This is a genomic window from Candidatus Vallotiella sp. (ex Adelges kitamiensis) (genome assembly GCF_020342435.1).
In the GTDB taxonomy this organism is placed as follows: Bacteria; Pseudomonadota; Gammaproteobacteria; order Burkholderiales; family Burkholderiaceae; genus Mycetohabitans.
Genome location: NZ_CP080505.1, coordinates 1 through 57,671 on the forward strand (window position 1 = coordinate 1; position 57,671 = coordinate 57,671).

Consider the following 57,671-nt stretch of genomic DNA (forward strand, 5'->3'; position numbering starts at 1 on the left):
GAAAAATATTAATTTTTTGTACAAAGGTGAGGTTTTTCGGGATGCTAAAACCAGGAAAAATATTAATTTTTTGTACAAAGGTGAGGTTTTTCGGGATGCTAAAACCAGGAAAAATATTAATTTTTTGTACAAAGGTGAGGTTTTTCGGGGCTTATAACTTGTACTTGTAAAAGTATATATTTTCTTACGAAACAAGCTGATATCTTATATCATATAAAATTATGGCAGTCATATAGATGCTATTGGCTTGTAGCACTCTACCTTAGATGGTAATGAAGGTTTATGGGGCTTTCTTCTTAATAAGAGGATGCTATCCTAGTCAGCCCTTATTCTCTTAAGGAGAATATTAGGCAATAGTGAGATTTTTCGGGAAGTCTGCACATGAGAAATTTTTTAGTTTTATTTAAATAAAAACCTTTTTAGAACAAGATAGACACTCATATTTTTATATGAGGCCTGGTTTGCTTGATAGTTAAAAGTGAGTTTTTTCGGGATAAAAATTGAGACAATATAAATATTTGTAGTATATTACAAATATAGGTGAGTTTCTAAATATAGACAGTTCTCACTATTGAGTGTATTATTCAATAAATTACTGTCTAGATTTGATGTATGGCAACTCGTGTTGCAAAGAAGAAAACTGATGTTGTTAGCCAAAGCTCCGCAGAGTTGCGCAAGGCCGTTGAAGCCATCGCAATTCAGCCGAAGAGCGGTAAGATTACTTTGCTGACTCGCAAGCTGTTTAATGTTTTATTGGCTGTTGCACAGCAAGCAGATGAGTCGGGTGATACCTATCGAGCGCTGCTTTCAGACATTGTTAAAAATTCTGCATTTGATTCTAATGATACAGCTCTAGTAAAAGAGCATTTGCGTCGGATGGTGTCAGTGCAGGTTGAATGGAGCACTGGAACTTCGAGCCAAAAACCAGGACGTAAGTGGGGTATTTCAACGTTAATTGCAGACGCTGAAATTCTTGAGGATACAACTACTCGCCGCGTATGGGTCGAGTTCTCATTTGCCCCCAAGATTAAGAAAAAGCTTCTTGATCCTGTCCAGTATGCCCGCCTAAGCTTACAGTTTCAAAGCCAATTACGCAGCAGTGCTGGGTTAGCACTTTATGAGATTTGTGTACGCTATTTAACTAATCCTAGCCATCTTACAATGCGTGAACCTTGGGAGTGGTGGCGTCCTATTTTATCTGGAACACCTGACTTAGAGGGTAGCAATGATGCTAAACATGAATATAAGTATTTTAAGCGAGATTATCTTCGTCCTGCTATTGCAGAGGTAAATGCCGTAACCAATATTAATATTGAATTAATGGAGCATCGTGAAGGGCGGCGTATATCAGAAATTCAGTTCCGAGTTGTAGAGCGCAAGAAACCAATAACAGCGATTGATAAACATCAAAATATGTTCGATAGCACATTGATTGATCGCATGCTCAGACTGGGTATTCCATTAAAAGACGCACAGACAATGTATAACAATAATGAAGAAAATCACATTCGTGCGGCTCTTCAAATGACAGAACAGCGCATTTGTAGTACAACGCTGCCTGTAGTACGTAGTGCTGCAGCACTATTCAAGGATGCTTTAAAAAAGGGCTACGCGCCTCTAATTAAGGAAGTTCAAACGCTTCCATATATCAAAAAAAGGGATACTTTAGAAAAAGATCCAAAGATTCGGCTCTTAGCAGAATATGCCGCGTATCGTCGAAAACAGGCACGTAAGCTTTACGATAAGCAAGATATCCAAGATCAAAAGCTTACTTGTGAATTATTTGAGGATGAAGCCTTGGCGAGTTTAGGCACTCATCTTCGGGATGAATGGCGGAAGCGGGGTATTGTATCAAAGATTGCTGAGACGGCTTTTCTTGATTGGCTTGTGCTAAAAACATGGGGAAAGCCAACTGATGGTGATTTACTGGCATTTACATTAAATCATGCGCGCGTTGCTGAATAAACGAATATGCAGTACTACATATAATATTTTTAGCGTTACATATCAGGTATATCACTGTCTGGACTGTTGGTATTTGAATTTTTAAAAAGTTCTTCGATTGTTGATAATAATTCGTCGCGCTTTTTCGAAGTTAGTCCTTGTAACTTTAATTCTAGTCTGTCATCTCCATATAACTTTAAATCGCCTAAAATAACTCCTTTCATTTTAATCTCTAATCGCTGCTTATAGCGCTGCCGCCGCTTTACCGGTGGCGCATTATTAGATAATGCCCTATCTTTAACAATATCAGCGACTTGTCGTGTGCTTAGATCGTTAATAATAATTCTGTTAATTAATCTAAGTGCGGCATCTGTGCCTTTTGCTGAAGTATATCGAGCAATTTGGTATGCCATATTCGACCCAAATCGATCAGGTCTAACTAGCATTTCCTGCATAATAGTTTCTGGGAGTTTTGCAATACTTAATGCGACGGCAACTGTTGACTCGTCGATTCCTAGAATTTCGGCAAGTTCACGTTGACTTTTAAAAAATTGTTTGTCAAGAAAACGTTGCCATATAATGGCATTATCAAAGACTGTTTGCGAGTCTCTTTGGACGTTTAAATCATAACCAAATTTATAGCTTTCAATACCAATTGGTAAATCTATAACGATTGCCTTCACATTTTCCTTGTTAGATTCTCTAAGTGCCCGAATCCGCCGACCTCCGTCACTTAAAAAGAATGTACCAGGGTTTTTATAATCAGGAATAACATGAATAGGCTGTTGTTGACCTTGCTTAGAAAGGTTTATAGCAAGGCTCTGAATAGACGACTTTAGGTAGAAATAACGCGGATTAAAAGAGCTTAGTTTAATCGCTTTTAATGGCAACAGAATAATCTGTTCTGCCGTATATTTAGCTTCAGTACACCATGCGGAGTAGGCCGGAGATTCACTGGAATATGGGACGGTAATTATAGATTTATTATTGTTATTATTTATATTAATTTCTTTAGATATATCGGGGCTATTTTTCTGCTGAATCCACACATCGATTATATTAAGACGTTCTAGTGCTGTTTGTTTTTCGCTAGTTGTTGTATCAGGCCGCGCTTGGAAACCTGGGGCTAGTTGAGAGGATTTCATATAGCTTTTTTATGTGAAAAATTATTTCAAGAGTGCCGAGATTTCATTTGTACAGGCTCGGATTTCGGCACTTGCTAGCTTACTACTGCGGTCTGTCATTTGTAGAACAGTTTGTCCTAGTGCCATCGCTTGTTTGTAGCACTCTCGAGTAGGGATCTGAGTTTTTAGAAGTGGAAAGCCCAGTTCTTTGAGTGAGCGCTTCAATTCACGTGTGAGCATCCGTTTCTCTTCAGTCTTATTTAAAAGAAAAACACCCTTCAAAGCCTTATTCATTATCTGAGCTTGCTGAATAAGCTTTATTAAGCCGATACTCGACCAATAATCAGCTGGAGATGATGATATTGGTACAACGGTAACATTAGCTGCTAGCAGTACAATGCCAGAGATCTTTTCTGTAATTGATGGTGGGCAATCTACAATAATGAGATCATAATCACTGATAAATTTTTTTATTTCCCTATGAATTTCTCCTCCTGTCTCCGATAAGTTGACAATTTGAAATGGCATCCGCCCCTTTGTAGAGGCAGTACTAGACCAGTGAACTAGCGTAGTTTGTTTGTCTGCATCGACAACTAAAACTTTTCTTCCCATTTCATGGAAGGCTGCACCAAGATGCATGGTGATGGTACTTTTACCAACCCCCCCTTTTTGCTGAGTCACTGCAATTATTTTAGCCATCACCCTACCTTAAGTCTACTAGTACTTTATAAAAAGTGTAACTAAATTTAGTTTATAAAACTATTTTTTGTTGGTATCACTAACAAAGACTTTATGCGCATAAAATAAAAAAGGGGGGTAAACGGAAAATTACCCCCCTCCTTTTTTAAAGGAGGGGGGTAATTTACTTATATTCTGTAGTTTAGTATATTGCTTTTTTTATAAAACACTTTACTTATTTTAATAAATATACTTTATATTCTATTTTTAGAATTTTTAATTCACCTAGGTGAATTTATTAGCATATAAATTCTTTGCCTAAAAGGATAATTCTTAATTTAAGATACTTAATAGTATAATTTTTTTATTAAAGTATTTTTTATAGAAATTATTTAACTTAAATATAATTATTTATATTTTTTACGTTAAAAAACTTTTTTATTGTAAGCATATTAAAGCTTCTTGTCAATATAAATATAAGGCTCTATTTAAGAGTTTACATAGAAAAACTACATTTAGATAAATATAAAAATATTATAAGAATTTAAAAATATAAAATAGACAAAAATTATAATTCTATATTTGCTTGGATGAGCGAATTATACATTGTTACTATGTGATAAGGTGTTGTCGACGGCATATTGATACGCACTATAGCACCATCTTGTGCCAGAGACTCTACCCAGCCATAGTCCCTTAAAAAACGTTTTTTAAAACGACTAAGCTGGGTTTTAAGAGATATTTTTTGACTAAACGTATCGTTAGTGAGATGCAATGTTTGCGGTATAGTGAGGGCACGACACAATTCTGTTTGTGCCCATAATCGCTCATTTGAATCAGTTATATGACCGTCTTCGTTTAGGGCAGCACACACGCCTCCAGTCCGAGGAGAAACGCCATGACGGAGCGAAAATATATAGGCTGAATTAAGACACTTAGACAGGTCGTTACATTTAAAAATATCTAGCTCACCGGACGCGATATAAAACCATTCGAACTGATGTCCAGGTTCGATACGCAAGGGACCGCAGCCGATAGGCAGTTCCGCAATGCAGCCGGTCGGGCGATGTATAAATTTCATAATTATTTGTTCTGCGATAGACTGTAGCGCATCGGAAAACCAAGAATTATGCTGTATATCGTAGGCAGATAAATAAGCTTCAGATAGGTGCATAATTGGGTTTTGTCGCGGGCCGATAACAACTGTTTTAAAGTCTGTAGATAGCACTGTGTTATAGAGACCAGTATGCGTTTTGAATCGCGTCTCAATTACATAAAGCGTTTCTTCAAGTAGATCTAGTGCATCTTGAGTGCCTCGACGCTGGAAATATTCAGCACAACCAAACACAACGAACGCATGTGTATACAAATCTTTTTTTGTTTCTTGTGGCACGCCCTGTGAATCGATGCTATAATTCCATCCCCCATGTTTTATATCTAAGAACCAGGTGCGGAGTGATTCAAATAATCGGTCTGCATGATCATACCAGCCAGCTACGCTAAATACGTAGAGTTGACGTACACATGCCATAGCTCGATATCGCGTGGTTGGTAAGGCGGCCTGTCCAGGCGCTGGTATTATATCATATGGCAAGCTTAATATTTCATTGAACCCCCGGGTAGACCATAACGGCAAAATAACGCCAGTAATGTGCTGGCGTAACTCATTTATAAGCTTAGAAGTATATTTTGATTGATACATATAATAAGCCTTTTCCGCGTAAGGCTCAGATGCAATTATACGAAGCTAGCGCGAGTTACTCAAATAATAACCACAGTTATTTAACAATTTCAGCACTACTGTGCGAAACGTTAGTATAGATATACTAGTTGGTATATTAGTAGGAGCATTATCTCTATGTTCTAGATTAGCACTAAAGATAAGTACCTGGATATACTTGAGAGTTGCGGAGATTAACCGACGTTACTGTGCCAGTATTATTAATAGTATGTATGCCTTGCATACATCAGAGCCTAAGCCACTCTATTTATTACTATAATATATATAAAATTATGCTCTTGATTAAGCTATATCGGTTGTTAGTTAAAGTTGAGGGCTGATACTAGTATTAGCTTATTACAAATGCGGTTATCGCTTTATACATGCTTAGATATTTTTAATACAATCTTTGTTTCGGAGAAGCTTTATTTATTCTAGTGCGCTATAGTGTTTTTTCGTCACTAAAAATTTACTAAAAGTAGACTCGTCGCTTAATCATTTTTTTGTAAAACGGTAGTATCTATGCGGGTTTGATATTAATTTTAGATTATGTCATGTGTAGACTCGTTTAAAGAAAAACTTTATCTACTTCCCCCCTTTTTATTTATTAATGAATAGGTTAGATAGTATTACCTATTAAAAATTAGGTAGTTACTAACTTGAGCTTAGTCTGTGGATGCTGACTTTAAATAGTTTTTATCGCACACTCTGAGCATAACCCTTTTAGTTCAAGTTTACCACGAATAAGTATAAAACCAGTCGATTCAATTTTGTCCATCAGCGCGTGATGAATACCCCGCGCATCGATTTCTGAGACTACGCCACAGAATTGACAGACAATTAGAATGCCTTGTTGGCAGTGTGTTAAATTATGGCATACTGCAAATGCGTTAATCGACTCGATTCGGTGTACTAATCTAACAGACCTCAAAAAATCAAGTGCGCGATATACGGTCGGTGGCGCGGAGCCCGCATGAATTTTACGCATTTCATCAAGTAGCGTATATGCTTTAGTTGCGCGCCCAGATTGCAGTAGCAACGATAAGACTTTCTGGCGCAATGGCGTCAAAAGTTCACCGCGTTCCTGACAGTATACGCTCGCGAGCCGAACCGCCTGCGTAACATTATTCATGATGAACAGACTGAGCTGCGAGAGTAGAAAAACTTCGAAATTTAGTGTTAAGCATGTTAATTATTTACATAGACGAGTGAAATCACGTGTTCACTTCTACATTAGCAATACAGCAGCAGTAAATTGACCAACATGTTTATGTGTTAAAAATGCTACTCTCGTACTGAGAGTGCTAGATTTTTGTGCTTAAATTAGTAATAGCCAATTACAGGAGGACGAGTATAACTCAATACTACGGTATGTAAGCTATGACATATCTGAGATATTAGCAACTTAGCGCAGTATTATACGTATTAATTTGATGTCAGTAAGTATGTATTTCATGTCGATGAAAGCTGAAACTGACAGGTAAGTGATATCTGAATATAGCTAATATGCGTTAACAACAATCGCTAGCATATTAGCTAGCGCAAACAACTATAAATCAAAACAGACTTATTCCACTGAAAACTAACTAAGTCGCACTTCTACAACTTTAATTGCAATTTTTGCCTCTGGGGTACCGATATTATAATTCATTATTAGAGAGGGGGGGTGTGCTTAAATAGAGAACTAATTTAGTGCTATTTAGATTAATAATCTAACCATTTTGTAAAATATTTTTAGTACTAAGAAGGCAAATAATTATTTAACACCCACATACTCTAGTATTCTGATAGAATAATGCAGATATTATATTCTAGCGATGTTTAAATGTATTGGTATTATTACTTAGATGCTGTTTAGGTTCTAGCTAATAGCTTCTGCGCTGAAGAATATTCGGTGGATATTTTTTTATAAAATACTAAAAGTACAGTCTGTAGATTTTACATCAATCTATACGTTCATTTTTTATGCATTAGCAGCTATCATATTATATATAATATCTTATTATTAATAATTTAAAATATAAGTGAAGCTAAAAAATAATAGCGATCATTTTAGTCTAAAAGACAAAAGTTAGTTATTTATCAATAAATGACTACATACTGTCTTTCTCGTTAAAGTGGTACTCTGATATCAGAAGTTGGAGTATTAGCAGATAGAAATAATCAGCATTATAGAAGTACTGTGATATATTGTCCCCATCGGTATTGTAATTTTTTTTAAAAAAGTATAGATAATATGCCTTTGTCATATTAGTTACGATTAAATCGTCAACTTTTCTTAATTACTAAGCCAAGCAATAAGACAACCTTATAGTTGTTACATGATACTGTTTTTAGTAAGTATGGGCTCTAAAATAAACGTGTTTTTACCTAGTTTAATATTTAAATATCCTTCTATTTATAGTGAAGAATGATTCTTTTTCTAGAAAAATATTCTAGGTAAAGTTAGCAAGAAAAAGATTAGAATTAATTAGTTTTTCTATTGGGGATAGCATTTAAGAAAAGTTTAAATGTAATAAAGCGGATATCGGAATTATATAAAGATATGTCTTTACGAGATATGGAAAGCACTTTCTTCTTCTTAAAGAAGATACTGACCCTATATTTTTAATTTTTTTAAAAAAATTAAGTATTCTAGCTTAGAAAATATTATATCCTAGTTTTTATTAAAATTTTACGTTTTTAGTAAAAAAATTATCTTATCAATTTTTTGTAAATTTAATCTACGAGCGTTGTTTTCAGGTACAGCAATTATGCTATTTAGATACCATATAAAACTTGCGCAGCTGTGGGGATACCTTCGCCCTGGAAATTGGGTTTAACATATCTACAGAAACTTACCGAGGGTATGGTATGCTATTTAGCACAGAATAATTTTAAATTTTTATAAAAAATTTAAATTAATACGTTTTAATAAGACGTATTTCTGTCTTCCTCAAAATTTAGGGGCTGCGTCTTATATAGCATTAGCTAATGACTAAAAAACGCTTTAGATTCTGAATAATAGAATCGCTGTGCGAAAATCGCATCTTAAAAAGAAAATAATTATCTGCTTTATAGATATCCTATTTCTCTTATTATAAGTACCTATCTTGAAGATACCAGGTAGAGACTAATAAATTATTTAGTGCGATGAAATACAGCACTACTAATTTTTGGCAGAACGTTAATTGACTGACAAGTAGAATTACAGCTATACACAGCGAATACTATAATATTAGGTTTCTTTAAACGAAGGACTATTTAAATAGAGATGAAATTGATATTTCATGAAGCATCTTGATCTTAGGGATTTATGCTGTTGATGGTTTTACCTAACTTGATTGATGCTACTAATTCAGCTATTGTAATGCTTTCGCACTTATTTCCGCTCGTGATTACGAAAAGTGAATCTTCTTCCTATATTAATATAGGAGTTATCTAACTAAGGTTAACTATACGTAAGACTGTTTTGAAGATAATCCAAAAAAGATCAGTTCGTTTATAATGCTTGCCTATATTCGAACAAGTTTACCCAAATAGTCGTAAGTGCATCGACTAGCTAATTCCACGGTGGAGCAACATATATTCAAATATATAATGCCGCTAAATATTAAGAAAATAATTTTAACCAAGAACAACAAGGCAACTTATGGGGAGTATCTAGCCGTTTTGGGTGTATGGGATTAGGTGGTATGATTTGCTTAGGACTATTTATAGAAACTAATTTCCCAGCAGATTGAGCCCGTTACATTTAAGTTACGCTAAGGCATTTGTGCCGCATTATATATCGAAAAATGATAACATTGATGCCGCTAATTTAGCAGTCTAAAATAACTTTACCATATTGCACTCTTTGTCGTAAGCTCTAGGGTAATTTTAACTGAAGAAGGAAAAGCGTGATGTCTCTTATCAATACTCAGGTTAAACCATTTAAAGCAACCGCATACCACAATAGTACTTTCGTGACAATCACAGAAGAGAACTTAAAAAGAAAATGGTCAGTCATCGTATTTTATCCGGCTGACTTTACATTTGTGTGCCCAACCGAGCTAGGTGATTTAGCAGACTACTATCCTGAATTTCAAAAGCTCGGTACGGAGATCTATGGCGTGTCGACAGACACTCATTTTGCACATAAAGCTTGGTCTGATATATCAGAAACAATCGCTAAAATTAAATATCCGTTGGTAGGTGATCCAACAGCTATCCTGGCTCGAAATTTCGAAGTTCTAATCGAGGAAGAGGGTCTTGCTCAGCGCGGTACATTCGTGATAGACCCAGAAGGCAAAATTAAGATATACGAAATTTATGACAATAGTATTGGCCGTGATGCAAAAGAGTTACTACGCAAGATACAGGCTACTCAGTACGTTGAATCGCATCCTGGAGAAGTGTGCCCAGCCAGGTGGATCCCAGGTGATAAAACCCTAAAACCGTCGTTGAACCTAATCGGTAAGATCTAATATACCGCTTTCATAAAGCTTTAATTTTTTATTCCGTTTATTAAAATTCTTAAGAGAGGCTCGATTCTATCTTAAGACTTCATTAAAAATACATAAACTAAGTTACTTAATCAAAATCAATGCGATTAAAGATAAAAGAATCAATCATGTAAATTACGCAGGCTATCGAAACCTGGATAGATTATCTCGTGACTCATTTAGTCGAATAGTTACATAAACACGTACCACCTCATTTGTTGAGACAGCATGGAATGCCGCCTATATTTTTTGCGGCATTCCTCTAATTTTTCGGCATTCCTCTAATTTAGAAAATTACTCCTCTTATTAAGTCTTAATCAGCTCACACTTACTTTGTTAAGTAAAAATCTTATTTTATAAGCAGGCCCGAGACCTGTATAATAACGTCATGCTTTAAGATCTATACTTTATATTTTTAGTTAGAAAACTTTTATTGTTAAGATGCCTTAAAATAGCTAAGTTTTTATAAAAAATTAGTAAATTTTTTCATAAATTTTATTTAAATAATTAAAGTAAAAATAAAAAGTATTTAAATTTTCTAATTTAGAATAATAAATAAATATATTACTTTAAATTTTTTACTAAAAATTAGTCCTAATTTAGTTTTTTTAAAAAACTTTAATTGTATAGATAAATTTAATTAAATTTATTATCTTCTTCTATAAGAACGTTTAAGCGCGCCGCGTGTGTTTTTGCGTTATTTTAACTAAAAATATATTAATATAAATATTATTTTAAATAAGGAGATATTATTATAAATTTCTGTATTTTAATATAAAATTAAAATACACAATTCACGACATAAGTATGCGTATATGTCAACCGTTATAAACGGAAAAATAAACGTTTTAGATTACCTAAGTGCTTTTGGTACTACGAATCAGATTATCGATATATGTTAAAATATATCCGTGTGTTTAGGTAAAGCATTATTGTTTGTATAGCGATAGTAACTCGTCTAAAATTAGATAATCCTATTGTAGCGCTTTCTTGGGGGGGCAAGATCAAGATCTTTGAAACCCTATTTTTACATAGTGTAAATTTATGAGTAAAGTATATTCTAATAATAATAGCTATGTTTTATTTTAAATATTTTTGATACTTAGATTCGAGGTAAAAAATAATTAAAATTTATACGTTTTTTACTATAAACGTAAAATAAATAAATTTATATTTTTTAGATGAAATTAATTCATTTAATTAAAAAATAGGGGGGGCTATCAGTAGCGCCATAATAATCTCAATATAAAAATTGAGAAAGATAGTTCTCACCTAATAAAAATTATGTTATTTAAGATTTAATTTAAACTCGATCTAGTGTATAACTACCTATATAAGGTACCAGAAAAAGACTATTTGAGATAAGGGCGCTCACTAAAATAAAGGAATACAGCGTATAATATACAATGTTAATTATTTTACTAAATAACGATGCTAGACATTACTTGTTATAAAAGCGATCTAGAATTTCTTTTTTATAAAACTTTTATACTATTTTAGTGATTATTAGTTTAATGAGAAGGGTCATAAGACATACTACTTTCTCTTTAGATTATACCTTTTCACAGAAGCATATAAGCTAACCCTTAATGATTCTAATGGCGACGCTAGTCTCTATATAAATAGATTGATATAACTAAAGATAAAACCACAGCATATCTTTTAACGTATAAAATTCAACGTGAGGGCTGAGATGTGCTATATTAACAACAACTTATTTGCAAAAATTTTACGGGGCGAGCTAACGTGCGTTAAAGTTGCAGAGACAGAAAATGTACTAGCTTTTATGGACCTAATGCCAGAAGCCGATGGCCATGTTTTGATAGTGCCGAAAGAAGCTGTATCAGAGATCTTTGACCTCTCAGATGCAGCAGGCGCTGCGTGCTTTTGGATGATTCGACGGGTTGCTACAGCCATGCGAGCTGCATTAAAACCAGAGGGTATGATGGTAGTTCAATTTAATGGGACTGTAGCTGGTCAGACTGTACCACATGTACATTTTCATGTAATTCCACGACGCGTTGGCGAAAAGCTTAAGTCGCATACGCGCGAGATTGCCGAGCTGAAAAAGCTCGAGGTGATTGCAGAATTAATTCGTGCACAGCTTAAGCTAAGCGGTTAATCTATAGGAGGTGTTTGAGGTTTTAGATGTACTTGCGTTTAACATAATACACGCGGCTTTCGTTAAAGCTAGATACATACAGTTTTCATTATAACCTTACACTTATAGTGTAAGATAACCATCAGATTAGAATATACACTGCTGCGCCTAGCGCAGTTGGAAAGCCTTATTTGTCTTGTTTTTGTATATATCTAGCTAGAGATACAAGCTTTTTTGAGATATTTCGAGATACATTCCGGATATGTACAATTTTATTTTGGTAAAATTTTTGCTAGAGTCGATATTTAAGCCGTAAGATACAATAAATATATTCAATAATAGCGTATCATAAGCATAAAGAATAAGATAAATCTTTGAGTCATCGCTTAATAAGCCACTAGGGTAAAATTAACACTTATTTGAATGGAGACATCCCCGGTCGTTGTATATTTTTATTGTCTCGCAGTAGTACAACACCGGGTATCTTGTGCTGACTCATAACAGCGCGACTAATTTATTTAGATTGTGTGATATCAACATTTATAACTGCTTGTCACTGATTAGTTCATTGCGAAATTCACGGAAATTGTATTATGCTCGGCACGGTCAAGTCTTTCGTAGCTATAAACTACGTTTCTAATTGTCTAGCTGTCTGACCTGTATTTCTCGAAGAGCGTGAAATAGTGATGCAAACCTCTCTATACTTGTACAGCAAGCTAGAGAAAGTATATCCCACAGCTACGCGACATAATAACCTTACTCTATGGACGAACAGAAGAGACAGAAAATTATTACATATATTCACAATCAGATGGCGGAATATGGTATTTCTATTGAGCGGCTTGCTGAGGCACTTGCTGAAAAAGAAAAGAATATAAAGCCTATCTTGTTTCGTGATGCATATGGAAACGTATGGGATGGCGAAGGAGAAATGCCTAATTGGCTCAGGCGAGCAGTATATGCAGGACAGTCAGTGGAGCACTTTAGGGTGAGGGTAAAAAAATGATCCACACGCCACCTCGTGTTACGTCAATGCCGCGCGCTCAGCTTATACAGCTGGCTGACTATTCAAGCATTGCTTTCGCACAGGTGGGTAGTGGAGAGCCAATAGTACTAGTTCATGGCGCATTGTGCGACTACCGGTACTGGGAGCCGCAGTTTATACCGCTTGCATCAAAAAATTGCGTGTTATCTCTTAGCCTCAGCCATTACTTTCCAACTCGTGATTTGAATCATTCTTTTACATTTAACTGGAATACACATGTACAGCAGATCGTTCAGTTTATAGATATAGTCGCTCGTGAGCCAGTGCATATAGTAGCGCATTCCCGCGGTGCTTATCTTGCATTCCATCTTGCTCACCGTTTCCCAGGGCGGTTGCGTAGTATGACACTAATAGATCCGATCGGTTTTACTAAAAACGGCGAGATATTAGATTGCTATGCATCATTGTGTCAGATGAATACGCTACATACCCGCGCCGCGGGGCTAATTAATAAAGGCGAAGTAGATGCGGGCTTAGCATTATTTGTTGACTCAGTTAGCTGTCAAGGAACATGGGCACAAAGCCCAGATAAGTTCAAGACAATAGTGCGAGATAATGCGCATACACTATGGCTGCAAATTATAGATCAGATTCCAGATTTTTCTGCGCATGAAGCTAGCGAAATTACACTACCGATCATGTTAGTTGTCGGAGAAAAAAGCCCTTCTATTTTTCATCAGAATATCGAATGCTTGCGCAAGCATGTTAAAGGTGCTAGCCAAATAACAATGGCCGGAGTTTCACATGGAATGAACTTAGCAGACCCACACACATTCAATCGATTAGTGCTTAACTTTATCCGCGAAAATAGCCAAACGTAGTACTACTCAAGAATTCATAGTTAATATACTTAAGAATACTAAGTGTCGGCAAATTAAACATAAAAAAGATTTAGGTTCAGTTTAATGGGACAAATAAATAAAACCACATGTAGTTCTAATAAATATGAAAACTGCATATACGCTTTTAAAAAGTTTATTTATTCCTATAATATAGGTCACGAGAAAAACTTTTTGTATAAAAAGTGTATTAAAATATAAGTAAAGAGTTCTAAAATTTAGAGAAGATCAACTTAATATTAGAAATTAGTATATTGTTACAACATCAAATTTTACTACTAAAAGTAATGCCTTCAGGTGTAAAGAATTTTTTATAAAAAGTTACTAAAATATAGTAAAACGTAAATGCATCTAAAATTAGTTTTTAACTCTTCTTAAAAAGAGGTTCGATAAATATTTTATTCTAAATATTTACATTTTTAGTTTTATTCATTTTTAATGATACTTTAAATATAAAAAATTTTAAATAGCTCTATAAGCTCTTTAAATAAAAAATATATTTACCCCAATAAGAAGTGCATTAAATTTAATTAAACTAAAAATTAGTACGTCACGATCTTTTTTATAAAAAAATATACTATTATAGTAATAAGTCCTTTACAGGATTCTTGGCTAAAATTATTTATTATATTGGCCTATAAAAAATATAGGTTTTAAAAACAGATTATATACACACGTATATATAGTACATTATAATAAATTTAAATGAGAATTTAATTATCATCTTAAAAAGATGTCGACATCTAGAGAATATGTTCTAATTAAAATTAGAATTCATCTACATTATAGAATGATATTCTCTTCAAAAGAAAAATACTTTATTTACTATATCGAAAAAATATTATATAAATATAACGATGTTTATCTAAAAATAATAAAAACATAGAGGTTAGTAGTAAATACTAAATAAAACTAATTACAAATCTGATAAAATACAGATAAAAAGGCGTTGTTTTTCAACTAAACATTAGTTTTATACAAACGGATTAGAAATGTTCCGGTACTCTTTCAGGATATAGGACTATATCGTATGCTAGGTTATCCTCTACATAGATTGACATGCAGTTAGTACATGAACGTCTTCATATAGTCTTTTGAGACTATTAAGCCTTTGATGTGCTAACAATTATAGGGTAGAAATAATGTTTGAGGTAGTATACCAAAACTATTTATATAATTTAGTCGAATATTTATCTAGTTTATTAGGGCTTAATTTAGACCCAGAAGGGCTAAAGTATCGATACTTTTAAGTTAAAAAATACTGGACGTCCAGGGAAAGCGTGATTATTATCTCGCTCTTGACGGGGCTTAATAAAGTGCGCTCCAGAAATAGAATTATGTGATTCACTGATTGATCAGTTATTTGCTTAAAATACGCAGTTGGATAGAGCATGTATTCTGCTAGTAAATTACTCGCTAGCTTAGCATATATATAAATCACATCACTAACTATCAGTGCAAAGCGCGCGGTGCACAAGATGGCTTTGAGCTATCTGCATGTGCTGCTAGCGCATTTGCATGCCCGACTTCAAGTAAATTAGGGGTTGTCTTAATTAAAAAATGTTTGAGTCTATGCCGTATGATTTACCGTATTAGTTTTGCTCCGCCTGCTGCGAAAATAGTAGTACTTATTTATATTTATCGTCGCTCAAGCACTACGCGAGCAATGCTTTTGGTGGCGCGCAAGTAATCCATATAGACTTGATGCCTAAATTCGTTACCTGGATAAAACTCTCGCGATAGCATCGGCAACAATGCTGATATTCTGTTCGTTTAAACCCGCAACACACATCCGTCCAGAGCGGACTAAATATACGCCATGCTCAGTGCGCAAGCGGTCTACCTGTGCAGTGTTCAGACCAGTATAGGTAAACATGCCTCGTTGTTGAATATAGTGAGATACTATTTCATCCGAAATACGACCCTGTAATTGTTTGTACATTGCATGACGCATCGCAGAGATGCGTCTACACATCGATGCGAGCTCCGTTTGCCATAACGTACGCAGGACGGGCGTACGGAGCACTGTATGGACTACTTTGGCACCATAGGTAGGCGGATTGCTATAGTTAGATCGTACAGTTCCGCTCAGCTGTCCGAGTACACGCATTGCCTCCTCATCGGATTGGCATACGACACTTAAGCCACCGCAGCGCTCACCATATAGCGCAAAGTTCTTCGAAAATGAGTTTGCGACTAGACATGATATGCCGCGCGCAGCTAGCTCTCGTACTGCGAATGCATCATCATCTAGATCTGTTCCGAAACCCTGATATGCCATATCTACAAACGGTAACAACTCTTTCTTCTCGATTAGTGAAATAACCTCGCGCCATTGATTGCGGTCTAGATCTACCCCTGTAGGGTTATGACAGCATGCATGCAGCAGAACAATGTGACGATTTGGAATCGCGTGTAACGCATCTAGCATTGCGGCAAAACGTAATCCACCAGTAGCGATATCGTAATATGGATAGGTATTTACTATGAAACCAGCTCGTTCGAATACCACGCGGTGATTTTCCCAACTTGGATCGCTGATCCACACCTGTGCGTTGGGTAAAGTGCGTCGTAGAAAATCTGCGCCGACTTTCAACGCACCTGAGCCACCTAGCGTTTGCAACGTCGCAATACGCTGCCTAGTACGCACGCTACATGCATTACCAAACACTAGTTGATGTACTGCATCTCGATAATCGGGTAACCCCGCCATTGGCAGGTAAGGTCGAGGTCTAATTTCTCTGGCCAGCGCATGTTCTGCGTCGTGTACGGCAGCCATCACTGGCAGTTTTCCGTCAGCATTAAAATAGATACCAATGCTTAGATTTACTTTATTAGCTCGGGGGTCAACTTGAAAATCCTCATTAAGCGACAAGATTGGATCACCTGGAAATGCTTTGACGTGCTCAAACATAAAGTATCCTAAAAAAGTAAGGCGTTATCGCTTGAAAGCTATGCCGTGATCGATAAAAAGTCACTAAACCGGCTAAAGCGATAGCTTACCGCGAAGAGAGCTAATCTGAGAGGAATCTAGATAGATTGATGAGCGTAGCAGTGTTTATTAGCATATAAGAATCAAGATCATCGTGATAAAAGTAAGATATAGGTTTATGAAAGGATGGCTTCTATTAGCAAAAGGGTTTATCTACAAGTCTTATATTTATTTTAAGAAACGCGAGTGTAGAATGCCAATCATAGCTTAGTTAATTAGAAATACTTCTACTATTAGGTAGCACTATTAGAAGATAGTGCTAGTGTGTATAGAATGCGACTATTTTCGTAAACCTATTGTTATAAACTGACAGCAGGTAGGTTAATATCGCGGGTGTTCGATACGGCAGATAGCATGTGGCTATTTATTACATAGATGTTTATACAAATAAGCTCTAGTTTCTAGTGAAATTTTTTTCACAGATAAAACAAAAGCGGAAGGCATTGCGATCCGACATGAAAATTGTGATCCAGAGGGATTTTCCTAGTAGCCAGAAGAAGACTACTATCAGATCTAAGCCCCCTATAGGCGCAATTCTAACTACATCTTATTTTCTATCAGGAACGTGCTTACTATAAATAACATCGCTAGGCTGTGGATTCTCTTCTAGAAGAGTACTATGCTATTAAATATAGGCTATATTTTTGCTAAATAACAGCAGATTCGTGACGATTATTCGATTCACCAACGATAAGGCTACTTTTATATCAAGGATAAATTCTGTCTCATCATGTAACAGTATGCCGCCAAGACTAATTATAGTAATTAGCAGCTGATATTCTAGTTCCCAGCCCCTTGGGAAAGCCGTTTTATCTTAGTCTATAAATTCTAACTTCCGACAACTTAGCTTTTCCTAAAAGAAATACATAAAAAATAACTCAAACAGACAAAAAGACACTGTAGTATTTATAGTGCTTGTCGGTGATAATAATTACATAAGCGATAGACTAGCCTATCGGCTCTTATACTTAGTAATAAAAAGTAATATAGCAAGCTAATATATAGCTTCAGAAAGTACAATTCTTTCATAATAAGAAACGTTGACATAATACCTAAAAACAATGTTAATTGTATGTCTAGTACGATTAGGCAGGATACTCATTTTTTAATTTATTATTAAATATGCTATCTTCATAGACTACACACCGCTATGTATTATTCTGTGAATATAGGAGAAATATGATACCGCTTCAATAGAAGGTATCGACTGATTTTTAATCGCAGGCTATTTTTATAAAGTGCAATGGGGAATAGTATTTTTTAGTTCTCTAGTGTAAGAAAGCTAATTATTCTAGAAAGTTTCATATTTTCAGAGAAGAAGGGAATAATAGTGCAGATACTTAAGCTCGATCGTGCAGATCGTTGATTATTAAGTGTACTACAAGAACAGGCGCATACTTCAAACTTTGAATTAGCTAAGGCGATCAGTTTATCCCCCGCACAGACGCCACGTTGTCATCGACGTTCAGAAAAATAGGCGTGATCAAGCAATACGAAACTCGGCTGGATGCGACGCAACTTGGAATTGTCGTCATCGCGTTTATTCATGTGACAATGGAGCGCGAGCATATGCATAATATCGGCAGGGTTTCGTCAACTAGTTGCCCGACGCTCTGATGCAGGAATGTTTTTCGGTAACAGGGGATATCGACTATGTGTTGAAGGTCGTATCGCGAGATTTACAAGCGTTATCTAATATTCTACAGATTCTAGGTGTAAGCAAAGTGCACTCAAATATATTCTTAGACGATATTAAGTGTGCAAGCACGTTACCACTAGAGTTATAAGCGTAGCACGGCATAATAGCCGTGCTACGCTTATAACTTACATTACTTAGAAAATAGCAGGTGAAATTTAATATCCAGTTAAGTATAAATAACATTCAAGTCAAAGATCAAGCTTGAATATTATTCAAGCTATAGATTTATAAAATAAATATTACCATGCTATCGCACAAGCTTTTAATATTAGCTCCTAAGTTCATAAAATTATGTATATAACACTATCTATTTGATTATTTCTTAGATTGTCATTCATTCCTAATAAAAAATAATTATATAGATTAGTATCTAAGAAAATAGTGAAGTGCACTAAATAAACTACCCTGTCTATATTAATGTCTAGTATAATTTTATACTTTACTATCTTAATCTATTAAGATAGTAGTCAAGTTAATTAAGAGACTAAATATTATTCAGACTACCTTGTCTTTAAGAAAAGAAAAAATAGAGTTTAAATTTCAATAAACATTGAACATTTATTTGTTCAAATAAACCTTCCTTAGTAAATAAATGTGCTATAATAAGTACACAAAAATCTGTGTTGCATAGCTAAATATTTTAGCTTTACATAAGCGGTAAATTTATGATCTTTTCAACAAAAAATTTCTTTATTTACCATTTATATGGTAAAGTGGACGTCCCTATCCCCGGGGTGATGAAATTGGCAAACATAGCGGACTTAAAAATTTGAGTGCACAGCTGGAAACAACTGATGTAGAACCCTTCAAATCCGGCGAACCCCCTGGCATATAAGCCGAGGCAACACCGAGCTAAAATTCAAGCTTGCCAAACTTGATAAAAAGTGTAGAGACTAGACGGAGGGTACCTAATGTACGGTGCTATAAGCAACGCAAGTTGCACACCGCGCGACGGTGAAGGCATAGTCCAGCGCACAAACGCTTGCTCTTGCAGAGTTAGTGGCGCCGAAAGGCGTAGTGTGAAGAAAATCCGCCGCTTCACGGCTTACCGGTTCGAGCCCGGTCCCCGGGACCATTTTTTACTCTAAAATTTTAGTAATTCAAAAATTAAACATTTTATTATTATATATCTAAAAATAGTACTGCAAAGATAGTAAGACTACCGTCTTAAATATCGAAAAGTAGTATGACCAACTCGGCATTATCGTTTATAAAAATTAACTTTTTATAAAATCATTTTTTGCTTGTTAGCACATACCCCCCGACATTTTCGAAAACGAAACTGAAATGGAATGTATCTATTCTGGGTCAAAATCGACTACGAGCAGTGCCCAACAAGTTGTAGTTGCGAAATAGGATTTAAGCATAGCGGTACATCGTTAAACTTCTAATTAGTCATGAGAATAGTAATTATCTTGGTGCTGAGATAGTTACTGTCTAGCGCGAACTGGAAAGTGATATATCTTACGTAACTTCATATATGTGTTGCACCGTTAGATGGCGTATTACGTAAAAGAGGCTCGGGTAGTTTTAGTCATAGTTTTTATGGAATTGCCACTGCAATACCGCATATTTCTGATATGCAGTGCATAGATCTATTTTATAAGTAGTTTAAGAGCTATATTTTTTCTTTAATTCTAACTAAAATCAGGCTATGACCCATAGAATGTATAAGATTTTCTTAAAAAATATTTGATCATACTCTTACTTTTTTATGCTTGTAATTCTTGTAATCTATTTAGATCCTCTTACAATAAAAAATATTGAACACCAAATTAAATAAGTTATTTCTAGTAATCTAGAGAAAATTGCCTATTTTCAACCCGGAGATAATTTATTAGCCAGCCTTAATAAGAATGATCGCTTTTTTAAGGAAAATAAGATTGTATAAATGAAGATTATCTAAATACCTATCTGAAAAACAGATATCTATCCTTAGATAACTAATAATTAATCATAATGTAAGCTAGAATACTAAATAAGCTTTATAATTTGCATGTATAATTAAAAATTATGCTTACTACTGAGAAGTAGACAAGCAACTATGTCGTCTTAGTTGTTGCCAACAATAACTCTTACATAATAAAAGATGCTAGCTCGTCTATTGGTTTTCGTTCGGACTTAAGTTAATTTTTCGGCGGATGTTATTGTTATAGCAAAAGCTCTAGCGTCGCTACGCATATTGATGGTTTTAGAATAAGTAGCTTTATACATCTAAATAACTTATTCGATATCGACCAGAAATGTATATTTTGATTTATCATAGTAGGATGTTTTTCTAAAATTATTAATTTTATGTAAGCATTCGAGCCGTTGCTTGCTTTAACTGATGTTACGCGTAGGCGTACGGCATTTTTTATTGCACTGAAAGGAATAATTTGACCACTGTTATCCCGAAGCCTAACGAGCCCGTCGAAGTTGCATTGCGGCGTTTCCGGCGTTCTATTGAAAGCACCGGCTTAATTAAGGAATTACGTGCTCGAACAGCATATGAAAAACCTACTGCCGAGCGTAAGAGGAAAAAAGCGGCAGCCGTAGCAAGGTTACGCAAACAGATTCGGCGCTCTTTGCCCCCTCGTAAGTTTTACTAATCAAAATGCGCATAGTAAATAAGCATATCTAGTGGCAATAATGATATAAAGAATTTATTTCTTCTAAAAAAAGAATGTCTCGATAGTAAGTAAAGCTATCCTAGATATACGCGCTTCTGTATTAGTAATTATGCACTTGTTATATCATTATCAGTAAACCATCATAGAGAGAGCATATATGGGATAATAATTACAATACTAGTATTTACTTATATAAACGATTATGCTAATAAATACTAAAAGTGTATATTACACTAGTTATATAGCTCAAAAAATTTATGAGTGCAGCCAGATTATAGGGTAATCACTATATAAAAACTAGCGTTACGGCGCGCTCGCGCGCCGATTTCTACTAGCTATAATAAGCAAGTGCAGAAATTACGTTTTCTGTAAAATAGAAATAACCTTAAATTAAAAATTTATATAATAAATATACAATAGTGTTGTATAAATAACTAATCTATAGCGTCATAATAATATATATTAAATTCTATATATTTAATATGTATTAAGCTCCAGACTTTATATTGCATCACAATTTAGAATTTTAAATAATTTATAAACGCTAAGTTATTTAAATATGTGCTGTAAGCATAGCATCTTAATTTAGATACTAAGATCTAAAATGCGATAATTTACATTATGTAAACTCAAATATTTATTAATTTTGTATTATAAGCAAGCAACTTAATCTATTTTTTAGAAACAAAACCCCCCAATTTCCGAATTAGAGTTTATTTATTCTTGGTCGCATTATGCGGATTGTTCTATTTTTGGGGAGGGCAGTATTCTCTGTCTATATTTTAACACTAGTTTAGTAAGGTATTAAGTAACTGATAAGTATATCTCTCGCTCCGGAAATGGTTGTAAAATTATAAGTATTCAACTATGTTTTGGGCGCAGTGTGTTTATTATACACTCATAAGTAAATTTACTATAAATATAGTAACCCCAATACCGACATAAACGTGTAACTAAAAATTCTTTCTACTATTAGTATCCTATAAAATATAGGGACACCAATATAGTTTTAGTATCTAAATATACTATATTTATGAATACTTTCGTAGTATAAAGTGTTTTTAAAAACGTGGTATAAAAATTCACTTAAAAGGTTTTTAACTTCCTTAAAAAAGGAGTAAAAACTTAAGTTAATTAAATTTGAATTTAACTACAAAATAAAACAGTATAATATATGTTGTACAGGTATAACAATAAATATAACTAATATAGTTTTAAAAAATTGTCCCAAATTAATATCTAGTCCTTATAAGAGTATAAAAGACATATAAATCTACCATATTTCGGACGTTGGTTGCCAAACTCGCCCGAACCAGTGTATCTTCATCTTCTACTGTTGGGCAGAAATAAAGTTTACTCACCATCTATAAATATTCTTAACTTAAACTAAGTGATGCTAGCTTAAAAAGGCCCCGTGGGCGATGGACGATAGTTAAGAATTCAACTTCTACCCCCCCCGTTTCCTCGATCTTCCATTTTGTCTTGACCTTGCTCATAGGAGATATTCTGTGGTTACTAACTTCAAGTTTTTATCTGAGTCCGCACGTGTGGACGATGCCGCAGTTACACCGCTCCCTAATTCCCGTAAGATCTATATAACGGGATCCCGGCCTGACTTACGAGTCCCTATGCGTGAAATTAGTCAATCTGATACACCAGCTGTCTTTGGTGGTGAAAAAAACCCGCCGTTTATAGTCTATGATACTTCTGGACCTTATACTGATCCTGAAGCTAAGATTGATATCCGTTCTGGCTTGCCGGCAATACGTGAGATGTGGATTAGGGAGCGAAATGATACAGAAAAACTAAATAGGGAAACCTCAAGCCAGTACCGCAAGAACTGTTCGGCCGACCAAGAGACTATACGCTTTCCGAGCTTGCATGCCCCAAGACGGGCTAAAGCTAAGACTAATGTAACTCAGATGCATTATGCGCGCTGTGGCATTATCACTCCAGAAATGGAGTTTGTTTCGATCCGCGAGAACCAGCGCCGACATGAATATCTAGAGAGATTGCGCGCAAACGGATCACAAGGCTCCAAGTTGGCCGATCTAATGGGACGGCAGCACTGTGGTAAAGCGTTTGGTATGACAGTGTCTAATATCGATCAGGTTTGTGGAATTACCCCAGAATTTGTACGTCAAGAAGTCGCAAGTGGTCGTGCGATTATTCCAGCTAATGTTAATCACCCAGAATCTGAGCCGATGATCATCGGCCGAAACTTTTTAGTGAAGATTAATGCTAATATTGGTAACTCAGCCGTCACGTCATCTATAGGAGAGGAAGTTGATAAGATGATATGGGCGATCCGCTGGGGCGGGGACACCGTTATGGACTTATCTACCGGTAAAAACATTCATGAAACGCGCGAGTGGATTATCCGTAATAGTACAGTACCCATCGGTACTGTACCGATCTACCAAGCGTTAGAAAAAGTTCGCGGTAAGGCTGAAGATCTAACCTGGGAAATTTTTAGAGATACGCTGATTGAACAGGCAGAACAGGGTGTAGACTACTTTACGATACATGCTGGTGTGCTGCTGCGCTATGTACCGATGACTGCCCATCGGATGACAGGAATCGTTTCTCGCGGGGGTTCGATCATGGCTAAGTGGTGTCTTTCTCATCACCGTGAAAGCTTTTTGTACGAACATTTTGAAGACATCTGCGAGATTATGAAGTCATATGATGTAAGCTTCTCACTAGGTGATGGATTACGGCCAGGCTCAATCTACGATGCAAACGATGAAGCTCAGCTTTCTGAGCTTAAGACGTTAGGTGAGCTAACACGGATTGCCTGGAAGCACGATGTACAAACAATGATCGAAGGTCCTGGGCATGTACCAATGCAGTTGATTAAGGAAAATATAGACTTACAGATGGAATGGTGCAACGAAGCACCATTCTATACGCTCGGACCGTTAACAACTGATATTGCACCAGGCTACGACCATATTACCTCGGGTATTGGGGCAGCGATGATTGGCTGGTTTGGAACAGCAATGCTATGTTATGTGACGCCAAAAGAACACTTAGGACTACCGAATAAAAATGATGTTAAGGAGGGTATTATCACTTATAAGTTAGCTGCGCATGCTGCCGATCTTGCGAAGGGACATCCCGGCGCGCAATTGCGCGACAATGCATTATCGAGAGCTCGCTTTGAGTTCCGCTGGAAGGATCAGTTTAACCTCGGGCTCGACCCAGAAAAAGCACAAAGATTTCATGACGAAACGCTACCTAAGGATTCCGCTAAAGTTGCGCACTTTTGCTCAATGTGTGGTCCACACTTCTGTTCAATGAAAATTACGCAAGATGTGAGAGATTTTGCAGAGAATCAGGGTATTGATGAAATGGAAGCATTGCGCAAGGGCATGGAAGTTAAATCAATTGAATTTAAGAACTCGGGTTCTGAGATTTACCATAAACAGTAGTCTACTATAGATGGTCTTGAAACACTTTGTTTGTATAATTACTCGTATCAAATCAGAAATTAAGACAATGAAAGAACTAAATTTCAAATTTAGTTAGGCTTGTTTTTCCGTCGGCTTTCTCAGAAGCAAGTTCACAAAGTGGCGAATAAACTATATTACCCTATAGCATAATACTAACCTGTATAAGCAACACCTTCGGGTACGATAGGATACTATTAGTACTAAGCTCAACAAGTAGATTGATAAATCTATCTTTAACCTAAGAAGCAGCAGGATAACCTGATGGCAGAGCTTATTGCAGAAGCTCTGCCATCATTATATTAGATCGCTCTAGTTACTAATATAAGCTTAATTACCCTATAAAGCGATATACACCTGTTATCGCACCGCTATTTCCCCTACATACTATAGTATGTAATTCAGATAACATGACTTACTCCACGCACATCTTTTCTGTTGAGCTAATCTAGATCAGCGCGCATTGCGATAAAATCATAATTTTTAGGCTAGTATTAAAGTGCCATTTCTTACTGTTTTTATTTTTTGATTAATTTCTTTTTAAGCTTCTTATAAAATGTGCTTATTACAAAGCACAGTTTTGTTAATGTTTTTCTGGTAATCTACTAATACAATTAACTCAATAGGCTTATTACCTTATTGCAGCTACGTACCGTAAACGCGCTGATAGTCCGGTATCGCGATGTGTCGGTGTGTTAATCGCCTGCTCTATAACAGGGCGCGTGCCGATAATTGTAATTTGAGCTCTCGCGCGTGTTACGGCCGTATAAATTAATTCACGCGACACAGTTTGACTAAATGTAGGTGGCAGCACTAGCGCAGCCCGCTCAAATTCTGAGCCTTGTGATTTATGGACTGTGAGAGCAAATGCCGTATCATACGACGACAGCATTCCGGGAGATATACTCCGATGCCTTCCATCGCCCCGCTCAAAAACCACTTGAAGTGTGCCGTTCGAAGATGGAAGAGCAACACCGATATCTCCATTAAACAAACCAAGTGCATAGTTATTGCGCGTAACAATAATCGGCCGGCCTGTAAACCATCTAGTAACCGATGAAATAGGCAAGCGGGCAAGACGAAGTAGTTGCATAGTAATCCAGTCGTTTAAGGCATTAACACCATACGGGCCTGCCCGTACTGCGCATAGCACACGAAATGTGTTGAGTGCATCAAATAGTTCCCCAGCCTCTGGCTCTCGCTTCTGCAATATCCCCGCTAACAAATCGATATAGCGCGAGAAACGCTGCATAATATATTCGCGCGCTGTGCAGCTAAGTATCGGCCCCCTATCTTCGATGAAATATATATCTGAGCGGGCATCTTCCGTATTAAGTATATCGAGTGCATCTTTAGATAAACCCTCTCGGATTGCGCTAGATAGCCGTCCAATAGGAGAGTTAATATTGAACCGATAATTAGTTTGTAACCAGACAACGCAATTAGAGAGCGCCGGCGATTGTTTGTAGACCTTTGATCTTGCTGTACCATTTTGCACTAGCTTACGGGCGCCTACCCCATCCGATAAATTGTTATCACTAAATACATCTCTCTCTTTAGAAGGTATAGTTTTTGAGATGGGGGGATTTAATAGGTCAGATGGTAGATTCCATTTTTTTTGTCTATCAACAGACGCACGCAGACTACGGCGAACATATTCTGAGAACGTGTTTCTCAATGTGTCAGCAGTGCAGCCAACCATCTGTGCAATACGCTTAGAGCGTTCCCCCATATAACATGGATAAGCATTTAGTTCAGCGAATACTGCTCCTGCATCGACCGCAGCTAATTGGTCTTTGTCACCCAATAAGATTAAACGAGCACCTGGCGCAACAGCATCCACTAACCGACTCGACAGCGCTATGTCAATCATTGATGCCTCGTCGATAACGATTACATCGTACGGCAAAGGGTTACGATGATGGTAACGGAAACTTCTATCTGGTGCGCTTCCAAGCAACCGATGCAGCGTATAAGATTCAATCGGTAACCGAGCCGCGATATTTTTATCTAATCGCTCTTTATGAGCTGCTAATGCCTTTAGCATATGCTGCGCTGCTTTTCCAGTAGGTGCTGCCAACGCGATACGCAAACTCGGCCGATCATAGAGTAAACACGCTAGTATGCCAAGAATTGTAGTTGTTTTGCCTGTGCCCGGCCCTCCATTAATGATTGTTAGCCGCCCAGAGCACGCGATAGCAGCCGCAACGCGCTGCCAGTCGAGATTACTATCACTTGTTTCTCCGAAATAACGAGATAGTATATTGCGCCATCGCTGAGAGTCGTTAGAAGACGTAGTATAAAATACTGATCGTGCACGTGTACTTAGTGCATTAGCGAGTCCACGCTCGAATTCGTAGTAACGCCCGAAATATAGTCGATTATCGCTATCAATAACTAGTGGTAAACAGGGTGACGGGTCATTATCATTAATGCATATAGCAACCCCGCTTTCGATCAATGACGTACGGATTGTTTCGAGCGGTTGCCCAAATTTCTGTGCCAGCGCTATCAATTCTATACAGACATGCCCGTTCATAAGCGCTTGGCTAAGCATCGAGGCAGCAGCCTCGGCAGTACACGCATCGCCGTAAGTTGCTCCAACGCTCTTGGCAAGAGCAGCGGTTCGTTGAGAAAATACCCGAGATAGTCTGCTGTCAGATATCACTGACATTTCTAGAAAGCCGTATATGGTTGAGCTAACCTAAAATTAAACATCGCCATTTTTTTCTGAAAAAAATGTATTAAATGCCTTGACAGTAGCAAGAGTCGGTCTAAATCGGACGATTCCGGTGTCAGGCCAATCCGGGCGAACGCCTCTTAGGAAGAGATACAAATTTCCGCCGAAATGGGTTTCGTAGTGGTAATCCGTCACTCGTACCTGTAAATATCGGTGCAGCGCAATCGTATAAATTAATGCTTGTAGTCGATATGCATGCGTATCCATAAAGGATGATAGTACATGCGTACGATAGGCATTCGGCGAGTTACCAATATAATTTGATTTCCAATCAATAATCCAGAACCGGCTGCGGAATTCAACCACAGAATCAATGAATCCCTTCAGGTAGCCGCGCAATATACCATAGTTAAGGGTCACTCCGGCGATGCCATGCTCTTCGAGCATTATTGAAAACTGGTGCATATCAAGCTCTGTAACTGGGAAAACGAATTCAAGTTCAGTTAAACGACGTGACGGATCTAGCATGCCGAGCATGAAGTCTGTTTCGAGCTGAGTATGTGTAACATTCCACAATAGGCGCTTCATCATGGCGGTAAGCTGAAACCTACTTAAAGTAGGTGAATTTACTGGATACTCGATAAGTGCGCGCATAATAGCAGTTGGCCAGTCTGAAGGATCGTGCAGATTGGCAAGCTCCATTAGTCGATGGAGACAATTTCCAGCAGCAGGCCCTCGGGGGAAATATAGAATGTCGTCGGTACATAGCCTAGTTATGTCACTACCTGGCATCGTAATTAACTCTGATATAATTTCTGGCTCATCAACCTGGGCAATACTATCATCATGATTGGCCCCCACGTGTAACATATCGTCAATATCGGGTAATAATCTCTGTCGTGTCATGGCGAGTGAGCTGAAACTTGCAATCCGCCAAGTTTCAAGGAGACGACGCGCTAGAAGGCGTGTATGCACTACTACTTTCGGTATATTCATTAGAGGCAACAGCCGATCGCGACGGATTACGGTTGGTAGAGGCAGAAGAACGATTCCAGCAGATTTATCGCTCGATAATGCTTGCCAACACTCCGCTAATACGGCAGCCTCAAGCGGCTTATCTAGCCATGCATTGAAATTCATTGATCCACCAGCAACGAGCCAGTTCAGAATACTCTGGCGTGACTCTTTTGTTGTTCTATGAACACCGCTCGTATAAATTCCTGCAACAAGATAGCACCGATACACTGCACGCGTAATCGCGACGTAGATTAGCCTCACACGCTCCGCAGCTTGTTCACAAGCTATACTTCGATTGATTTTCTGCGTTTCTTTAGCGTCGCAACCAAAGTGCAAGGTAGAAAATCCATTATCACAATGGTACTCATGTGCTGTCGATGATACCCTATACGGAGGTTTTATATGCAATATACCATCATTAAGAAATGGGCAAAATACCACGGGATACTCAAGCCCTTTAGACTTATGAATCGTGACAATCTGGACGAGATCTCGATCTGTTTCGAGACGTAATTGTGTATTCGAACTTATACTCGGATCCGCGCGTTGGGCGCTTAGCCAGCACAAGGTTGGAACGATACCAGGATGTTCGCTATCGCGTGACTGAATCAGTTCGGCTAAATGATTCATATCAGTTATCCTGCGTTCACTATCGCCTACTTTTGCTAAGCGTATTGTGATGTGTAATTCGCGCAGCATAATACGCCACATCGGTGCAAAGCCGTGCTCCCGCCAAAACCGATGATATCTGGAAAACCGCTCTACCCATGCTGCTAAGTCTATATCCGAGTGTGTAGAATTGTGTTGCTCGGCTTCTGTCATAGCTGATTCAGCTTGCTTCATATCCCATAATGTTGTGGCCTTCAAGCCAATCCAGTCTGTGGCCAAAGCTGCCCGTAGGCGTTGCAAGTCATATGGTGTATTAATCGCTAAAAAAATACGTTCGAAGTTTTCAGCGTCGATTGACTGAAACACTGAGACTTGGGTAAGTTCCACACTACCTATGCTAAATTCACGAAATACCCGTTTTATTAAAATACCCTGCCGATGAGTCTGCACGAGTACGGCGATATCTGAGGGAGCCAGAGACTTGGTTCCTATTACTGTATTTCCAAGTTGCGCATCGCGTATTAGACGCGTAATCTCTTCTGCACACGCTTCAGCGGCCACATATTGAGCGTCACGCTTATTAAGCAGCGGATAATCTGGTAGCCACCATACTCTTAGAGCCGCTCTACTACTATTACTTGTGCAAAGCGGATCATAACGATCCCAAAATTTTGGATGCCGCGTGTTCCCGGAACGCACAGGATAGTAATTGAGTTCATTGAGCACAAAAGCGCGCGAGTTATAACTAAACAAACGATTGCATGCAGCAATTATCATCGCATCAGATCGTTGATTAATAGCTAATGTGTAGCGAGCATTAGTATGAATACGGGCATTTAGGTACGTATACAAGTCGGCGCCTCTAAAACTATAGATCGCCTGCTTAGGATCACCAACGAGAAATAGTGGACCTTTCGGGACAAAAATCTTTTTAAAGATTTCAAATTGCAGTGGATCTGTGTCCTGGAATTCATCGATTAATGCTGCGGGATAGTGCTCACGCAAAACGTCAACTAGCCACTTATGTGCATGAATCGAATAATATAGATTAGATAGTAAATCATCAAACGACATAGCTCGCATCGCACGCTTTCGCTTAGCGATAGTCGATGGACCAACAAGCAACCACTCCCGAACGAGGGAAAACCAAAGACTCAGATGCGCTGCATGCTCTGCATAGAGCGCAGAAACTAACGCGTTCGCACAGTCTGAGAACTCGTGCACAGGTGGTTTACATTTAACCTTAGTAGCAGCGATCAGTGAAAACGAAGTCAATTTTAGAGCGTCTTTTGGAATAGGCGCATAGCGATCTCCGCATCCAAAAAATTGCTCCCATGCGGCTAATGCGGTTTGTATCTGAGCTGGTTTATGTGTGCGCTGGTTTAGTTGATCTGAAGAATCAATGAAGTGCTGTGCGATTTGATCTCGCTTTGCGCGCCATAGATTATCGGCATACTCAAAATGATCAATCGTCATATCAACTATTTCATCATACACCGGGTCAGTCCATACGAGTTTAGCCAGTGGCTTTTTCAGGCGTTGCACGAGCAGTGCCTGTAAAACTTCAGGCCCAACGTTATGAGAAATAAGCCAGCGTGCAAAACCTGTTGAGGATGCCGCTGCCGTTTCGACATGCTCACGCCAAAACTGCACAGCGATATCAAATTTTAGTGCAGTATCGTCAACTTCGATATCAAGTGTGTACGGCATCGCAGCTGCAAATGGAAGTTCTTGCAGCGCACGTTGGCAGAATGAATGAATTGTATAGATCGCAGCCTGATCGAAGCTATTCAGCGCACGCCGGATTTGTTTTAGTGCATATTGTGTAGCTACTTCCGATGTTTTAGAATCGACGATACGTTGGATAAGCTCAATTGAAAATGGATCACCTATCTTGAGCGATTTTTCAAGCTGTATTAAGCGTGATCTGATTCTCTCGTGCAGCTCCGCAGTAGCCGATTTCGTAAAAGTTACAACCAAGATCTGATCCGTTTTCAAGTTTTTTTCGAGTAACAGACGAATATAAAGTGCACAGATATTCCAGGTTTTCCCGGTACCAGCAGAGGCCTCGATCTGAGTCACCCCATCGAGTGCACAGGTAAAAACGTCAAGTTCAGGCGCATTGAAAGTCATGAGGTTTCTTCTGTGGGCTGCAGGTGTGCAAGCAGTGGTTCAAATACCGTTTTAGAAATAGCGATCGAAGTATCATCTAGTAACATCGATGTGCCACGAAAGGCGAGCTGAATTGCCGGATCAGTATGCTCGCCGCCTGTACGGTCATTTGACCACGCGTTATAGCCAGCCGATGCGCCTTTCGATACGAATAACCACCCACTTTTTGGAAAAAAACGCAATGGTACACGTAACCCAGCTCGATATAGAGCACATAACTCACCCAAATATATGTGAGGATTTTGGGGCGTTGTAAACATGAAATGTGTATCGCAGCCGATCCATAGTGTTTGGCGAGATGCTTTTGGACTTTCAGCACACCAGAATAGATGACGTAGCCATGTATCAAGGTAATCACGGCCCGTTGGCCTAGCATAACGATAGAGAACTAATTTATTACGTGTTGCACCATCTAGCGTGCCAGTCAATATTGAGGGCAACAATACTGTTCTACTCCATGCTGGCATTCGATCTAGCAACTCTGATACAGATCTGAGCTCCTTAGGCCAGTTCGGGGCAACGCGGATTGAGAATTCAACAGATTTAAGACCAGCTCCAGAACACTCTCGGATTTTATCGGCTAGCTTGCTTAATGCTATGACCTCACGCTCTTTTATCACGCGCCCGACTGCACCTCTAGGTAATCCTGGAATTGTGCTCGCGATCTCATATGCTTGCTCAAGGTATGCTGATGATTCGATTAGCAATGGTAAAATTCGTTTAGCAAGCGCATCGCGTGCCACATAGCTAAACGCATACGGCTCGGTATCGAGCAGTTTCGTCTCTGCGCGATGGAGAACGATTCCTAGTCGTTCACGCAACAATGAACTGTGCGGGTGGCGCCAAAATCTCGTTAATTCTTCTAAATTTATCATCTCACGCACATCAGGAGGCAGCGCAGAGCTAAAAAATAATGCCATGGTGTCCGTCTGAATCTGTGGCATGGGATCCGCAAGCGCTGTAGCCGTTTTCGAGCGATCCGGATCGTAAGTCAATAGAGGCTCTTTTAAATACAATAGTGAGAACGATTGCAGCGGATGTTCGATAATAAAACTACGACGCGCTAATGCAATTTCATCAGTGCTTGAAACTTCACCAGACTTCAGAGAAGCAAGATAATCAAGCAACTCAGTCAATAGCACTGAGGGAGGAAGCTCGCTATTATCGCAAATATTGCGGCCGGTATAACTAATCAGTACGGTGTCGCGTGCTGCTAATATAAGCTCTAGGAACAAGTTACGTTCATTATCACGACGCTTCCAGTCACCAGGTTGTTCAAAAAAAGCCATCAGATCAAACTCATCCGGGCGAGCGCGTATAGGTAGCACACCGTTATCAACGCCCGCTATACAGATGATACGAAATGATATGCTGCGTAGGCTAGATAATGACGATACAGTTACAGCCCCAGATGGGACTCCACCCTGGGTGGGATCATGAATAGCGGACAATAACGCCGCACGCAAAACAGAAGCAGGCAACAGCGTATGGGGCGCATCTAATTCTATTTGTACGAAAAGGGTATTGAGTACAGCAGATAGTCTACTCAATGAATCCGAATTAGAATTACGAGAACCAAAAAATTGCTCGAGGGCGCTATTGAGCACATCACGCCATTGTGTAACCGTCTTCGGTGTTGCACATATGAGAGCAAATGCATCAAGATCATCAACAAATTGTGCTAGCCGCCCGAGCAATATAGCATCAGCGCCGATAGGCGCCGCTACTGGCAGCCAGCCCCCTATGGGTTGGGCGTTATCTGGCATTGCATAGCCAAGAAATAATCGCATCAAGGCGTCATAAAATGTATGACGATCTTGAGGCAAGTTAAAATCTTGGTGCTCATGAGGCAAGAATGACCGGCGCGCACCGGCGTCCTTTAGCCATCTCTGTACAGTCTCCAGTGCTACTAAATCGATGTCATACCGCGTTGAAATTTCATCTACGCGTAGCCATTCTATTAACGAAGATGCATTAACAGCGCGATCACCTAGGGTTAACCAATCTAGTAGCGTGCGCGTGAGCGTATTAGTTTGGGACAGAGGTAAACCAGTGATACAATATGGGATTCGACATGGGTCATTTAGTGGAACTGTGCCGAATACTGCGTTGACAATAGGCGCAGCTATAATCAGGTCGGGTACCACGATAAGAATGTCAGCCGGCGTTAAATTGGGGTCCAAATTAAATTCAGCCAGCAGCCGATCATGGAGTACCTCAAACTGCCGCATTAGGCTATAACAGATATGTACCTCAATACCGTTTAGCGTAGGTGGTAGAGACGGTAATGCCCGATGCTTAAGTGACAAGATAGAATTCTGTAGGATGGCTAGCCAGCTGTGAGCTGGAGCCTCCACAAATTTACTATTCTCGCTTACCATAGCACCATCGATGTGCTCATGAAGCAAAGCGAGTTGCTCTTGTGTCTGCCGCCCCCACTCGGCTAATAGAGGGTGCCCGGTTATCGGGTATTCGAGTTGCTCTGCTGAATCTAACGTATTAGTATATCGTTTATTAACAGAAACTACGCTATACTCTCGACATGGATTAAGTGCATAGATCCGCACGTCAATCCAGCGCGATAACACGCGCAGTAATTGCACATGTAGTGGGGGCATTATCGGCAGAGCGAATACGCTGACCTGCGCCGGGTAACCCGCGTTCGCGATATCGTCTATATTTAATTGCGATGCAATCTCTAGAAAGCGGCACGCAGGCGGTGACACCCATTCAAACACATCAGTACTAGCATCGCAGCCGCCGGATAATTCTTGTAGAACGTCGCGCCACAATTGTGCTTGCCAAGCTTCATCAGCGCGTTGTATTATAGTCCCATTGGTTATCTGATGTATGCTGTCCGGCTGACAGCTTAGCGAAAAAATTGACTCGCCGGCTTGCCACTGGGCAAGCCATCGTGGGCGATAGGTCATATAATGATTAAAAATAAAAGACATTCGGCGCGCTAGATCAAACATCATCACAGGATCCGCCAAAGCTAAATATGGATCTAGTCGCACCAACGGTGCTGGGCTATTTCCATCGTGCATTCTGCTGCGCTGAAAGAGCAGCTTATACAGCCTCCACACAAGGCGTTCCGGTACAAATGGTGACTCTCGCGGCGCATTTATTATTTTAACGCGCGATATTTGCGACCACAACCATTGATAGAGATAGCAAAATTCTATGTTTGCGCACACGCCAAACCGATCAGCGTAATCTAATTCAATCCGGCGGCGTATTGCTACATTGGGTATAATAATCGTCTGCGGCTTCCACACGTCGCTACCGATGCGTTCTAGGTCGTTAAACAGTGCCATGGTAAGCACTTCATAACGGTTCGAGTAAAATAGCTCAATCATAAGAAAAGAGATAAAAGCGCGCCGCGAGTACAGCTCACGGCAGTTTGAATAAAAGAGCCGAAAGACTAAGCTAAGCATTCTAGAACGCTCACTGCACTCAAACTCTGTTTAAATATTGTTTGTAATAAAATTTCAGAATTTCTCTGATTTATTAAAATACCAGAATATACGACATAGTTCGTCTACCGCATTAATAATGCGCGTTACATAAGTTATGCCTCGGTCAATAAAGTTGAGCGTTCCTTAATTATGCATCTAGCTAGTAACGGATTTTATCAGATGCCAGTGCCTGCTTATCTTGACGACAGGCTTATTGATATGCTATGCATTATCGTGTTAATCTGCTAATTAACAATTAGCCTGGGATATCGCGCTGAGGAAAGATATGGTTTAGATAACCAAGAAAATTAATATTTAGGTTGTGCTTATTATCTCGTCGAGGACGACTATCTTAAAGCTCGCAATAGAAGCTTAAGAAGCAAACAATAAGTTGTTTATCAAAACAAACCTTAAGTCTACTATTTCGATGCATAGCATATCTTAGCTTTTTAGTAAGGCGATACCCTGTCGCCAATATGCAATACGACTCAGTTACGTATAACTGATAAGTTAAATATTACTTGCGTCTAGCCTATGTTCTAGTAACAGGCACACTTTAAATAATTAAATGGTATATTTTAAACTACTTTCTTTACTAACAATCATATCTTAATATGAGCCTAATCATAGAAGTAATCTCATCGCAGCATGTAATGCTAGACTAAAAATCTTTAATACAATGAGAAGCGCATAATTATTCGCGATGGTACAAGCCAAGCCTCAGCATGATAATCAACAGGCAGAGATCGATAGGCGGATTCAGTATAGTTACTAACTAAGGATCTACATGCGATTTTTGCTAACATTAGCTATGTAGCTACATTATAATTCCAGCATGATTTCAAAAAACTATCATGCTAGCCGTGACAAAGAGAGCAATGACTTTTTACTAGCCGACAGTTAGATAAACGCTTCTATAACTATTTTTGCATAATAAGATTAGCTCAATAATCTCATACAAGAATCTAGAAAGATTACATGAATTAGCCACTTCTCAATGATCGAGCATGATGGTATGTTATTCGGATGCTCAGCGCTATACAACGTACCCACAGGAACGAATCGGCGAGATGACATGCCTAACCGTAGTACTAGAGGCGCGGGGCATTGGCGACGAGGGGCGCCCGCTTAAACGCATTGAGCAACGTGCCCAAGCAAGTAGCTTATCTCACATTTTCGCACTGACAACCTGGGTTGAACACTGGTTCCTTAAACAGGGTCTTATAAAGACAACGGATTAATAATACACCTGAAAACCGGCGCCGTTCATGCAACCGGCTCTACCCCTCAATATCACAGGAGAAGTTTAATGACTCGAATGGTTTACTGCGTAAAACTTGGTAAAGAAGCAGTGGGATTAGAGTTTCCTCCATTACCCGGCGAGATTGGTAAACGCATCTTTAGATGCATCTCAAAGGAAATATGGCAGGCTTGGCTCAAACAGCAAACGATGCTGATCAATGAAAATCGCCTGAATATGCTTGATCAAAGCGCACGCCAATATCTTTTAAAACAAACTGAAAAATTTTTATTTGGTGAGGGATCAGACGTCGTGTCTGGCTATGTGCCACCCTCCAATAGCTAAACTACACGCGATGCTAGATTCCTATTAACAGGTATGCGGTTAGTATAGTTGGAATCTAAAATCTATAATCATATGCCTAGTTATTAGGCCCCATGTACCTATATCCTGTGTGTTAAGATAACGTTCGAGCGATGCATTTCGGGATGAAACTATTCACATAAAGCTTTAACTTCTTCAATCGCCTGCTCAATACAATTAACGGCAATCACATGATTGCTATCTATTGGTATCTGGGGTGTATTAGCTTTAGGAACTAGCGCTACAGAGAAGCTTAGCTTTATCGCCTCTCTTAAGCGCACTGAGACTCGGGAACAGGGGCAGATATCACCATCTAGACCAACTTCACTAAACATAATTAACTTATAGGGCAAAGGTTTTTTATATATTGATAACTGAATTGCAAGCAACACAGTCAAATCTGCTGCTAGCTCCGGCGATTTTTACGCCACCAACAGCATTTAGGAAGACATCTTGATCGAAACATGCGATACCTGAGTGTCGGTGAAGTACCGCCAGCATCATCGCCAGTCGATTTTGTCTAAATCTACAGTTAGTCGACGCGGGTTCAGTATCTGCGCCGTATCTACTAGCGCTTGTACTTCTACAAGTAATAGCCTCGATCCTTCTTACGTAACCAGTACACACGAACCTGGAACCGTATACTTGTGCTGCGATAAGAATAAAGCCGATGGATTGGCAACACTACGTAGACCGTGCTCTGTCATTTCGAATATACCAGGTTCATCAGCCGCGCCAAAGCAGTTCTTAAACGCCCGAACTAGCCGAAACGACGAATAGGTATCGCCTTCGAAATATAGCACTGTGTCTACAATGTACTTAAGTAATCGGGGGCCAGAAAGTACGCTCTCCTTCGTCACATAACCAACCATTATAATGGTCATGCTAGATTGCTGGGCGATCCGCATCAGTTGCACAGCACACTCACGCACCTGTGCTATAGATCCCGAGGCTGAACTTAGCGCATCTGAATAGATGGCCCGAATCAAATCGGCGGCGGCAATGTCTAGCTTGATAGTATCAATAGATACTTGTAACTTCTGCAGTTGAATCTCTGCCAATAGTTATAACTCACTAGCTTGGTTAAGATGTTCGTCAAGTAGACCAGGCCGCTGTGCGGACAAAGCGATTTGATCGCTAGATTCCCCACCGCTTATATATAGCGCCCGCCGATCATGCGCAACCTCAGAAAGTGCCTGAAGCAATAATGTCAACTTTCCAATATCAGGATCACCACCAATTAGCACTACGCTATAGCGACTAGATCACCACCCAGAACACGATCAAACTCTCTTATCCCGGTCGAGTAGCGTAGTACACCCAATGCTTTGATATCGGCAGGCTTACGCACTGGTTCGTTCCGGGTAACGACTAGGCATCTACTATTAGTCAAGGCAACGGACTCGGCTAAGGTATTCCAGTTGTGACAAGATAAGCACTAGCCCTGCACACTTTTGTAAGTGTGCTTTATAGTCATTACAAACGAAAACGGGCTTTATTTTTGCCATTCGGCTTACTCCGCATTATTCAGTGCGTACTGGCACGCGTTGCGCGAGCGCGCACATCAATTCATAACCGACTGTTCCGCATACTACTGCGACATCATCTATTGGTATGTTGCTTCCCCATAGCTCCACTAAGCTACCAATAGATGCGCTAGGACACAAAGATAGATCCACGGTCAACATGTCCATTGACACTCGACCCACAACCCGTGTACGAACTCCATCGACTAAAATCGGCGTACCCTCGGGTGCACAACGTGGGTAGCCATCTGCGTAGCCGCACGCTACAATGCCAATACGCATGCGCTGTTGTGCTCTAAAAATCGAACCGTAGCCTACCCCCTCCCCGGGTTCAACCGTCTGCACAGCAATCAATTTCGAACTCAACGTCATCGCTGGCTTTAGCCCTAAACCTTGTATTGCACCTAAAATGCCTGATGGCGATGCGCCATACAACATAATGCCAGGCCGCACCCAGTCAAAATGTGAATGTGGATGCCATAGAGTCGCAGCCGAGTTCGAAAGGCTGCGCGCGCCCACAATGCTATTAGCACTATGCTCAAATATTTCTAATTGGTGCTGAATGCCACCCTCACCCTCGGCATTCGAAAAATGAGTCATTAGAGTGATCTGCCCAATTCCACTACACGCTCTTGCGCGTTTCCATGCAGCATAATACTTTCCGGCCGCATATCCAAGCCGGTTCATACCACTATTCATCTTTAATTGAATATTGACTGGCCTAGAGAGACGCGCTACTTCTAGCATTCGCAACTGTTCATCGCAATGTACAGTAGTTGCTAGACTGTAGCGGTCAATTATTTCAATATCAGTTAAGCGCCCCCCCCCCTCTAATAACAAAATTGGACCAGACCAGCCTAGTTCACGCAACTTAACTGCCTCTTCGAGATCAAGTAAACCAAAACCATCCGCGGAATGTAAGCCAGTAAATACTCGCTCTAAACCGTGACCGTAAGCATTAGCCTTAACAACCGCCCAGATCTTGGATTTCGGGGCGAAGCGTCTTGCAATAGCAAGATTGTTTGAAAGCGCTGCGGTATGAATTGTGGCGAAGAGGGGGCGAGGCATAAATTAGGTTATTTAATATCGCTACGAACTAACTATTACGGCATATCAAAGCTCGCTATTGCTAGTCTGAATTTATCATAGTGCCGCATCACAAAGTCGCGCATATAAATAATATTAGGCAATTACATATTACAAGATGAGCTCTACTAAAGCTGCTAATATAAAATCCGTTTCAATATCAAATGTAAAAAAAATTCTTTACGCTACTGTAGTTATACAGTGTATGACTTTTTTAGATAATACGGTCAAAGCGTATGCTATTGCTATCTAGTTATATTGACTAGTAAACGTCTCTATTTCGGGCTTATGCAGCTAGTTGAGCGTCTGCAAAGACAGTTTTTAGGCTAACTATTATGCTACCTCGGGCAGGGTGATAGTAAACAAGTCGCTTTATCATAGATAACTAGAATTTTACTGATTATCTGAAGGTAGTGTGATGGGTGATGTTAATGGGTAAGGCATACCCACAACTGGTTTGTATCATTTATCGACCGGCTAGATGACGCTTCAACCTTAGATTGAAGGGTCATCCCCGATATATACCATCTATAGCTCATAATCTGTATAGGCGCTTACCATCCCAGCAGGATGGTATACTTTTATAGTAAAGCAATTTTACCATAGTCCGAAGGTGCTATATGGTACGGTTGAGGGCGCCCTCCTCCCTTTGGAAGAGCCAACGGGTTTTTACAACTACTACAATAGTATATGTAATTATAAAATCGCTCCCTCTAGTAGAGTAGACCTAATCTACTATCGTATAGCTTTTAACACAGTACAAGTTTAAAACAAAATCAGTCTTTACGATATACTGAACTTATTCGAGTGCCATATGTAGTTCGACTTTACGATTTAGCTAGTTATCGTTCTGTATATAGGAACCGTCTCATCACCGGAATATAATGAACAAGCATCATAAGATAAAACACGTTTATTTCTGACGTATTTTTTGTTAGGGGGTATATAATTTTTAATGTCCTAACAATTTCTGGATCCGATCCAAGCGGCGGGGCTGGCATACAGGCTGATCTTAAAACTCTTTCTGCATTAGGTGTGTACAGCGCTACAGCAATTACAGCCTTAACCATTCAAAACACGCAGGGTGTTGTAGCAATGTATCCAGTGGCTGCTAGCATCGTTGCTTCGCAACTGGATGCGGTATTCAGCGATCTACGTATCGATGCAGTTAAAATAGGCATGCTAGCGAATGTAGAAAATGTACTTGCGGTAGCTTATGCAATAGAGCGGTATCGGCCTGCGCACGTGGTACTCGATACTGTGATACGCTCGTCTAGCGGATACGTGTTGCTTGAACCAAATGCATTAGCTGTGTTACGTGAGCGATTATTTCCACTAACAAACATTATTACGCCAAACCTGTATGAAGCGGCAGTACTGCTGGACCAACCCCTTGCTGCCGATGAAGTACAAATGACGCGCCAAGGTGATGCGCTACACGCGCTAGGAGCGCAAGCAGTTCTAATCAAAGGGGGGCATTTTCTAGGTAGCTGTAGTCCAGACTGGTTAATCGAGAAAGACGGCCATACTCGGCTATCTAGCCCCCGGCTTAGGGTAACGGGCACGCACGGTACCGGCTGTACATTGTCCGCTGCAATCGCAGCGCTGCGACCACAAAAAAGAGATTGGATAAACACCGTCAGCGATGCAAAGACTTACCTAAACCAAGCATTGCTTCATAGTACTCGACTTTCAGTGGGACTGGGTACCGGTCCACTGCACCACTTTCATACATGGTGGTAAGTGTTTATAGAAACTTTTTAAAAGCACCCTACATAATTATATAATGATAGCCTCAAAGTTATAGTATCGATGTACATAAAGTAAGGTGTTCGAAGCTAGCTAAACGCTAGATCTAGCGTGATCAAGCCATGCGCTCATTAATCTTGTATAACACTTGCGAAAGTGACAATATAGATCAAATTAGACTACGTATCGTAAACAACACAGTAATAACATAGTAGAAAAGCAACTTAGTAGGTAGCTACACCTGTTTTTACTAGACAATCAAGCTACACAACCGTGATGACAATATAATTATTACAGCTTATATATAACAGTGCGATTTCGATAAACTGCACGAGCTAAACATAGGTCATCCCATGCTTTATTCTTATCCTCTGGACTACGCAATAGATACGCTGGATGATAAGTGACAATTACTGGTACACCTTCATACTCATGCATTTGCCCCCGCAACGAAGTTATGCCGCCTTTAGCCTTTAGAAGGCTAAAGGCGGCGAATCTCCCAAGAGCAATAATTACTTTTGGCTTGAGCAGTAACACTTGTCTCTTAAGATAAGCCTCGCATTGCGTTACCTCATAAAGCCCTGGGTTTCGATTACCTGGAGGGCGGCATTTCAGTACATTTGTAATATAGAGATTACTTCTACGAGATAATTTTAACGCATGCAACATGTTATCAAGCAACTTGCCAGATTGCCCGACGAATGGTTTTCCTTGCTTGTCTTCAAGCTCCCCCGGCGCTTCGCCGACTAACATCCAGTCAGCTGTCTCGTCTCCAATTCCGAACACTGTATTAGTGCGTCGCTCGCAAAGACGACACAGCGTACAACCTACTACCCGTACCTTCAATTCTTCCCAACCTAACGTCAACAGAGATTGTATCCCCGTCTCAGCTTCTAGCGTTGATTCAGACGCTTTGCTACTCTGCTCATCCTTTACAGTTCGAACCAATGGGTAAGCAGGGCGTAATCTATTTAAGTCAACTCTAGATAAATTAACCGCTCTCGACAACCCTCTTGGCTCACTTGACATTTTTACTGGGGTAATAGCTTTATCGGACGTATTAATACTTCTAGTTACTCTTATGATCTTAGACGTCTCGAATACTTTACCTCTTTGCTCGGTTAAACTACTCCTTAATACTAGTGCCTTACTTTTTAATCGTTCTATATCGTTTGATCTATGGCTTGTTTGAATAGATGTATACTTTATATTACGACACACCCATAAGGGCGCAATACCCAGCTCCTCTAAAATCGCATAAAGCTGCGCCATTAGTTTGCCTCTATGCCGTTTTTAGAAAAGTGCCTGCGTAATATAGTACTATACATATTACCTATCATCTGTAGGTAGATTCTACTCCGTATTTTAAGCGTAGAGCATTATATCTCTTCGTTAGAATAACTTGTTACGGCAACTAAAATGCGATTAACGTCTCGTGGCACATGTGCTATAACGCATCACAATCGCGTCCTCGCGCCCACTATGCCGTGTGGCATAATAATTCTTGCGCCGTCCAATCTCGATAAAGCCAAAGCGATTGTACAGGCGTATAGCGCGACAATTAGATGGACGTACCTCGAGCAATATGCTGTAGAGTTGATGTGCATATGTGATTCGCAGTACTTCATACAGCAAAGTCAAGCCAGATCCTCGGTTTTGTGCAGTAGGAGTCACGCATAGGTTCAATAAGTGCATCTCATCGACGACGAGCATTAGTATGCAGTAGCCGACTAACATCCCAGTAAATTTCCTTAAACAAACCCCAAAGTAACCGCTTTTTATCGAGTCTTCGAAATCACCTCTTGTCCAAGGAAAGTCATATACATCGCGCTCAATCTCTATAACTTTATCAAGATCTCTCTCAGTCATTGTCTCTAGGTAGAGATGCATTTTCAACATATAACCCTGTGTATCTTATTGGACATCCTTCTTAGGATCTTTAAGAACGTAGATGCCCGGAGGCAATTTCATTGATAGTCAGCGCTACCTTATCACGCACATACTCAGGCACAGCCAGATGTGCAGGCAATGCACAGCCATCCATAAAAATACGCCAGCCTACCAGTGCTAGCGCGTGAGCGTGTGGCATTGCGTAGCAATCAATCACACGCGCTTGCTTCGTCACATACAACATATCGCTTATGGATGAGGCATTGCCGGCAAGCGTAAATGGCTCATCTGGAACTGGTATGCACGTAGATAGAGTAAGTGTCGCGGGACGACATACCCGCCAGTCTTCGAGTATATCATCCCACGAAAAGTCAGCCCAATAGACCTCTCCCATCCGGGCATTAAGTACTACAAGAACGCGCCGAGCATCTGGATCTGAAAGACGTACGCGTTCTGCACAGGCAAGTAACGTGCTGACCGGTACTACTGGAATACCCAACCCGAATGAAAGCCCTTGTGCTACACCCGCCGCCGTGCGTAGCCCGGTAAACGAGCCCGGACCAGCACCGAACGCGACTGCGACACAATTAGATAGTGTGAGCCTTGCCTCCTCGAGTACTTCGCACACCGCGGGTAACACACGCGTACTAGAGGTCGAGCCAGTGTGCTCGTGGCGGCTGATTATACACGGCGAACTGGTAGCATGGGGAGTATAACATATCGCGACTGAACAGAAGTCAGTCGAAGTATCGAGTGCAAGTAAAACTTGCGGCATTATGACCTCTATTGTCATACCGACTCGTATTTAATTTATTGGAAAACTAACTCTAGAACTTAGGGGTATGCTCGGGCTATACGCAGAAAATCAAGAATGATAGATAAGATCAAACAAGTTATAATTCTTAAAATAAACGCATTGTTTAGTTAATGAGTGTAACGAAGTAAGGTATTGTACGTTTGTACAAGCCGCTTAAGCAAGCTATAAATATGCTGCGTAAACACTCGGGATGTTCTGAAAAATAGATTACCCTACGCTTCCAACTACTAATACCCTAGGAGGGGTGTTACCCAATAATATCTATTAGGGTGTTCTATCCTTGTATTACTAGATATAGTGCGTATCCTACCGCAGCGGCTAGCACTGCGCAGAAAATTCGAATACAATAAAAACTTCGCGCGTTTATAGGCTGACGTATTGTTCGTCTAAGTCGCGTAGTTTTGCGACGCTCTGCTCCAATCCCCGTTTAGAAACTGTTCTATCCCACCCTTTCCAAATCTGGGGTGCGCTTGTAGGCCAAGCAAGGTTCGCAATTCCGCGATAGGCGGTTCGCGTGTCTACAGGTTCTAACATCAGCTTGCATTTTGTGAGCTATGCCCGCTTTTCGATCTGATAAACAGATATCGTTTATCGCATTCGACGATTGTGGCCGCCGATTGGCGCTTCTCGCATTTTTCCGGACCGGTTCGTGCCACAGGTACGAAACTCATAGGATCGTCATGACTTCGAATTCTCCTTCATCACTTGGCACGCTCGCGCATAAAATTTTTGATAAAGATGCGCCGAGCGTGCCCAATAACCCATCAGTGATACAAAGTACGGATTCCCAAACTACTTCAGTAAGCTGTTTAGCCCCCCCCCCAACTGCGCCTGATATAACAGTAATCGCGCAGCCTCACTCTTCAGGATCTATAGCCATAGAAATTCTACAGACTCCCGATATAGAAAATAATAACACGCCATACATCAATGGCTTTATAGCGCTGGGTCTGTCTCCAGAGATTGTTTCTGCATTGACTGCCGTTGGCTATCAAGCACCAATGCCCGTTCAACAGTATGCGATACCTGCCGCGCTCGCCGGCCATGATCTTCTGGTCTCAAGCCCAACTGGTTCAGGAAAAACTGCAGCGTTTATGCTACCAGCAATAGAAAGCTTTGCGAAGCTGCAAAAAGCTGGGCTGTTAGGTCAGCGTGTAAGCCATCCTACACATCAGGCGCAGCGCAATGATCGTGATCGAGGCGGACGGCGGCATAGCCGAGAGCAATCTATCGCTAGACCAGCCCTTCTAGTGCTTACGCCAACACGTGAACTTGCAATGCAAGTTACTACTGCTGCGACTACCTATGGAAAACATTTGCGGCGACTGCATACAGTTAGTATTTTAGGTGGAGTCCCTTATGGTCAGCAATTAATGCTTCTAGCGAAAAACCCAGAAATCTTAGTTGCTACTCCTGGCCGGCTTATCGATCATCTCGAGCACAATCGAATTGATCTATCCCAGTTGAAGATGCTAGTTCTTGACGAGGCAGATCGGATGCTTGACATGGGATTTATCGAAGACATCGAGACTATAATTAATCATACTCCGGTTACACGGCAGACGCTGCTATTCTCGGCAACGCTTGACGGTAAAGTGGGTTCGCTAGCCCAGCGTTTTCTTAGCAATGCTAAACGGATAGAAATCGGTCATGAACCAGAGTCACGCGCTAATATTGCACAATCTATTCACTACGTCGACGACCGTGCTCACAAGGATCGTCTGTTAACACATTTGTTAGCAGACGGTGCGCTTGATCAAGCTATTGTGTTTACTGCAACAAAAAATAATGCGGACTTGATCTCCGCTAAACTATCTGAAGATGGCTTCGCCTCTGCTGCATTACATGGTGATTTGCCCCAAGGCGCCCGTAACCGGACAATCCGCGCATTGCGTGAAAGACGTGTACGTGTATTAGTTGCAACAGATGTCGCTGCTCGTGGTATTGATATACCTGGTATTACACACGTATTCAACTACGATTTGCCAAAATTCGTAGAAGACTACGTGCATCGGATTGGTCGGACTGGGCGTGCAGGGCGTAGCGGGATCGCTATTAGTCTTGTACATCATGCGGAAATCGGCATCCTTAAACGGATTGAGCGATTTGTACGTACACCTCTGCCTGTTAGTATAATTACTGGATTTGAACCAAAGCGGATACCATCCGCACATGTACCAATACGGCGCAGCAACTCGTCACACAGTCACGGGAGAGGTTCGTCCACATATCCAGGAAGGGGGATAAGTAAAAATTACGGAAACTCTCGTCACAGCTCCAACAGTAATAGCCGAGAAGGCGGCTATCGCGGCGTGTCTAGTGACACTCGCGTGGTTAATGACCGTAGTAGCCGAGCTGGTTTTCCAAATTCGCATGGGTTGGCGCGCCGGCGCTCTGATAATCGCCGTACGTCACGCTACGACAACTAAGTATTCTAACGCGCGGGAAAGCAATACCCGCGCGCCCCAAGATAACTAGCCTCTAAAAACAAAATTTAGTATTTTTTATGTGTATTTTTTAAAATTTATAACCATGTAACGTGAGCATACAATATAAATAAAAACATCTGTTTATTTAAAATTCCTCAAGACTTAAAAGGTTAATTTATAATAGTGTGAAAAATTAGTAAATAAAAAATTATAAGAACTATTCTACACCGGAAAGCGTAGTATAGTTATATAACTATAAATTCTTAATTACTCACAGTAACTGGTTTTATCTCAACTCTTCATATTTTTTTATATTTTACTAAAATTAGTAGCTCTCACTTATTTAGGGACAATATTTTTATTATCTACAATAGCAGTATATCTAGCGTCAGACTATGTAAAGTAAGCGTAATATTATATACTGATTATTATTTAATCTAGTTAATCACTATGAGTTCAACAGAATAAATAATTCATAGAATTAAAAACTGGTAAATTTGGCTCCAAAAAATTTTTTGGGCGCAGTTGAATACTTTTATAAAACTAATATCAGTTATGTGTAACCATCATTAATAAAATAAGTGATAAAAGTAGAGATTACTTTTATTATATAAAACACTGGTTTTATACTTCCTGCTTAGGACCTATAATCCGGTTCGTATTAAAAGCTTTTGATGTATTTATATGATTACCGTCTACAACATATGTCTGCAATATATATTGCATTATTAAAATAATTGATATTAGATATATCAGAAAATAATACTACCGTAAAACGCTATATTTATTGAAAGTGGCAAGAGTTGAATTGAATTCAACTGTTAGCCCCTAATATAAATTAGGTATCTTACATGGCAAGAGGTAGTCATATCTTACCCTAAAAATTAGGGTAAGATTATCTAGTGTTTCACTGTAATTATATTAGTTTTTGTTTTGATAAAACTGTGGCAGCGAGACTTTACTTTCTGGGCTGAGCATACCAGTTTTTAAATAGATCTGCAGCTTATCTCGAGTATCAGTAATATCCATATTTCGCATTGTCAACTGACCAATACGATCTAGCGGTGAGAACGTTGAATCATTCTTTTCCATTGTTAGCCGCTCAGGTTTGTAGGTTAGATAAGGCGACTCAGTATTGACAATTGAATAATCGTTACCGCGACGTAATTCGATTGTTACCTCACCGGTAATTGCGCTTGCAACCCAGCGCTGTGATGCTTCCCGAAGCATAATCGCCTGTGGATCAAACCAGCGACCTTGATACAATAACCGACCAAGTCGGCGCCCATTTTCACGATACTGGTCTATTGTATCCTCATTATGAATACCAGTAACTAGGCGCTCATAAGAGCTATATAGCAATGCTAGTCCGGGTGCTTCATAGATCCCACGGCTCTTTGCCTCGATAATGCGGTTCTCGATTTGGTCACTTACACCTAGTCCATGCCGTCCCCCGATGCGATTTGCCTCAAGAAGAAGTTTTACACTACTATCAAATTCGACATTGTTAATTGCCACTGGAAAACCTTCCTTAAACCGAATAGTTACATCCTCACGAGCAATTTTTACATCATCACACCACGATGCAACCCCCATAATAGGATTAATAATTCGAATGCTACTATCAAGCCGTTCAAGGTCTTTAGCTTCGTGCGTAGCACCTAGAATATTTGAGTCAGTCGAATATGCCCTATCAGCCGACATCCGGTAATCAAAGCCTGCTTGTCGCATAAACTCAGACATCTCAGTACGACCACCCAGTTCATCAATGAATGCTTGGTCTAGCCATGGCTTATAAATACGTAAGATTGGATTGATAAGCAACCCATAACGATAGAAACGCTCAATATCATTACCCTTAAATGTGCTGCCGTCGCCCCAGATGTTAACACCATCTTCCTTCATTGCTGCTACTAGCATTGTACCTGTTACTGCGCGGCCTAACGGCGTTGTGTTGAAATAGGTAACGCCAGCAGTACTAATATGGAAAGCACCGCACTGTAACGCGGCTAAACCCTCTGTAACAAGCTGTTCTCGACAATCAATCAGCTTTGCGTTTTCTGCTCCATACTGTCTAGCGCGTCGGGGAATGTCAGCGTAGTCAGTCTCGTCCGGTTGACCAAGGATAGCTGTATAAGCATAAGGAATTGCACCCTTAATATGCATCCAGTGCAGTGCGGCGCTAGTATCTAATCCACCGGAAAACGCGATACCGACTTTTTGATCGCGGGGAAGTTTTTGCAAGATATTTGCCATAGATAATTTAGGAAAATTGGGACAAAAAGTTTAATAAAAAACTAATATTTAAGGGCATCTATATTAGATATAGATAATATAGGAAGAATCTAAACTAACTATTTATACTTACCAGGTATAGTTTACACCTTATATCAGAATTCTCACATAAGATATATAATATATTTATTTTTATATGCATTTTAAATAAAATTAATTAAAAATATAAAATTTATTTTATAAAAATTAGTCAAATTAAATATTAATTTAAATTTAAATGCTTAAATATTATATAAGATAGGTATAAATACATTATATACTAACTAAATAATTATTTTATAAAAAAATTTTATTCTTTATATTTAATATGATATAAATATATTAATGCCCTTATAAAGGGATTTCAGAAAATAAATTTTCTATAAAAAATTTTATAACGTATTTTAGAGTCTACTTTTTATACGAATACAAGTGTTCGAACCACTTTACATCTCGTAAATACTTACTTATAAAGTAAATAAGTATACCGATTTAATTATATAAAAAATTAATATGTACAATATTTGTTATTATAACTAAGTTATATAGATTTTTATTATACATTAATCATGTATATTTTTTATTTTTTAGACTAAAATTTAGCTCTATACTTTATACAAAAAAATTTATTTTATTTAAATATAATATAAAGCATGTCTTTGTAAGACACTAACCTACTTTTCTAAGTAAATTATCTAGTCTAGCTCTCTATAAAATAGAAATTTATGTAATAAGCTATGGAGTATTTAATACTATTAATTTTACATTATTTAATATACTACAACTAACTATTTATTTAGTCTTTTCTTTAACTTTTATAAAATCTTTTATTTTAAGTACCTTTTTTAGATATCAATCAGTATCGATTTATGTGGATATTCTGGAATCGCACTTACGTTAGAAGGTTGTTTAGACATACCCTTCACGTTTTTTGAAAGACTAAATCTCATGTAAGCGCCACGGCAATATAAAAGGGGAGGAACTTCAGAATATGAAAAATCTAATACCCGACCGATTAAAACCCCATGGTCTCCTGCATCTATAAAATTATGCATTCTACAATTAAAACTCGCTGCTGCGCCTTGAATTACTGGGCTACCCCCGTAACATGTATACCATTTTATTTGTGCAAATTTATCTACAGCTTTCGATGCAAATAGCTTTGCGATATTCTCTTGCTCCTCAGCTAGAATACTAACTGCGAAATATAGCGCATTAGCAAACACTTCATAGCTTGATGCACGCTTCGCAATGCAAACTAGTACTAATGGTGGATCAAGTGATACTGAAGTAAACGAATTCGCAGTGAATCCACGTGGTCTGCCATCCGGCTGTAATGTTGCAAGTATCGTGACACCAGTAAAAAAAGCGCTTAGTGCGCGGCGATATTCTTTAGCATTAATAGAAAACTCATCTATCAATAGAAATCTCCATAAAGAAAAATAATACATACTATCGTTTTATCAGAAGATCTTTATAAAACACTATCACAATACAAGCATGCTATATTATTACATAATCTTCTTTAATCTTTTTAAGATTAAGATATCGGCATGCAAGCTGTTTAATAGGGGGATAATAAATAGCGTATAAGTAAATGTACATTAGATAAATGTATAATAAGTATTATAAGATATAGTCAAGTATTATTGAGATTTTTATATATTAAAGCTATATAGCTTCTCTTAAAAAGAGAATAGTATACATATTATTGCTAGTGTATCAAAAAAGAAACGTATACGTTTTAAATTCTGATGTCGTACATATTATTATGTTCTGATAAAAGCTTAGCTTGAAATTCAAAATGAAACTCGAGATATTTAAAATTAGCCTTAAACGTACCTTCTTTCGAGGGAGGGTATGATACGCATTTAATACAATTTTTTAGAATTGTTATAAACATTTGTACTGCATACGGTAGAAGATAGTGTAATCGTCTGATATCTATAAAAATCGTTGTTTTAAATATATTCATTACTTTCTACAAATAGTTTATGTACATTACTATTTAAGTTATCTAAAGACCATGAATTGTGCATCCGCCTAAAAACTTGTGTAAGTTATGCGTAACATACCCCCAGTTTCCACCGAGAATACTTATTTTATACTAATTCCTATATTTTAGAAGACCTGATATCAGCGTGGTTTCTTTATTATTTAAATAGGTTTCAAGATTTATCTCGCAAGAATTATCCAAAGCATTTAGGTACGTAGAATATTCAGTTTTTTAGTAAAAATGTACTAATCCATATATTAGAGGCACAACATACTAAATATCTCTATCAGAAACTGAAATCTCAATTTATAAAAGAGTTTACTGGGAAAGGAAACTCAGTTCTTCTAAGAAGAAGAGCTTTCACGACTTTTGATGTCAAGATACTTGCATTTAAAAGGTCTAAACATCGTGCCTAGATAAATTACCCACCCGCGCGTTCAAAAGGTAGACATACTATGTACAGTATTTAGTAACATGTAAAATTACAGCATGCAACGCGTGAGTAGATATTATACAGAATAATAATTATAAATATACTGAGGTTAGTAGTCTAGTCGATTACATAAAATGTGTAGGAATATTATCCTGACGATACTTTCATAGGTACCGCACAGGATTTTGATCTGAACTACTGTAGTTATCTAGAAATGCCCTACTGATCCTTGGTATACGGAAAGCATTGCTGCCAGTATGCCACCAACCAATGATCCAAAAACTGGCACCCATGCATAGCTCCATTCACTGTCACGCTTGCCGGGTATAGGCAGCAATGCATGCATAATCCGTGGACTAAGATCTCTTGCTGGATTCATAGCATAACCGGTCGTTCCGCCAAGCGATACACCAATTCCGAGTACTACTAATGCAACTGGCAGTGCACTAATTGAACCTAGTCCTACGGACGGTACAACCATATGCAGAACTGCGTACACAAGCACAAAAGTAGCAATAATCTCCGATGTTAGATTTCCAAGCGCATTATGAATTGCAGAGCCAGTACAGAATACCGCAAGCTTCGTATCAGGGCAGGCTGTCAACTCAAAATGCTTACGATAGATAAGCCAGACTAAGAACGCGCCAAACATACCACCCAGCATTTGTGCAGCCGCATATGCCGGCACTTTAGTCCAGGCAAACTTACCGGAAATAGCAAGCGCTACAGACATGACCGGGTTTAAGTGTGCTCCACTATAAGTAGCTGAGCAAAGAACACTCACGAATACAGCCATTGACCAGCCTATAGTGATCATGATCAAACCGCCATTATAGCCTTTCGTGCGTTCCAGCATTACATTAGCAACAACGCCGTTACCAAGCAATACCAGCAAAGCAGTTCCAATTAATTCAGCGAATAACGCATTAGTATTCATAATAGTTTCCATTATTACTAATCAAGCTGATGCCCACATTATCGCAGCGGACACTGCACGATGCCAACCAGTTCTCTGCTGCGCTATTTCATCTGACTCTAGTACGGGAGTAAAACGCCGGTCTAACCGCCATTGATCATGGACTTCATTAATACTATCCCAGTACCCAGTTGCTAAACCCGCAAGGTAGGCTGCACCAAGCGCTGTAGTTTCCGATATGCAAGGTCGTACTACATCTACGCCAAGGAGGTCCGCCTGAAATTGCATTAACAGATTGTTCTTGACTGCTCCTCCATCGACACGTAATTCAGTAATGAGCTGACCTGCATCAGCTTCCATTGCTTTAAGCACATCAAACGACTGATGAGCAATACTATCTAATGCGGCTCGGGCAATATGCGCAGCACTAGTACCTTGCGTAGCGCCGAATAATGTGCCGCGCGCGTGTGGATTCCAATGCGGTGCACCTAAACCAGCAAAGGCCGGCACTAGAAACACACCATTGCTATGTGGTACTGAGTTAGCTAGAACTTCGATATCAGCCGCTTTCTTAATAATTCCTAGCCCGTCTCGCAGCCATTGCACTACAGCGCCGCCGATGAAAATACTGCCCTCTAACGCATAAGTAATTTTTTTATTTATTTGCCATGCAATCGTTGTTACAAGATTGTTATGCGACTTAATTGGTCTGTCACCAGTATTCATTACTAAGAAGCAACCTGTACCATACGTATTTTTAACCATACCGGGCATAGTGCACATTTGTCCAAATAGCGCAGCATGCTGATCTCCTGCCACGCCGGAAATTGGGATCCTCGACGCAAGCACGGTAGTCTTAGTGGCATCGAACAGCGCTGAAGAGGGCATGATCCGCGGCATCATACTACGCGGAATTTTTAGTTCAGCAAGTAATTCATCATCCCAGTCTAACGTATGGATGTTAAATAGCATCGTTCGAGATGCATTGGTCACATCCGTAGCGTGCATATTATGACCGGTGAAATTCCAAATCAGCCAGCTATCAACCGTGCCAAACAAAAATTTACCCTGCTGAGCACGCGTACTAGCGCCAGAAACATTGTCTAGAATCCATCGAATTTTCGTAGCGGAGAAATAAGCATCGATTGGCAAGCCAGTCTTAGCGCGAATAGTACCCTCAAGTCCTCGTTTCTTGAGTTCATCGCAGAAATTAGCGGTACGTCGATCTTGCCAGACAATAGCGTTATAAACTGGTAGCCCAGTATCGCGGTCCCATATAATAGTTGTCTCACGCTGATTTGTGATGCCTAATGCATAAATCGACCCACTATTCAGCCCGGCACGTACAATAGCTTCAACAGCAACCCCTGCCTGTGTTGACCATATTTCCTGTGGATTCTGCTCAACCCATCCGGGTTTGGGGTAGATCTGGCGAAATTCTTTTTGAGCAGTTGATATAACCTCGCCCGCGCGATTAAACACGATTGCGCGCGAGCTGGAAGTGCCCTGATCCAGCGCTAAAACATACTTATCTTTCATGACTGTCTCCGTTGATTTAGGCATCCTTAAACCCTGAACCCTGCGAAAATGCAGCACATAGAAAAGTGAGATAGTCTGGTCATTAATATTAGATTAATAAACATTCACCTTATTATTCTGCTTACTACATATACCTCGCTGCGCAAAAATTAATTAATTTTTAATATTAAACCTGCTTTCTGAATTTTTGAAAAATTACCTCTACTGTTTATACAAAAAACTAAATTTAGTGTAAGTCACCCACTCTATCCTTAAAAAGGATACACCATACTATGTAATATAGTATGCATTTTATCTGCATGGTATCTACTAGTGCATAGTATAGTTAGCAATTTTTTAAGAGAAGAGTGGCTGATTTCTATTAACTAGATATATCTCTATATTTTATATGTGTATATTTTCAGCACGTAGAGATACTCAGCGTCTAGAACGATATCTATCGTCTATCTTATCATCCACCGTAACTACAATAGGAAACACTTTCCTATAAAGGTTTTATAATTAATTGATCTTAAGATATCTGCTATTTCTGTAACTACACACTAAATTTCAAGAACAGTTGACTATTAAAAATATTAATATGCTCTCCTTGAAGGCAATCTAAAAGAGGCGCTGCCCTATAAAAAATGATTATTTATAACGCATCGGCTCTCAGTTATTTATTACAGTTCACAACCTAGTCGGTATTTACCACACGCTATTTTTTATTAAATTTTAGCCGGGTAAGGGCTGGGCCTTAAACTTAAGAGCAAGGATTTGCGCTATTGATTGCAGTAGTAGATTTGGAGAGATTGCGATAGCGAGCAAGCGCCCATAGAGGAAAAAACTTACAGTAGCCGTGATAGCGTAGATAGAAGACGCGCGGAAATCCTGTTGCGGTGAATAGCGCTTCATCCCATAATCCTTTGTTATTCTGGGTATTAAGTAAGTACTCGATGCCACGCTTGACAGCTTCATCATGTTCACAGCCAGCTGCCATCAGCCCTAGCAGTGCCCATGCAGTTTGTGATACGGTACCCGTCGATGGCTCATGGCCATGATAGTTAATCTTATAACTATCTCCGTCTTCTCCCCAGCTACCATCTGAATTCTGGGTCGAGCGCAACCAGTGCGCCGCACGGCAAATCGCTAATGCATCCATTTTAATGCCAGCGGCATGCAAACCGGATAACGTAGACCAAGTGCCGTAGATGTAATTTATGCCCCACCTCCCATACCAACTGCCATCATCCTCCTGATTGGCAAGAAGGTAGCATTTAGCACGCAAAGCCGCAGCCCGCCTCTGCGGTGTGCTAGATAGTTGTGCAAGCATTGACAGGCATCGTGCCGACACATCTACAGTCGGTGGGTCTAACAGTGATCCATGATCTGAAAACGGGATGTTATTCAGATATAGATATGTATTTTCTGCTTCAAATGCGCCCCAGCCACCATTATGGCTTTGCATACCAATAACCCACTCACAGGCCCGGTCGATCGCGTTACGGTAATGATTTCGTACTTGTAGCTTTTCAACGCGGTCCATTGCCATTGCGACTACCGCCGTGTCGTCAACGTCTGGGTAGTGTGGGTTCGAAAACTGGAATGCCCAGCCGCCAGGCCGCACGTTTGCACGACGTGAAACCCAATCGCCTCGAGTATCTAAGATCTGCAGAGGTAGCAACCAGTCAAGCCCCTTTGCAGCGTGCTCAATAGCGTGTGATTCACCAGTCTCCAGAAGAGCGTGTGCAGTTAATGCAGTATCCCAAACAGGCGAAAGACAGGGCTGACAGTAAGCCTCATCATCATGAATTACTAGCAATTTATCGATTGACTTGCGCGCGATCGCACGATGGGGATGCTCTGGTGGATAACCAAGTACATCGTACATTAGCACTGAGTTAACCATAGCTAGAAAAATCGCACCAAGACCCTCTTCGCCGTTCAGGCGCTCTTCTACAAAACGCACAGCAGCATTAATAGCATTCTGTCGTAACTTTTTTGGGAAATACGGATCAAACTTACGTAACAGTGTATCAATAGTTGAGAAGAATGAAAACCATCCTTGACTCTGATGCGCAGCTTTTGATATGGAGTCGACGTCGCTGGGCAAGCCGATAAAAATTTCATCAATACCAATGCCTCGAGGATTGCGAGCGCGTGGCTGATAAACTTGCAGCACGAGAAGCGGCACGATCACAGTACGCGCCCAGTACGAAATTTTAGAAAGATGAAATGGAAACCAGCTAGGCAATAGCATAATTTCTACAGGCATTATTGGTACAGCCCGCCAGTCTAATATCCCATACAGCGCAAGCAAGATCCTCGTGAACACATTGCTTTTGGCTGCGCCGCCGTGAGCTAGAATCGCATCGCGGGCGTGCTTCATATGTGGTGCGTCAAGCGGATCACCAATCATCTTCAGTGCAAAATACGCCTTAACGCTTGCGCTCATATCAAAATCACCATCATGAAATAGCGGCCAGCCCCCATGTTTGCCCTGAATGCGTCTTAGGTAAACACCTATTTTCTCCTCAAGAATAGAGTTAGGTAGTTCTCCTAGATAATGAACCATTAATACATATTCAGACGAGATCGTCGCATCGGCCTCTAACTCGAATAACCAATGACCGTCGCTATGTTGGGCTTCCAGTAGCGCGTTAATTGCTGATTGAATCACCTGCTCAAGGCGCTCATCAAACGATAGAAAGCGGGTAAGCATTTTATTAAAGTTTGGATCTAAAGATTTATGTAATATACTCATTTAGATTCAAGGCAACAATTCATTATACAACTACTATGTGCATTATGACAGCAGCCAATATCTAGCAATAGTCAGCATAAGACGCACGCGCGAAAGACGCACGCTAGCACGCGGCGCATCGAAGCCTCGGCGGACTAACTTAGAAAATAATGCGTAATAGGTGTGCGCCATGATTTGAGGCGCAATAACCATGTGTCGAGGATGTCGTGCCATAATTGCGCTAGCCTGCACAAAGTGCATGCGCGCGTCGGTAATTAATGACGCACATGCGCGATCAATTGACGCACCCCGGATTACGCTAGGTGTGGGATTCATAATACCAGCCCCTATGAGTATAGGTCGCGGAAGATACACGCGACCCATCTCGGCATCCTCATCGATATCTCGCAAGATATTAGTTAACTGTAGCGCTCGTCCGAGATGATTTGCGAGCTGATAACCATCGTCGGCTGGTATCCCGAGAATCTTCACTAATAAACGGCCAACTGAACAAGCGACGCGATCGCAATACAAATCCAGTGTACTACGATCCGGAGCGATGATAGCATCAGTTACATCCATCTCCATACCGTCGATCACAGCGATAAAATCATCTTTCTGTAATGAAAACTGATGTATAACATGCGCAAGTGCGTCTAGTGCCGGGCTAGCATTACCTGCATACAAGCTCGCGATTGAGATTCGCCATTTCTCGAGCGAGTCTAGCCGACTCGCGCGAGACGCGCTACTATCCGCGATATCGTCGACCTGACGGCAGAAAGAATAGATCTCATATATATCTTTGCGCTGAGAGCGCGGTAGAATGCGCATCGCAGAATAGAATGAACTGCACGACGCAAGCTTCTGAGTGGTTATAGCTTGATGTGCTTCGTGAGATTCAACGATGCCCACCTGCTCATTAATATGCATTAAATAGACGCTGGACGTGCTAAAAGCTTAACAAGATACCATAGTTTGTTTCCGCTGTACTCTCATCTAAAATACTGCATAGCTCGAAAATAATACGCTATTCTAACAAGTTTATTACAAGATAGATAAAATATATCAGTATGTTTATATCGGTCTACAATAAAAACTCCAAGAAAGACATTGGATAAACTACGTCTACATTGATACAGGATCGCTTAAAACGGCTACATATCAAATAAACAACAGATTGTTCTGCATTGATTAAGTATTTATTACATAAGAAACTCAAAAATCAAGATTTTAATCTTGATATAAATATTATTTTTTTACATAAAATCGGTTAATCGATTTATCGTAGTGTTGTTCAAGAATTTTATTAAACTAAAATTCTTAAATCTTGAGGATCAGCGCGCCCTCTTTACAGAGAGGTTCGTCTGATAAGTAGCATGTCTTATTAATTACAATATCTTCTAGAGTACTGCACTAGTCCAATATAACTGTATTTAATAGATCGTAATGTAGTACTAGTAATGAGTTGCACTGGATGCACTCTACGGGACTATGAGTTATTAGCTTGGTTCTTTCATCATAATATATATGCTATATATCTATTGACTTTAAGGGCTATGTAGCAAAGTACTAATGCAGGTATAAATCTTGGATTTCTTAGGATTTTATTTAGATTCACCACAGGGTTATCCACAGTTTCTGTGGATAACCCTTGCTTATAGCTAGCTAAGATTGGAATGCTCTGAAACACGCTGAACTGATACTCAAATTCAGATCTCCTGTCATTCTGAATGTCTAGATGCGCCGGCTTCTAAAATACTGTTACTAGTCATAGTGCCCGTCATCCTAGATAATATGTAAGAAGTTATACCTCGCGCTAACTCACTATCCCCAACAAACACCGTACCAACTTTCTCCGATTCAAGTAGTGTAGCTTCGTCATCATTATCAGTACATAACACAGCTTCGATAGAGGGATTTAATATTCGAGCAGTATCAACGATCTTTCTAATATTAAAAGTGTCTGATAATGTTACTACAAGCATCCCAGCGCGGGCGATATGCGCTTGAACTAGCACCGTCGGATCCGAAGCATCGCCACATACGGACGGTGTTTGCTCGGCACGCAACTTCTCGACGATATCAC

At 39.6% G+C, this 57,671-nt stretch carries 27 protein-coding genes and 5 pseudogenes (1 of these 32 running past the window's edge); 12 read left to right on the plus strand and 20 right to left on the minus strand.

Annotation, left to right across the window (positions count from 1 at the left end; translation table 11 throughout):
* Positions 1–612 precede the first annotated feature (612 nt).
* Positions 613–1,965 carry a replication initiation protein gene (locus K0T93_RS04125; RefSeq protein WP_225721836.1) on the plus strand — a complete coding sequence of 451 codons (1,353 nt, stop codon included), beginning with the start codon at positions 613–615 and terminating at the stop codon, positions 1,963–1,965.
* A 35-nt stretch (positions 1,966–2,000) separates the two neighbouring features.
* On the opposite strand, the pseudogene K0T93_RS04130 reads toward K0T93_RS04125, so the two are convergent.
* The 4 genes and pseudogenes from K0T93_RS04130 to K0T93_RS04145 form a co-directional block, all read right to left on the minus strand.
* A pseudogene (locus tag K0T93_RS04130) lies at positions 2,001–2,846 on the minus strand (ParB/RepB/Spo0J family partition protein); the annotation flags it as partial.
* 264 nt (positions 2,847–3,110) lie between these two features.
* Positions 3,111–3,770: a ParA family partition ATPase gene (gene parA / locus K0T93_RS04135; protein WP_225721838.1), complete on the minus strand. Its 660-nt coding sequence runs from the start codon at positions 3,768–3,770 to the stop codon at positions 3,111–3,113.
* A gap of 544 nt (positions 3,771–4,314) precedes the next feature.
* Positions 4,315–5,448: an AGE family epimerase/isomerase gene (locus K0T93_RS04140; RefSeq protein ID WP_225721839.1), complete on the minus strand. Its 1,134-nt coding sequence runs from the start codon at positions 5,446–5,448 to the stop codon at positions 4,315–4,317.
* Between the two features lie 703 nt (positions 5,449–6,151).
* Positions 6,152–6,580 (minus strand): annotated as a pseudogene (locus K0T93_RS04145) (transcriptional repressor); the annotation flags it as partial.
* A gap of 2,767 nt (positions 6,581–9,347) precedes the next feature.
* Here K0T93_RS04145 and ahpC point away from each other — a divergent pair.
* The 4 genes from ahpC to K0T93_RS04165 all read left to right on the plus strand — a co-directional run bounded on the left by ahpC (position 9,348) and on the right by K0T93_RS04165 (position 13,896).
* Positions 9,348–9,911 (plus strand): alkyl hydroperoxide reductase subunit C, encoded by a 564-nt coding sequence (gene ahpC / locus K0T93_RS04150; protein ID WP_225721840.1) that lies wholly within the window; start codon positions 9,348–9,350, stop codon positions 9,909–9,911.
* A 1,711-nt stretch (positions 9,912–11,622) separates the two neighbouring features.
* Positions 11,623–12,051 (plus strand): HIT family protein, encoded by a 429-nt coding sequence (locus K0T93_RS04155; RefSeq protein ID WP_225721841.1) that lies wholly within the window; start codon positions 11,623–11,625, stop codon positions 12,049–12,051.
* 742 nt (positions 12,052–12,793) lie between these two features.
* Positions 12,794–13,036 (plus strand): H-NS family nucleoid-associated regulatory protein, encoded by a 243-nt coding sequence (locus K0T93_RS04160; RefSeq protein WP_225721842.1) that lies wholly within the window; start codon positions 12,794–12,796, stop codon positions 13,034–13,036.
* On the plus strand, positions 13,033–13,896 hold the full coding sequence (locus K0T93_RS04165; RefSeq protein ID WP_225721843.1) for an alpha/beta fold hydrolase: 864 nt from the start codon (positions 13,033–13,035) through the stop codon (positions 13,894–13,896). Before K0T93_RS04160 ends, K0T93_RS04165 begins: the two co-directional genes overlap by 4 nt.
* A 1,735-nt stretch (positions 13,897–15,631) precedes the next feature.
* Here the strand turns inward: K0T93_RS04165 and K0T93_RS04170 are convergent.
* Positions 15,632–16,828 carry an amino acid aminotransferase gene (locus K0T93_RS04170; RefSeq protein WP_225721844.1) on the minus strand — a complete coding sequence of 399 codons (1,197 nt, stop codon included), beginning with the start codon at positions 16,826–16,828 and terminating at the stop codon, positions 15,632–15,634.
* Between the two features lie 1,408 nt (positions 16,829–18,236).
* On the opposite strand from K0T93_RS04170, the pseudogene K0T93_RS04175 reads away from it, so the two are divergent.
* The 3 genes and pseudogenes from K0T93_RS04175 to thiC all read left to right on the plus strand — a co-directional run bounded on the left by K0T93_RS04175 (position 18,237) and on the right by thiC (position 24,651).
* Positions 18,237–18,693: pseudogene (locus K0T93_RS04175) on the plus strand (Lrp/AsnC family transcriptional regulator).
* Between the two features lie 2,290 nt (positions 18,694–20,983).
* Positions 20,984–21,196: a 30S ribosomal protein S21 gene (rpsU, locus tag K0T93_RS04180; protein WP_225721845.1), complete on the plus strand. Its 213-nt coding sequence runs from the start codon at positions 20,984–20,986 to the stop codon at positions 21,194–21,196.
* Positions 21,197–22,725: 1,529 nt separating this feature from the next.
* Positions 22,726–24,651, plus strand: a complete 1,926-nt coding sequence (gene thiC, locus K0T93_RS04185) for a phosphomethylpyrimidine synthase ThiC (protein WP_225721846.1) — start codon at positions 22,726–22,728, stop codon at positions 24,649–24,651.
* 649 nt (positions 24,652–25,300) lie between these two features.
* On the opposite strand, the gene K0T93_RS04190 is transcribed toward thiC, so the two are convergent.
* Genes K0T93_RS04190 through recC form a run of 3 tightly spaced genes read right to left on the minus strand, consistent with a single transcriptional unit; the run spans position 25,301 to position 34,506 of the window.
* Entirely contained in the window at positions 25,301–27,343 is a 2,043-nt protein-coding gene (locus K0T93_RS04190) for an AAA family ATPase (RefSeq protein WP_225721847.1), read from the minus strand.
* A gap of 36 nt (positions 27,344–27,379) precedes the next feature.
* Entirely contained in the window at positions 27,380–31,108 is a 3,729-nt protein-coding gene (gene recB, locus K0T93_RS04195) for an exodeoxyribonuclease V subunit beta (protein ID WP_225721848.1), read from the minus strand.
* Positions 31,105–34,506, minus strand: coding sequence for an exodeoxyribonuclease V subunit gamma (gene recC / locus K0T93_RS04200; protein WP_225721849.1), 3,402 nt, complete (start codon positions 34,504–34,506; stop codon positions 31,105–31,107). Before recC ends, recB begins: the two co-directional genes overlap by 4 nt.
* A gap of 1,081 nt (positions 34,507–35,587) precedes the next feature.
* Here recC and K0T93_RS04205 point away from each other — a divergent pair.
* Both K0T93_RS04205 and K0T93_RS04210 read left to right on the plus strand, forming a co-directional pair.
* Positions 35,588–35,949 (plus strand): annotated as a pseudogene (locus tag K0T93_RS04205) (hypothetical protein); the annotation flags it as partial.
* Positions 35,915–36,190, plus strand: a complete 276-nt coding sequence (locus K0T93_RS04210) for an oxidative damage protection protein (RefSeq protein ID WP_225721824.1) — start codon at positions 35,915–35,917, stop codon at positions 36,188–36,190. The pseudogene K0T93_RS04205 and the gene K0T93_RS04210, both read left to right, overlap by 35 nt.
* Before the next feature lie 149 nt (positions 36,191–36,339).
* Here K0T93_RS04210 and radA read toward each other — a convergent pair.
* Together radA and alr are read right to left on the minus strand one after the other, a co-directional pair.
* Positions 36,340–37,716 (minus strand): annotated as a pseudogene (gene radA, locus K0T93_RS04215) (DNA repair protein RadA).
* Between the two features lie 15 nt (positions 37,717–37,731).
* Positions 37,732–38,802: an alanine racemase gene (gene alr, locus K0T93_RS04220; RefSeq protein ID WP_225721825.1), complete on the minus strand. Its 1,071-nt coding sequence runs from the start codon at positions 38,800–38,802 to the stop codon at positions 37,732–37,734.
* Between the two features lie 963 nt (positions 38,803–39,765).
* Between alr and thiD the strand changes: the two genes are divergently transcribed.
* The gene (thiD, locus tag K0T93_RS04225) at positions 39,766–40,563 is read left to right on the plus strand and encodes a bifunctional hydroxymethylpyrimidine kinase/phosphomethylpyrimidine kinase (RefSeq protein ID WP_225721850.1); all 798 of its coding nucleotides are present in this window, start codon (positions 39,766–39,768) and stop codon (positions 40,561–40,563) included.
* Positions 40,564–40,860: 297 nt separating this feature from the next.
* On the opposite strand, the gene K0T93_RS04230 is transcribed toward thiD, so the two are convergent.
* The 3 genes from K0T93_RS04230 to tsaB all read right to left on the minus strand — a co-directional run bounded on the left by K0T93_RS04230 (position 40,861) and on the right by tsaB (position 43,252).
* Positions 40,861–41,841 carry a uracil-DNA glycosylase gene (locus K0T93_RS04230; RefSeq protein WP_225721826.1) on the minus strand — a complete coding sequence of 327 codons (981 nt, stop codon included), beginning with the start codon at positions 41,839–41,841 and terminating at the stop codon, positions 40,861–40,863.
* A 153-nt stretch (positions 41,842–41,994) separates the two neighbouring features.
* On the minus strand, positions 41,995–42,468 hold the full coding sequence (gene rimI / locus K0T93_RS04235; RefSeq protein WP_225721827.1) for a ribosomal protein S18-alanine N-acetyltransferase: 474 nt from the start codon (positions 42,466–42,468) through the stop codon (positions 41,995–41,997).
* Positions 42,469–42,508: 40 nt separating this feature from the next.
* Positions 42,509–43,252, minus strand: a complete 744-nt coding sequence (gene tsaB, locus K0T93_RS04240) for a tRNA (adenosine(37)-N6)-threonylcarbamoyltransferase complex dimerization subunit type 1 TsaB (RefSeq protein WP_225721828.1) — start codon at positions 43,250–43,252, stop codon at positions 42,509–42,511.
* Between the two features lie 704 nt (positions 43,253–43,956).
* Between tsaB and K0T93_RS04245 the strand changes: the two genes are divergently transcribed.
* The gene (locus K0T93_RS04245) at positions 43,957–45,705 is read left to right on the plus strand and encodes a DEAD/DEAH box helicase (protein WP_225721829.1); all 1,749 of its coding nucleotides are present in this window, start codon (positions 43,957–43,959) and stop codon (positions 45,703–45,705) included.
* 921 nt (positions 45,706–46,626) lie between these two features.
* Here K0T93_RS04245 and argG read toward each other — a convergent pair.
* The 7 genes from argG to K0T93_RS04280 form a co-directional block, all read right to left on the minus strand.
* Positions 46,627–47,961: an argininosuccinate synthase gene (gene argG / locus K0T93_RS04250; protein ID WP_225721830.1), complete on the minus strand. Its 1,335-nt coding sequence runs from the start codon at positions 47,959–47,961 to the stop codon at positions 46,627–46,629.
* An 863-nt stretch (positions 47,962–48,824) separates the two neighbouring features.
* The gene (locus K0T93_RS04255; RefSeq protein ID WP_225721831.1) at positions 48,825–49,430 is read right to left on the minus strand and encodes a flavin reductase family protein; all 606 of its coding nucleotides are present in this window, start codon (positions 49,428–49,430) and stop codon (positions 48,825–48,827) included.
* A gap of 1,186 nt (positions 49,431–50,616) precedes the next feature.
* Positions 50,617–51,357: an MIP/aquaporin family protein gene (locus K0T93_RS04260; protein WP_225721832.1), complete on the minus strand. Its 741-nt coding sequence runs from the start codon at positions 51,355–51,357 to the stop codon at positions 50,617–50,619.
* 9 nt (positions 51,358–51,366) lie between these two features.
* Complete coding sequence (gene glpK / locus K0T93_RS04265; RefSeq protein ID WP_225721851.1) at positions 51,367–52,863, minus strand: glycerol kinase GlpK; 1,497 nt, start codon at positions 52,861–52,863, stop codon at positions 51,367–51,369.
* 742 nt (positions 52,864–53,605) lie between these two features.
* The gene (shc, locus tag K0T93_RS04270) at positions 53,606–55,564 is read right to left on the minus strand and encodes a squalene--hopene cyclase (protein ID WP_225721852.1); all 1,959 of its coding nucleotides are present in this window, start codon (positions 55,562–55,564) and stop codon (positions 53,606–53,608) included.
* An 84-nt stretch (positions 55,565–55,648) separates the two neighbouring features.
* Positions 55,649–56,416, minus strand: coding sequence for a squalene/phytoene synthase family protein (locus K0T93_RS04275; RefSeq protein ID WP_239025400.1), 768 nt, complete (start codon positions 56,414–56,416; stop codon positions 55,649–55,651).
* Positions 56,417–57,306: 890 nt separating this feature from the next.
* Positions 57,307–57,671, minus strand: partial view of a cation:proton antiporter domain-containing protein gene (locus K0T93_RS04280; protein ID WP_225721834.1) — the final stretch only. 1,411 nt of this gene lie beyond the right edge of the window; the window shows 365 of its 1,776 coding nt (coding positions 1,412–1,776); its start codon lies beyond the right edge, outside the window; it ends in the stop codon at positions 57,307–57,309.

Bases quoted from the DNA above. Each gene is read 5' to 3' on its own strand.
- K0T93_RS04125 (WP_225721836.1), top strand. From the start codon at position 613: ATGGCAACTCGTGTTGCAAAGAAGAAAACTGATGTTGTTAGCCAAAGC.
- K0T93_RS04140 (WP_225721839.1), bottom strand. From the start codon at position 5,448: ATGTATCAATCAAAATATACTTCTAAGCTTATAAATGAGTTACGCCAG.
- ahpC (WP_225721840.1), top strand. From the start codon at position 9,348: ATGTCTCTTATCAATACTCAGGTTAAACCATTTAAAGCAACCGCATAC.
- K0T93_RS04155 (WP_225721841.1), top strand. From the start codon at position 11,623: ATGTGCTATATTAACAACAACTTATTTGCAAAAATTTTACGGGGCGAG.
- K0T93_RS04160 (WP_225721842.1), top strand. From the start codon at position 12,794: ATGGACGAACAGAAGAGACAGAAAATTATTACATATATTCACAATCAG.
- K0T93_RS04165 (WP_225721843.1), top strand. From the start codon at position 13,033: ATGATCCACACGCCACCTCGTGTTACGTCAATGCCGCGCGCTCAGCTT.
- K0T93_RS04170 (WP_225721844.1), bottom strand. From the start codon at position 16,828: ATGTTTGAGCACGTCAAAGCATTTCCAGGTGATCCAATCTTGTCGCTT.
- K0T93_RS04190 (WP_225721847.1), bottom strand. From the start codon at position 27,343: ATGTCAGTGATATCTGACAGCAGACTATCTCGGGTATTTTCTCAACGA.
- recB (WP_225721848.1), bottom strand. From the start codon at position 31,108: ATGACTTTCAATGCGCCTGAACTTGACGTTTTTACCTGTGCACTCGAT.
- recC (WP_225721849.1), bottom strand. From the start codon at position 34,506: ATGATTGAGCTATTTTACTCGAACCGTTATGAAGTGCTTACCATGGCA.
- K0T93_RS04210 (WP_225721824.1), top strand. From the start codon at position 35,915: ATGACTCGAATGGTTTACTGCGTAAAACTTGGTAAAGAAGCAGTGGGA.
- alr (WP_225721825.1), bottom strand. From the start codon at position 38,802: ATGCCTCGCCCCCTCTTCGCCACAATTCATACCGCAGCGCTTTCAAAC.
- K0T93_RS04230 (WP_225721826.1), bottom strand. From the start codon at position 41,841: ATGGCGCAGCTTTATGCGATTTTAGAGGAGCTGGGTATTGCGCCCTTA.
- rimI (WP_225721827.1), bottom strand. From the start codon at position 42,468: ATGTTGAAAATGCATCTCTACCTAGAGACAATGACTGAGAGAGATCTT.
- tsaB (WP_225721828.1), bottom strand. From the start codon at position 43,252: ATGACAATAGAGGTCATAATGCCGCAAGTTTTACTTGCACTCGATACT.
- K0T93_RS04245 (WP_225721829.1), top strand. From the start codon at position 43,957: ATGACTTCGAATTCTCCTTCATCACTTGGCACGCTCGCGCATAAAATT.
- argG (WP_225721830.1), bottom strand. From the start codon at position 47,961: ATGGCAAATATCTTGCAAAAACTTCCCCGCGATCAAAAAGTCGGTATC.
- K0T93_RS04255 (WP_225721831.1), bottom strand. From the start codon at position 49,430: ATGTATTATTTTTCTTTATGGAGATTTCTATTGATAGATGAGTTTTCT.
- K0T93_RS04260 (WP_225721832.1), bottom strand. From the start codon at position 51,357: ATGGAAACTATTATGAATACTAATGCGTTATTCGCTGAATTAATTGGA.
- glpK (WP_225721851.1), bottom strand. From the start codon at position 52,863: ATGAAAGATAAGTATGTTTTAGCGCTGGATCAGGGCACTTCCAGCTCG.
- shc (WP_225721852.1), bottom strand. From the start codon at position 55,564: ATGCTTACCCGCTTTCTATCGTTTGATGAGCGCCTTGAGCAGGTGATT.
- K0T93_RS04275 (WP_239025400.1), bottom strand. From the start codon at position 56,416: ATGCGCATTCTACCGCGCTCTCAGCGCAAAGATATATATGAGATCTAT.